The organism is Candidatus Pristimantibacillus lignocellulolyticus (genome assembly GCA_023639215.1).
Classification (GTDB): Bacteria; Bacillota; Bacilli; order Paenibacillales; family Paenibacillaceae; genus Pristimantibacillus; species Pristimantibacillus lignocellulolyticus.
On the sequence record CP097899.1, the window covers coordinates 2,734,730 to 2,792,400 of the forward strand.

Genomic DNA, 57,671 nt, shown 5'->3' on the forward strand with positions numbered 1-57,671 from the left:
TGCAACAAACTGGGGTAACAAATATTGTTGCAACATATGATGGATGGACAAAAGGTGGGCTATATGGCACGCAGCCATCTCATAAAATAGCGAAACAACTTGGAGGTAAAAAGGGTCTTGAATCCTTAGTTAATTTTACGAAAGAAGCTAATGTAGCACTCTACTTACGTGCCAATTATGTAAAACCATTCGAATCTACAGGTAAATATAGTGAACGCAAAGATGGTATTCGCGGTATGGATCGAGAACTATTAGAACTAACATTATATTGGCCAAGTGATCGCTGGTCTCGTGGTAGCTTCAGCTTCCATCTTATTAAGCCAGATCGAGTACTTAATGAGTATGTGAAAGATCAAGTTTCAGATTATGTGAACTATGGTGTTGATGGTGTGCAGATGCAATATATGGGTGAGATGATCTATTCTGATGAAGATAAGGATTCAATCACTGATCGTTCTGTAGCAGCTCAGGCATGGATTGATTCACTAACTCTAATGAAGGAACAGGTTGGTTCAGCAGCGGTGGATTACGGCAACGCATATACATTTGGACTAGTTGATCGTATCGATGATGCTCCATTGTATGCTAGTGAATACACGTATACAGATACTGCAGTTCCATTCTATCAATTAGTTCTTCACGGTCTTATTCCATATTATGCTAGTCCAATTAACTTGCGTGAAGATGCACAAGTTGAATGGTTGAAAGCTATTGAGTATGGCGCACTTCCTACTGCTGAATTAACTGGTGAGAAAAGTAGTAATTTGCATCGTACAGCTGAAACAAGATTATACAGTTCCTACGCAGCAGATTGGATTAACATTGTTGCTGATGAATACAAAGATTTGGAGCCACTTTATGATGCTATTGCTGGTGAACAAATGATCAATCATGAACAGTTACAAGATCGCGTATTCCGTACAACATATGCTAGTGGTGTTGAAGTCATTGTGAACTACAATTCAGATGCTACTACTATAGACGGAGTTAATGTCGAAGGTATGAACTATACGTGGAGTAAGGGGTGAAGGAAATAGCATGAAATTCAAAATGAACATGAGAAAGAGACATATATTTGAAGGCTATTCCTTCATCATCTTATGGATTGTCGGATTTGTAGCTTTCATGGCAGTACCACTGGGGCAATCAATCTACTACTCGTTCCAAAAACTAACACCTAGTAAAACCGGACTTATAGCTGAGAACGTAGGACTTCAGCATTTTCGAGCAGCATTCGCAGTAGATATTGAGTTTCTACCATTATTACAAAGCACATTTACAGGTATGATATCACATGTGCCGCTCGTACTAATTTTCTCTATAGCGAGTGCATTATTGTTAAATCGTCATTTCCGTGGTCGGATGATATTCCGTGGTATATTCTTCTTGCCTGTAATTATTGCATCAGGTACGACATTGAAAAAGCTCTTGGAGCAGGGTGCTGCAAATCTCCCAATCTTTATGAATTATGATTTATATCGTATGTTAAGACTTTTCATTCCTGGTGATATTCTAGAGAGTCTATTAACATATGCAGATTCATTGACGATGGTCATGTGGGATGCAGGAGTACAAACGCTCATCTTCCTTGCTGGTTTACAGACAATTTCTGTTTCGCTTTATGAAGCAGCGAAAATGGATGGGGCAACGAAGTGGGAAAGCTTCTGGAAAATAACATTCCCTATGATTATGCCAATGATTCTAGTTAACACATTATATACGATGGTTAGCTCATTCACGCGTGCAGACAATAGTGTAATGGACTACATTAATACACGAGTATTTAGTGATAATAACTATGGATATGCTTCGGCATTAGGATGGATTTATTTCGTAGTTATTTTCATTATGATTGGTATAGTGTTCTTATTGTTTAGAAAAAGTCTAGCTTCGATGGAAGGCAGGTAATCAAAATGGCGAATGCGCAGTTAACAGATAAAGTGAAAATCAGCGATAAGCTAGATCCTGCTTTAAGGTTTCAAGCCATCAAACGCAGTAAAAATATTATAGGAACAATTTTCTTCTATTTTATACTGCTTAGCTTATCTTTTGTATTTTTGTATCCGTTATTATACATGATCTCCAAATCTCTCATGCAGAGCTGGGATGTAGCAGATGCAACGGTTCGCTGGATTCCACATGAATTTAACATTCATAACTATAAAGTTGCTTTTACAGCGATGAAGTATTGGCAAGGATTTATGAATAGTTCTATCATTTCATTTGGTAGTGCTGCGTTGCAAATTATTTCATGTTCATTAATTGGATATGGATTTGCACGTTATCGTTTCCCATTATACGGTCTATGGTTTGTATTGTTAATTTTCACATTCCTAGTACCACCACAAACGATTGTTGTTCCTTTGTATATGTTTTTCAGTGAACTTGGTTGGATTAATACGCATCTACCGTTTATTGTGCCGGCTGCCTTTGGACATGGACTACAAGGATCGCTGTTCATTCTAATCTTTATTCAATTCTATCGTCAACTTCCAAAAGTACTAGAAGAGGCTGCTAGAATTGACGGTGCAGGTGCATTCCGTACGTACTGGCAAATCATGTTCCCATTAGGTAAACCAGCGATGGTTACAGTATTCCTATTCTCTATCGTATGGCATTGGAATGATAACTTCCAACCAAGTTTATACTTGCGTCTACCGCCATTTTATAATTTAGCGCAACGTATGAATGGTTTCTACGGTCAAGCTACGATGACTGCGGATCAGATGGGGGCTAGCGTTTCGTCAAGTGCAATTGGTATGGCACCAACGGTTATGAATCAGATGATGGCTGGCGTAGTGTTATCGATTATACCAATTCTTATCTTATATCTTTTCGTTCAACGCAATTTTGTTGAAAGTGTTGAGCGTGCTGGTATTGCAGGTGAATAACTAATTTATTTCCTCGATCATCTTCCTAATATGGGGAAGGGGGTCGAGGAAAAATTTTAAGTGGGGTCTACTGCGGGATGTTAATTAGGAAGTATATGAAATGTTTTAGGAGGAGCTATGAATAAAACATTAATTTGCGCTGTGAGCGTACTGACAGCTGTTGTTATGATGACAGCATGTAGTAAGGGGACGAATGAGAATTTGAACAAAGAGCCTGCTACTGAGCAGGTAGTTAACGATAATAATAAGACAAATAAAGAAGTTAATGAAAATGCTGATAATCAACTAGTGGTCACTAATCCTGTTGATAATGGTGTGGAAAAAGGTGGACCTATGTTTACAAATGCTTCAGTACATGATCCTTCGGTGTTATTTGCTGATGGTACTTTCTATGTGTATGGCTCACATCTTGGATCTGCCAAAAGTACTGATCTAATGAATTGGACCTTGATTGGTTCTGGAGTAAGTAATGGTAATCCATTAATCCCGAATGTTACAGAAGAAATGGCAGAAGCGCTAGAATGGGGTCAGACAGATACGTTCTGGGCTGGTGATGTGATCCAATTAGCAGATGGTAAGTATTACTTCTATTATAGTGTCTGCAAAGGGGATTCTCCTCGTGCAGCCATTGGTCTTGCAGTATCAGATTCGCCAGAAGGTCCGTTTACTGATCTTGGTATGTTCTTGAAATCAGGTATGTGGGGACAGAAGAGTGAAGACGGAACAATTTATGATGCAACTGTTCATCCCAACGCTATTGATCCAGCAGTATTCTTCGACAAAGATAATCTACTGTGGATGGTATATGGGTCATATAGCGGTGGTATTTTTATTATGCAACTTGACCCAACAACAGGTTTACCTTTTCCAGATCAAGGGTACGGTAAAAAGTTGCTTGGGAAAAATCATGTGCGTATAGAAGGTCCATACATACAATATAGCCCAGAAACAGATTACTATTATATGTTCTTATCATATGGTGGTTTAGATGCAGTTGGCGGATACAATTTGCGTGTTGCTCGCTCCAAAACACCAGATGGACCGTATGTTGATTCTGAAGGCAAAGATTTAATTGATGCTCAAGGTCCAGCGGGATCATTCTTTGATGATCGTGCAATTGAACCTTACGGTGTTAAAATGGTAGGGAATTTCATGTTCCGTCGTGAACTTGGAGAAACTGGCGGCGGAATTGGCGCTGGTTATATCTCACCAGGGCATAACTCAACCTATTATGATGAGAGCAGTAAGAAGTATTTCAATATATTCCATACGCGCTTCCCATACCAAAGTGAACATCATGAAATCCGTGTTCATCAAATGTTCTTGAATGAAGATGGTTGGTTTGTTATGGCTCCTCATCGTTATTCAGGTGAAACGATTGGAACGTATACGCAGGAAGAAGTTTCTGGAGCATTTAAATTAATTAATCATGGTCGTGATGTATCTGCTGAAGTGAAAGAGTCTATTGTAGTAGAGCTTACGGCAGATGGTAATATTACTGGAGCGGTTGCAGGTAGCTGGAAATTAAGTGGTGAGCATAATGTTGAACTAACCATTGATAATGTAGTATATCGTGGAGTGTTATTACGTCAATATGATGAATTAACGAAACAAGAGGTAATGACATTCAGTGCGTTATCCCTTGAAGGCGTATCTGTATGGGGTTCAGCAGTAACAAAAAAGGAATAGCTATATAATAATAAGGACTAAGCTAATATAGCTTGTTTGCTAATGTAAGAGATAAATAATGAATACCTTGTATGGAAAATCCGGTTGCTACTAAGTGACTGGATTTTTCGTATTTAGACATATAACAGAAATAGTAAAATATAGTTTATATATTGTGTTTATCTTTTTTTAGATGTGAAATATGAGCGACATTAAAGGAAAAAAACTGTTCATCGAGCATGAACTGGTTTTCACTGACATAGTATTAATGTTCGTATTGTTTTCAATCGCTAACTTCTAACGAAATAAGCAGGAAATGAGAGGTATATGTCGAATCTCCAATTATGGAATATATTACACATATGTTAGACAGGAGAATGTTTATGGTAAATAGATGTTAGAAAAATACATTTGTATTATTGAAAATTATGTATAAAAAATGGAGTGGTAATTAGTGTATAAAAAGATTCTTGCATTTGTTTTAATACTTACATTAGTTTTTCCTATGAGTGCATTTGCAGCAACTAGCGCACCAAAAGTATATTTGGATGGCGTGGAAGTGTCTTTCCCTAATAAGCCTGTTATTGTACAGGGAACTACGATGGTACCATTTAGAAACATTTTTGAAGCATTAGGTGTCAGTGTTAGTTTCGATTCAAAGAGTAACACAATATCTTCCAAAAAAGGCGATACAGAAGTTAGAGTGTTTATTAATCAAACCTATGCAACAAAAAATGGAGAGATGATTACACTTAGTATTGCTCCGTATGTTACTAAAGGAGTAACTTACGTGCCACTTAGATTTGTAGGTCAATCCTTCGGATATAAAGTAGCATATAAAAATAATACTATTTATATTGATTCACCAACTTCAACTCCAAGTCCGTCACCAACTCCGACAACTACACCGAGTCCTTCACCAAGTCCAAGTCCGACGACAAAACCAAGTAATACTACGTTAACTGTTGAAGAAGTAGGCGAATTAGCTAATAGGGTAGCATTGCTCGAAGTTTATGATGCAAAAGGTAAGTTATTTGCTACAGGAAGTGGTGTTTCTGTGGCCAAAGGTGAAATATTAACCAATTACCATGTAATTGAAGGTGGTAGTAAAGTTGGTGTTACCTTTGAAGGATTACCAACTATATTTACTACGACTACATTATTAAAAGATGAAAAAAGAGATTTAGCTCTGCTAAAAATTGATAATTTAAATTTACCAATCGTTGATATTGGAGATTCTAAGGAATTAAAATTAGGTGAATCAATTGTAGCTATCGGCTCACCTCTAGGATTCTCCAACACATTGACAGTAGGAAATGTTAGTAATCCTTTGCGTAAAGTTAATAATGAAACTTATGTACAAATTTCCGCACCGATAGACAGTGGTAGCAGTGGTGGCGCATTGTTTAATATGAAAGGAAAACTTGTAGGCATTATTACAGCTAAAATGGAAAGTTCGGCAAATCTTAATTTTGCAATACCTTCATCTGATGTCATATCGTTTTTAAAGAAAACTAAAAAGGCTGAACAGATGAGTAGTTCAAGTAGTTCAGGTAATGGAACATCTACTAACAATAGTTATACAGAGAAGGGTGCAACTGAAGTACAGAAATATCTTAATTATGAATATGCTACTGTAACCTTAGATGGATTCAGATATGATTTTGAATGGATTGTAATGTTATCTAAAGAAAAAGATGGTTATTTGGTCGGTGGTATTATGGAAGATAGTGATCAATGGCTCGATTTGATGGATATGCAAGATTACGATGATATGACAATTCCTTCTATTTTATATTGGGTATCCGACTCGATTAGTAAAGATAAAGGAGCAAAAAACGCTTTTGTAATGCTATATTTGGATACCTATGTATCTTCTTATCCAAGTGCTTTTCCTTCTGATGCAATAGAACGTGAAGGCTCGGGATATAGATTGTTCTACAATTTTGCATGGGGTACAATTGATGGGTCAGAATATGTGTACAGTATATATCCGGAAGAAGGATATGTCGAATATGTAGACATCTAATTAGCGTATTAAACTCGAAATTAAGGTAGAATAATTTCCCGTTGCCATAAGGTGACGGGTTTTATTTTGATGATTATGAAAAGTATTGAATAGCTGACACCAATATCATACAATTATTGTGGATTATGTCTTAATATGACGATCGCAAAGTCGATAGTTAATATTAATTTTGAATGACAGGAAGAAGGAGTAATAGACATGCTAAAAGTTGGAATCATCGGCGCAGGTGGAATTTATCGCTATGCTCATCTCAATGGTTGGAAAACTTCGCAAGACATTCAAGTTGTTGCGGTATGTGATGCTAATCTAGAACTTGCAGAACTTGCCGAACAGGATTTTCCTGGAGCTACTATATATACGGATTATAAACAATTAATTGCGCGTGAAGATATCGATATTGTAAGTATTACTACCCCAAACAAGTTTCATTCCATTATTGCTATAGAAGCATTAGCAAATAATAAGCATGTATTCTGTGAGAAACCTGATGCGATTAATCCTGAGGAAGCACGCAAAATGGCCGATATCGCAAGCCAAAGTGGGAAAATATTGATGGCTATGCGTAACAATCGATTCACTGCTGCTGCACAACATGTAAAGCAACTATATAATGAAGGATTTTTCGGAGAATTATATGCAGGAAGATGTGGCTGGATACGTACGAGAGGTATTCCTGGTCGTGGTGGCTGGTTCACGACAAAAGAAATGTCAGGCGGCGGACCTTTAATTGATCTCGGAGTTCATATGATTGATCTAGCGATGTGGTTAAGCGGGGACCCGGTGCCGAAGACGGTATCAGGATCTACCTATCGTAAATTTGCTGATCGACCAGATGAGACAGGAGTAATTCCTGCAGGTACTTTTGATGTGGAGGATATGGCAACAGGCTTTATCCGCTTTGAAAATGGTGCTTCCCTACAAGTGGAGTTTAGCTGGGCCTCTAACATTGAAGAAGAGCAAAGATTTCTTGAATGGAGAGGGACGGAGGCAGGCTTCTCACTAATTAATAATGAACTAACGCTGTTTACAGAAGTAGATGGTCAAGTAGTGAGTACGAAACCTGAATTTCCAGAGGAAGAACTTCCGCAACATACTGTCAATATTCATCATTTCATCGATTGTGTATTAGGTAAAGATACGCCAACGATTACACCTCAAGATGGTGTTCATATGATCCAAATTTTGAGTGCGATCTATGAGTCGGCGGAGAAGCAGGCTGAGGTCCGCTTGTAGAGGAAGTTCAAAAAGCGGACTTTGATAACGATGATTGTCTTCGATGGTTATTCGACATCGAATATGAAGCGAACTTGGGAAGTCCGGTACGCATGTACCAATACCGTACATTTACGTTTCCTCCTTCCGCAAGTAGCGCTCCATCTTCTCGGTTCTGAAAGCCCGCTTTTTGAACCTTTATTTTGTAGAGGAAGTTCAAAAAGTAGACTTTGATAACGATGAATGGCATATTCGATGGTTATTCGACATCGAAGATGAAGCGAACTTGGGAAGTCCGGTACGCATGTACCAATACCGTACATTTACGTTTCCTCCTTCCGCAAGTAGCGCTCCATCTTCTCGGTTCTGAAAGCCCACTTTTTGAACCTTTATTGAAAAAGGAAGTTCAATAAGCAGACTTTACTTCACTATCTTAGCAAAAAGACCGTTACATTCTACTTTAGTAGAATGTAACGTTTTTTTGTTTCTTTGCTCGGTGAGAACAAAAAGAGAGAAGAAAAGAAAAAGAATGTTCATATAGTTGAGAGCGCTTTCCTATTACACTTAACTTGTAAGCGTTTTATAAATAAAATTCAATTGAGGGGGATTTATATGAGTAAATCAGCAATTGGTAAAGGAATGCTGGTATTGATGCTTCTTTTAGTATCTGTATTTACAGCTGCATGTGGTAATAACGCAAAGAATGGAAATACGAGTAATAACAATGGGAAAACAGTAAATCAACAGGAAGAAACTCCAGCTAACACATCCAAAGAGAAAGTAACTTTGAAAATGGCAATGTGGGACTCCAATAACGATTTTATTGATTTTCTAACGGATAAAGTTACGGAATTCAACCAAGTAAACCCAAATGTAACTGTAGAGCTAGAATCATTTAAAGGTGATGGTGACTACCTACAAGCAATGAAAGTACGTGCTTCGGCAGATTCTCTACCGGATATCTATGAGTTAAAACCAAACTGGTTGAATGATTTCAAAGAAAATCTAACTCCAATTAATGATTTAGCTGTTACAAAACAGAATCAATATGCGGCTACTTATGCTATTGATGGCAACATCTATGCATTACCTTCAGTTTCATTCCCTGAATTAGTATATTACAACAAAAGTATTTTTGAAGAGTTAAACTTAGAAGTTCCAACGACTTGGCCACAATTTATTGAAGTTCTTCAAGCAATTAAAGCTAATGATAAATACATCCCTTACGCAATGGGAGGGAAAGATGCATGGCCGAACTATCCATTTAATGAATTCCTACCGCATAGTATTTCAGGAGATGAAAACTATTTGAGCAGCACGGCAACTGAAGATGAGCCATTTGGAGAAGGTACAGTATTCTATCAAGGTTATTCTCAAATCGCAGATCTATATAATGCTGATGTTATGGGTCCAGACCCACTTGGCACAAGTTGGGATCAAGCAACAGATTTGTTCGTTTCTAAGCAAGCAGCAGTTATTGCCTCAGGATTATGGTTTATGCCAACGTATTCTTCTAAAGTTGGAAATACAGATGATCTAGGTGCATTTCCAATGCCATACCGTATGACAGAATCTGAAACGTTGAAACTAATGACATTCACAGATCAATTCTACGGTATTAATTCAAATACGAAACATCCAGAAGAAGCAAAAGCATTTATGGAATGGTTCTATTCCCCAGAGGTATATCAGACGTATATTGATACAGCACAATTAAACTCTGCTTTCGAAGGAGTAGAAGCCAACGTGCCGTGGTTACAACAATTCTATGAAAGTAATCCGATTGAACCATTTGTCTATATTCCTGGTGATGCAGAATATACGCGTATCTCTAATGCTATTCAATTAGATGTGAAAGCACTTGGTCAAGATATGATGGCAGGCAAAAAAGTTTCTGATATTGCAACGGAATTGAATGGAAAATGGAAAAAAGCTAAAAACGGTTAGCACAGTAGACAAAGGATGCGGGGAGAGCGGTAACGTTCTCCTTGGATCTAATTGGAGGAAAGTAGAATGAGCTACACAATACAGAAGAAAATCGTAATCTTTACGTTCTTACTTATTCCTATATCATTGCTTTTATTATTTTTAATCTACCCAACGATTCGATTGTTCCAATTCAGCTTAACGGATTGGAATGGTATGAGTAAAAGTTTTAATTATGTAGGATTTGATAATTTCGTTCAAGCGTTTCAAACTCCTGAAGTATGGAAAGCACTGTCAAATAACTTATTATACTTTATTGTTCATGTTATTTTCATTCCGCTAGAGATCATGATCGCAGTGTACTTGAATCAGAAGCTTCGAGCAAGCAACTTTTTCCGCACGATCGTGTTTATGCCATATATTATTAACGGAGTAGCGGTAGCTTATATTTTTACATACTTATATAATCCGCTAAATGGTCCACTTAATGAACTACTATCCGTTGTTGGCTTGGAATCATTAACTCAAAAATGGTTAAGTGATACCGATGTTGTTAACTACTCATTGATCGCAGTTTCCCTTTGGCGATTTAGTGGTTTTCACGTCATATTATTTCTTGCTGGATTGCAATCCATTCCTAATGATCTATATGAAGCAGCTACTGTAGATGGTGCGGGTGCTCTACATAAATTCCGACATATTTCAGTGCCAGGAATCATTCTTGTTATTGACCTTGTATTATTCCTCAATATTAGAGGAGCACTGCAAGTATTTGATATTCCTTTCTTGATGACGCAAGGTGGACCAGGTACTGCAAGTACAACATTTACGGTCTACACTTTGGAGACTGCATTTAAGTTTAACAATTATGGACTAGCTTCAGCTCTAGCAATTATATTAATGGTCATCATTATTGCGATGAGTATTGTACAGAAACAATTAATTAAGGTAAAGGGGGACTAGACAATCATGACGCTAAGAGTACGCTTCAACTTCTCCCGCATATTACTTTATCTCTTATTTCTTGTAATAACAGCAATTGTACTTTTCCCTGTAGCAATAAACGTATTTACTGCATTCAAAACACCGATGGAAGTTATGACATCATCACCATTGTCTCTACCAGACGAATGGCAACTCTCTAATATAGTAACCGCCTTTGATAAGGGGAATATGTCAGTAGGTTTCAAGAACACGATTATTTTAGTTGTCATAAGTGTTGTAGTGAATACTGTACTTGGATCTATGACTGCTTATGTATTACATAGATTTGATTTCAAATTACGATCTGCTATTTTCGCATTATTTTTTGCTGCTATGGTCGTTCCATTCTATACGACAGAAGTGTCTCGGTTCCAGATCATTAAGAGTCTTGATCTTTATGATACGTTAGGTGCACCATTGCTTATCTATGCAGGTACGGATTTACTTCAAATCTTCATCTTCCTACAATTTATCCAGAAAATATCAACCCAGCTTGATGAAAGTGCAATGATAGATGGGGCTTCATATTTCAAGATATATTTCCGGATCATATTCCCGTTATTGCTTCCTGCATCAGCAACTTTAGCAATAATTAAAGCAGTAGATATTATGAATGATATGTATATTCCTTATTTATATATGCCATCGAAAGACTTGCATACATTATCTACTGCATTGATGACGTTTGTAAGTTCGCGTGGTTCAGATTGGGGGCAATTAGCAGCAGCTATTCTAATCGTTATGTTGCCAACTATTATTATCTACCTGTCTATGCAAAAAGTAATTATGTCTGGTATTGCTGAGGGTGCGGTTAAAGGATAAGTCATTAATCGTACTCAAATTGCTATACATCATAAGCTGGTATTTCGATTCTTAGGAACGGGATATCAGCTATTTTTATCTAAGAGGAGGAAGAAAATGAAGAACAGAACAAGGAAAGGGTTACAAATGTTGCTTATCGGTTCACTACTTATCAGTTTATTTACAGTTGAATTTTCACGACAGGACACGGTAAGTGCAGCAAACACTACGTATTATGTAGATTGTTTTGCAGGAGCAGACAGCAACTCGGGAACGACAACTTCGTCAGCTTGGAAAACGTTAAGTAAAGTAAACGGAACGACATTTTCAGCAGGAGATCAAATTCTACTTAAGTCGGGTTGTGTTTGGACAGGTCAACTACATCCTAAAGGATCAGGAACAACTTCATCGCCTATAATTATTGATCAATATGGTACAGGAAATAAACCAATCATTAACGGTGAAGGTACTGTTGCAAGTACTTTATATTTCTATAACCAACAATATTGGGAGATTAATAATTTAGAAATCACTAATTTTGGATCTTCTGTAGGTAGAAGAAAAGGCGTTCATATAGTAGGTGAAAATGCTGGTACTCTAAACCATATATATCTAAAAGGATTAAAGGTACACAATGTTAATGGTGATGCCAAAAAGGATGATGATGCTACAGGAGGTATAGTAACTGAAGTAATTGGTAGAACGGGTATTGTAACCAAATTTAATGATGTCAGAATTGAGGATAGTACAATTTATGATGTTGGTCGACAAGGCATTGTAACTTGGAGTAGTTGGGCAATAATTGCTGGTGGATATGGTACAAGAGATACAGCTAACTTTGATCAAGCAGCGTTCACTAACTACGTTGTACAAAACAACACGCTTTACAATATTGATGGCGATGGAGTTGTAGCAATTTCAACGAAGGGAGCAAATATTCAATATAATGTTGCCCACAATGTCAATCGTTGGCATTATACAACTACGATTAATCCATCCGTTGCTTTCTGGCCTTGGAACAGTGATAACACGATTATCCAAAACAACGAGGCTTATAATGTTCGCAATACGGTAGATGGTCAAGGTTTTGATTCGGATTATTGGAGTAACAATACGATTATTCAATATAACTATTCTCATGATAATGAAGGTGGATTTCTTCTAATCTGCTCTCCGAATTCAACAATGTATAATAAATGGTCAATTATTCGATATAACATTAGTGAAAATGATGGTACTGCAGGAAATCCTATTATTAATATAATGGGTCCAGGTACAACAGGAACTAGTATTTATAATAATTCGATTTATGTGCCAGCAGGAAATGCATCAAGCAAAGTCATTGCTAATGCAAATTGGGGCGGAAATGCAGGGCAGACTTGGATTGAAAATAACATTTTTTATATTAAGAATGGTACTTCATTAGATGATAAATCGGATTGGAATTATTACAATAATTTATATTATGGAGTATCCAAACCGTCGGAAGATACAGTGGGAATTGTGGCTAACCCACATTTCGTTAATGTAGGTACTGGTGGGATTGGACGAAATACGGTTGATGGCTACAAATTGTTGACAAGCTCACCTGCTCTTTCGGCAGGAAAAGTTATTGTTGGTAATGGTGGCTTAGACTATTATGGCAATACCGTATCAGCTACTGTTGCTCCGAATATTGGTGCTTACAATGGAGTTGGAATTGTTGGCGAGCTTCCAGAGGAAGTAGAACCAGAGGTCGTGTTACCTGTCGCTGGATTCTACTACAAATTAGTAAACCGCAATAGTAGTAAACCAATTGGAGTTCAAGATGGCTCCTCTTCCGAATCAGCACAAATTGAACAATGGAGCGACGGTGGCTGGAGTAGTCAACATTGGTTATTAGTTGATGCAGGTGGGGGCTACTTCAAATTACAAAATAGACAAACGGCCAAATATCTTTCAGTTTCAGGTGCTTCAATAGCTAATGGTGCGGCTATAGTACAACATTCAAGTGGCACCGGTTATGAACAGCAATGGTCAATTGTAAAATCAGGCACGTACCTTCAACTCGTCAATCGAGGTAGTGGAAAAGTGTTAGACATTTCAGATGAATCTACTGCCAATGGAGCAGACGCTATTCAATGGACAGATACTGATGGGTTCAATCAACAATGGCAGTTTGTAAAAGTGTTGTAATGATATAGAGGGTAGTAAGGGAAGCCCAATTTGTGTGGCTTTCCTTACATTATAATAGGTGCATAAAGGTGGTTAGTGACCATGACTAATAGATTGAAGATAGTTAGTGTGATCATTTGTATTAGTTTAGTCGCAACGGTAATAACGGTATTGTTATTATCTCATCGTACAAGTTCTGAACCAGTAGCTAGTGTCAATGGAATTTTTATTACACAAGACGAGTTTGAATTTTATATGAATACGTATTACGTTGCTGAGACGTATTCTTATTATAGTAGAGAGTTTGGCATTGAGCCGACAGAGGATTTTTGGACAACGATATATGATAAAAGCACTCCTTTAGATCACATTCATAATCAGACATTATCCTATTTAACGAAAATCAAAACGGAATTGAAATTAATGCAACAATCTGGGGTGTTAGATCAAATTTCATTTGATCAACTTCAATTGCAATGGAGGGAAGAAAATGAAAATAGGAGTAAGGCATTGCAACAAGGAAAACCAATATATGGGCCAGTAGAATATGGTTTACATGAATATATTGAATATCTTATTAGCAATGGAAAAACACGATTGAAAGAAAAGTGGATTGCTGAAGGAGTTATATCTGTAACAGATCAAGAAATAGAAGATCGCTATGAGCTATTAAGAACGTCTAATTACAAGTACCCCGATCGAGTTGTTGTAGAGTATTTGGAGTGGATATATTCAGATGACGATGAGAAAGTAGAAGTTAGTAAGCTAGTCGAAAATTTACATGTTACATGGAAAAGTGGCATGGAGTTTGAGACATTATTAGAGCAACAACATTTAGATGGAAAAGTAGTTAGGCGAGTTTTTGATGAGACAACTACTCGATATGATGAACAATCTACCGTACTTAAAGAAGCTGCCTATAAACTAGATCCTAATCTAAGTTTAGTTATAGTAGATACGGGGCATGGCATATATTTATTAAGATGCATTGAAAGGGAAAATGATCGATTTATGATGTTAGATGATATCGAAAGTCAAATAAAATCAGAACTATTCCAAATGAAATACGATGAGTTAGTTTCCAAAGAAGTTAACAAAGCAGCACTTATTATTTATGATGAAATCATGCAAAAGATTATTCCGTTATAAATAACTATTAATTACAAATATAATGATAAATGCGTTTACATTTATAGTATGATAGGGCTAAACTACAACAAAACAGAGGGATATCTATGATATGGACGCATAATTTAAGAGTGAAAACATTTATACTACTTCTATTAATTCTATCGTTTGTTCTTATTTCTTGTGAATCTAACAATAATGATACAACCAATATAGGACCGGAAGAGCCGTTTCCTGTTACATTGAAAATGGCGATATGGAATTCAGATCCGAAATTCATTGCATATATGAATGAAAAAACAAAGGCATTTCAAGAAGTTTTGCCGCATGTTACCGTTGAAGTGGAAGCGTTTTTATCAGATAGTGATTATTTACAATCAATGCGAGTGAGATCTGCAGCTTCACAGTTGCCGGATCTCTTTGAGTTGAAGCCGAATTGGCTTCAACTATTTGAACATGATTTAATTCCGCTCAATGAATTTGAGGTAACTAAGCGTAATAATATTGCAGAACGCTTTGCAGTGAATGAGAAGATTATTGCGATCCCGACATCATTACAACCAGAGTGGGTCTATTATCATCCAAGTGTGTTTGATAGATTACAACTTGAAATCCCTCAAACATGGAGTGAATTTATAACTGTTTTACAAGCGATCAATGAGGATGGAGCAGTTATTCCACTTGCTTTAGGTGCAAAAGATGAATGGCCAACGTATCCATTTAATGAGTTTTTACCACATCTTCTTTCTGGTAATGAAACATATCTAAGTGATATGGCTAAGCAATCGATGCCATTTGGTGAAGAAACTCCTTTCTATACCGGTTATAAGAAAGTAGCCAAGTTATATCATGCAGACATAATGGGACCTGACCCACTAAGTGTAGGCTGGAATGATGCTGTTGAATTGTTCACTTCAGGTGATGCTGCAGTTTTAGCAGCGGGGCAGTGGTTTTTACCTCTATATTTAGCAGAGACAGGTGGATTAGAGGATTTGGATGCATTTCCACTGCCATATCGAGATAATGAGAACGAGCCATTGCGTCAAATGTCATTTGCTGATCATTTTCTCGGTATTTCACAAGAGAGTTTACATCAAGAGGAAGCAGAAACATTTTTAACATGGTATTTTTCACCTGAAAACTATAAGGATTATCTCGATAATGCTATGTCCGAATCAGTTTTTCGAGAGATATCTTCTACTAATGCGTTCACTAGAAAAATAATATCTCAAACGGATGCTACACAGTTTATTTATTTGCCTGGTGATGAGCAATATACTAGACTTTCCAATGCGATACAACTAGATGTTAAGACACTAGGTCAAGATATGTTAGTGGGCCGAAGTGTTGATCAGATTGCAACTCAGCTCAATGAACGATGGAAGAAGGCAAAGGGGGAGTAATTGTGGCAAGCAAGAGACGGTTCAGGCTGCGTAAAGGAAGATGGAAGATTTCTATTATTGTTAGTTCATCATTTGTATTATTAATCACGCTCCCCCTGTGCATAATTACTGCTTTTGCAGTTGAATCATTTAAAGATATTTGGATCGAACAAACAACTGTACGTTCCAAGCAAGCACTTACCCAGCTTGAAGGGGCTGTTGATGCTCAAACTAAAGCGATAACCAATTCAGTAGCTACGATTGCTAATGATGCAGATGTCATATCTGCGGCTTCCTATACTTACTATTCAGAGGATCGACAAGAGCGATTATCTACAAGTCGCCTATTAGAATCACAATTACATAATTATTTTCATTATACTTCGGATGTTGCAACGGTATTGTTTTTCTATAAAGATAAAGGGATTCATTCAACTAAGGAGAACTGGCCTCTGGAAGAATCACTTTGGAGATCTCAAGATTGGTACGAAAAGGCGAAATCTCGTTCTAATAAAGTCGTATTAATGGGGACGGAGCAAAGTTTTTCTATGATTGGAGATGAACAACAATCATATGTAACAGCTGCGATAGCGCCTAGTTATGGTACAGAGTTATATGGTATTGAAATGATATTATTTGTTTTTCACTCTAATAAATGGGTTGAACTAATGACAACCGATGAAGCTGGTGTAGAGTCTTTTGTCATAGATAAATCTGGATTTGTTATCGCTTCTTCAGTAGAGAGTACAATGCAAACGGGAATGGATGACCATGATCGTTATCTTTCAGAAGCCTTAGCAACAGATCGAGGGCAATACATTACTGAGGATGAAGGCGAAGAAGTGCTCGTAATGTATGAAACTGCCGATAATGGCTGGAAATACGCACAAGTATTGCCATACGCAAAATTAGTTCAGCAATTAGATGGTGTTTATTGGAGAGTAATAGGTGTATCAGTAGCTGGTTTGCTTATCTTCTTGGCAGTTTCTTATATCTTCGCACATCAGATTGTTAAGCCTATTCGGTCCCTTGTAGGCCAAATGTCTATGGTTAAGATGGGGAATATGAAAGCGAAAATTGTAGCTTCTGGACCGTTTGAAATCTATGCGCTCGGTAATTCATTTAATGATATGGTTGGTGAACTTAATGAAAACATTCGTCAAATAGAAGAAAAAGAAAAGCAAAAGCGTCTTACCGAAATCGCTGCGTTGCAATCTCAGATTAATCCTCACTTTCTATTGAATACATTAAATACAATTAAACTTATGGCTGTTATATCAAAAGCGGACAATATTCAACGAATGACAGAGTTACTTAGCAAATTACTTTCTGCCTCATTTAACCGTGGTGGAATGTATACTACTGTTGAAGAAGAGCTTGTGTTAACTGAGTATTATCTACAAATTATGAAAATACGTTATGGTGACGGCTTCGATGTTGAAATAGATATAGACAACGAAGCCAAAGGGATATATATGCTGAAACTGTTACTACAACCAATTGTAGAAAATGCTATTGTTCATGGATTGCATCATATGGATAAGAGAGGGTTACTTCGAATTACATGCTCAATCCGACCAAAAGAGAAGCGTTGCTTATTCACCATTGAGGATAACGGAAGAGGAATGACATTAGAAGAGATAGAGAAAATTTGGAGAGGAAATGGTGTAGAAGACAGTAAGTTCAATGGGATTGGATTACGCAATGTTAATGATCGACTTCAATTAAACTACGGATTTGCTTATGGGGCAGAGTTAATTAGTGAGGTGGGTAAGGGCTCGACTGTATATATTTCTATACCTCTATTGTTGGATGAACCTGAAGCACAACTAGAAATAGAAGGAGATGAGAGATTTGCTTCGCGTACTATTAGCTGATGATGAACCAATTGTGAGATTGGCACTTCGAGAAATGATTGATTGGAATTACTATGGTTGTGAGATTGTTGGTGAAGCAGCTAATGGACATGTTGCTCTAACTCTCATGAAAGAACTAAAGATTGATCTTGCTATTGTTGATATACAAATGCCAATTATGACCGGTATAGAGTTAGTAAAACAGATAAAGGAATTAGATTTAACTGAGGAATTCGGTATTGTCATGTTAAGTGCATTTTCTAATTTCAATTATGTTAGAGAAGCTTTCTTATATGGTGCACTAGATTACATAATTAAAGAGGATATGTCTCCAGATACGATAGGTGCTATGCTCACGCGAGTGATAGAACCGCTATATGAACGGAGATCAGAACGTAAACGACAGGAAGCAGAAAGCATCGATCGAATTGAGCAACGAAAGGGAAAATTTTTAAGAGAATTGGTAGAGGGGAATGAATCGGAAGCTGCTAGACTCGAGTTTTCTCAATTAGAAGGACAACGGATTTTTCTACTTCAAATACTCATTGATCATGAAGGTATCAATAAAAATCAAATGTTAGATGAACGAACATCCAGATTTGTCGTGCGGGCGTTTTTGCAAGTATTCTCACTGCAAAATATATATTGCGTAGTTAGTGAGAGAGGTACAGGAGCTTATGTATCCGTTGTAGCATTTCCTACTTCACTGGGAGACCAAGCGATACATGGACAACTTAATGATCTGTTAACTCGTGCTGTTCAGCAAGTGAAGGAATATGTAAATATTTCACTTTCAATAGGAGTGTCGTCACCATGTAGTAGAATAGTAGATTGGACAAAACGGTATGAGGAAGCAAGCAGGCAAGCAGAGCTGCGCTTTTTCAATGGTCAAGGTCGAGTGTTAATTGCAAAAGGTGGGCAAGAAAAATTGGTAGAGTCATTAAAACCTAACTGGACGTCTCTATTAGAATTTATTGCTAATCAAGATGAGCGATGGGAAAGTGAAGCTTTGAGTATTTTTCATACACTAAAACGATCACAAAGCGGTAGATATGAAGATTGGATGCGTCCTTATCGTGTGTTAATTCGTGAATTAGAGTCACTGCTATATGGCAAAGGAGTTTCATTAGAAGATATAGAGTTGTTTCAAGATAAAGAATTAAGTGGAAGTTTGATTGGCGAACTCGAACATTATACATATATTGAACAACTTCATGAGTGGTTATTACAAATTATGAGAGCTTTTGTTATACAACTTAACCCATTAAAACAAGTCGTGGAGTCAGCACCTAGAATGACCGAAAGAGTGAAAGTATGGATCGATAAACACTATGGTGAGCCGATTTCACTCACCGCAGCTAGCGAAATGGTAGGCGTGAGTGAAAGTTATTTAAGTAAAGTGTTTGCCAAAGAAATGGGCGAAACCTTTATCGAATATGTAACTAGAAGAAGAATTGATTCAGCTATTCAATTATTACAGTCAGGGATGAAGTTATATGAAATATCTGAACGGGTAGGTTATCCGAATCAAGGGTATTTTTCTAAGATGTTCAAAAAGGTTACGGGAAAATCTCCGAATGAATATCGAGAACTACAATTAGCAGGGTTAATTTAATTGCCTATGAATTAACAGACATAGTGTATCGCAATAACGACCACATTATACATGTTACAGCTCTAATAAAGATGCTTAATATTGATTATGGACTGAGGATTTATTAATTTTTTAATGATTATTATTCGATTAACTGTACTACAAGGTAAAAAATTGATAAAATGTTCATATTTTTGTACTATATTTTGTATAGTAGCTATTTATTTTATCGGTAATACAGGTTATAATGTAAAAGTATCTTAAAACTGAGAGACATTATATCTAAGACATAAAGGAGAATGAGAAATGAAAAAAGTACTAATCGTTAAAGCAAATAACCGTCCAGCATCTGAAGGTGTTTCAAGCAAAATGTATGAAACATTTGCAGCAAATCTTAAAGGTGTAGAGGTATCAACATTTGATGTATTCGCTGAAGATATGCCGTATTTCGGTCAAGAATTCTTTGATGCATTCGGTAGAGCACAAGCTGGTACATTGACTGCTGAAGACCAACGTCGTCTTGGTGCAAAACAAAAAGCTATGGATGCTCTAACAGCTGCTGATGTAGTTGTATTCGCATTCCCACTTTGGAACCTAACAATTCCAGCTGCACTTCAAACATTTATTGACTACACTTATCAAGCTGGTTATTCATTCAAATATAACGAACAAGGTCAACTTGTTCCGCTATTGACTGACAAAAAAGCAATCTTCCTAAATGCTCGTGGTGGAGTTTACTCTGCTCCAGAAGCAGCACCTATGGAAATGGCAGTTAACTATATGCGTAACGTTATTGGTGGAGTTTTCGGATGTGAAATCATCGATGAAGTAATCATCGAAGGACACAACGCTGCACCAGCACAAGCTGAAGCAATTGTTGCTGCTGGTCTTGAGCAAGTTAAAGCTGTTGCTGAAAAACTTTCAGTTGCTACAACAGTTTAATTATAAAACTTAATGTTATATTGATCTAACATAAGAGCATCTATTCACAAGTTTCCGCTTGTTGAACTAGATGCTCTTTTTGTGTGGACTAAATAAAACGAATCGAACCCTATTCAGTATGGAAACTAACTCTTTAATTGTTATCGATGGCAAATAACTATAGACAAATTGCGACAAACCTTTGTAAGCTTATATATAAGGTAGTTCAAAAAGCTGGCTTTGATAACGAATCTATCTTTCTTTTTGATCTTACAGAATTAGAACGCTTTCGAAGGAGAATTAAGCAGTGAAAGTAATTTTTATCGTCAACGAACAAGCAGGCGGTGGTAAGGGAGCACGAGTTTGGAATAAAATAAAATCGCAACTTACCATTCCTTATATTGCACATATATCTGATTATTCTGGTCATGTTATTCATTTGGCTAAGAAATACACAATGGAAAAGGAACAATCAATACTATTATTAGCCGTTGGTGGGGACGGTACCATTCATGAGGTCATAGAAGGAGCAGCTGGAAGTGCTCATATTCAAGTAGGAGCAATGAGTGCTGGTTCGGGCAATGATTTTGCACGAGGATACCATATTTTCACAAGAGTTTCTGATGTGGAACATTATTATCATCACTCCACAGAGCCGAGAGCGATGGACCTAGGTCAAATTTCCGTGGAAGGTCAATCACATAGTTTTGTAAATAATTCCGGTATTGGTTTTGATGCATTTATTACTACGTCTTTGAATCAATCCAAATTAAAGCTTTGGCTCAATTACGTAAAGTTAGGTAGACTATCCTATATGTTACTTACGATATGGGCGTTATTCACTTTTAAACGATTCAATGCAGTTATTCAAATTGGAGATCAAACATATCGTTTCCGGAATGTGTGGTTTATCTCTATCTGTAATGGGCCTTATTTTGGTGGGGGAATGAAAATCTCACCAATTTCCAAATGCGATGATCAACTTTTAGAATTAACGGTTGTACATGACTTGTCTAGAATTAAGCTACTATTAGTATTTATGACCGTATTTTGGGGGAAACATGTGAACTTTCGTGAAGTAGAAATGCTACAAGCGAATCAATTTTCATTGCAGGTTGATGCACCTACGGTAAGTCATGTAGATGGTGAATCTCTTGGTCATGTGTCACCAGGCAAGACGATTACTTGTCAATTGGATCCACGTAAATGGTATTTGGCGAAATGCTAATACAATAAGAGATAATACTCATTACCTATCGAAAACCAATCGAAAAGTAATAAAAAAAGCGAAATATGTAACAATCCATTATATTACGATTGCAAATTGAACGCAGAGTAGATATAATTTCTCTTATGCCTATGAATAGGCAGGGGTTCTTAATTATTGCTCTAATAGAGCTTAAATAGGAATCACTCTATCAGGTTATATCCTGTAAATATACATGATAGGTGGTCAATGAAAAGATGGATTATCGTATTTTATTGTATTATCACTACACTGCTATTGAGGACTCAGAAGTATTTGCAAAAGAGCATTTAGCATTTTGTAAGTCTTTAGAGTTGAAGGGTCGTATTCTAGTAGCGTATGAAGGAATTAATGGAACAGTTTCTGGATCAGTTGAGCAAACAAATGCTTACATGGCATATATGAACGCTCATCCATTATTCCAAGGCATTGTATTCAAAATTGATGAATCAGAAACACATGCTTTCAAGAAAATGCATGTGCGTTCACGTCCAGAGCTTGTTAACTTAAGCTTAGAAGACGATATTAACCCATTAGAATTAACAGGTCGTTATGTAGCACCTGCAGATTTCTATGAAGAAATGCAACAAGAAAATACAATCGTTATTGATGCTCGCAATACGTATGAATTTGATGTCGGACATTTTGAAGGAGCGATCCGTCCAGATATTGAATCATTCCGAGAATTACCTCAATGGATTAGAGATAATCATGAAATGTTAGATGGAAAGAAAATCTTAACCTATTGTACAGGTGGTATTCGTTGTGAAAAGTTCTCAGGTTGGTTAGTTCGTGAAGGATATGAGGATGTTGGCCAGTTACATGGTGGTATCGTGTCATATGGTAAAGACTCAGTTGCGAAAGGTCAATTATGGAATGGACAATGCTACGTATTTGACGAAAGACTAGTAGTTCCTATAAATCAAGTTAATCCAGTTATTGTTGGAAAAGACCATTTTACTGGGGAACCTTGTGAACGATATATTAACTGTGCAAATCCAGAATGTAATAAGCAAATTCTAGCTTCTGAAGAGAATGAGCATAAACATATGGGTAGTTGTACTCCAGCATGTGTAGAGCATCCTCGTAATCTTTACGTTGCGAGACATAACTTATCTACAGAAGAAGTACAACGTAGAATGAGTGCATTGCTACAAGAAACAACTAAATAATAATGAAGCGAAGCTTACGTATAATTCTATTGCATTAACAACATGAGTGACTAACAGTGTTGTATAGCGCGTGAATTGCACGTAAGCTTTTTTGTTCTCGATTTGTCTATACCTCATAATTATTCTCATGTTATACGATCCGCTTATATGACGGATCAGTTGTCCATACCATAAATGTATGTTATCTGATATTATGATATTAATATTCATTGAAGTGGAGGTGCTGTACTTGAAAGTTAGGAAAGCGATTATTCCCGCAGCTGGACTAGGAACTCGATTCTTGCCAGCAACAAAGGCTCAACCTAAGGAAATGCTTCCGATCGTGGATAAGCCTACTTTGCAATTTATTATTGAAGAAGCAGTCGCTTCTGGTATAGACGAGATTCTCATTATTACTGGCCGCAACAAAAAATCTATCGAAGATCATTTCGATAAATCCATTGAGCTTGAACTAGAACTAGAAGCTAAGGGAAAATTGGATCTTCTTGAGGAGGTTCGACACATCTCTAATATGGTGAATATTCATTATATCCGCCAGAAAGAGCCCAAAGGTCTAGGTCATGCGATATACTGTGCAAAAAGCTTTATCGGTAATGAGCCGTTCGCTGTATTATTAGGTGATGATATCGTGCACAGTGATGTACCTTGCTTGCAACAATTGATTGATGTCTATGAATATTACAATAATACTGTACTTGGTGTTCAGCAAGTGAAGCAATCGGATGTGCATAAGTACGGAATTGTTAATGGCAAGACAATCGATGATCGTATTTATCGAGTAGATGATTTGGTTGAGAAGCCAGCTACTGAGCGTGCACCATCAAATGTTGCCATACTTGGCCGTTACATTATTATGCCTTCAATTTTTGACGTGCTTGAAAAAACTTCACCTGGTGCAAATGGAGAAATTCAATTGACAGATGCATTGAATCAACTTGCTCGCAATGAAGCCGTTTACTCTTATGAATTTGAAGGGCGTCGTTATGATGTAGGAGACAAACAAGGATTTTTAGAAGCTACCGTGGAATTTGCACTACGTCGACCACAGTTACGCGAACCATTCCTTGATTATTTGAAAGGTATCGTTCAACAAAATTCCAAGGAGTAGTTAGAATAGGAATGTTGAAATAGATGGCACTACTCACTAAAGAGATATTACTATCCTCGTTAAGGATGATGTAATATCTTTTTCTATGATGACAAAAATTAGTATTATATGGAAATTAAAGAGGGGATTTCATATAATGTTCAGAAGAATTTGATATATTTGATATATGTTGATGGAAACATAATAACACTCATCATTTCAATATGCTGAGAAATACTGAAAGAAGTGATCAAAAGATGTTAAAAGAGAAGAATAAATTGATGCTAATATACGGAATGTTAGCCATTGTACTTAGTGCGATATTTCATCTATTAAACCGTGTAATGGATGTTATGCACTCGTTGATGGGTTCACATTACGTATTAGATGAAAGTACATATGGATTTACTTTAAATACGCTATTCGTCATTCCAATTGCGTTGTGGATTATTGCGTATATTTTATATCGTAGGAATAGTTATAGCGATACAATATCTATATTTAATACACTATCATTGACTTTCTCAAGTATTTCCATCATTTCAGGTGGTGGTGGGATGGTGGAATTACACTTTTCTATCTTTATGGTAGTTGCAATCATTGCTTACTATGATCGAATTAAACTTGTAACGATTATGACTTCGATATTTGCAGTTCAGCATCTAATAGGCTTGATATGGTTACCAGAACTAGTGTTTGGAGCGAGTAGCTATAGTGTTAGTATGGTGCTGTTACATGCAATATTCCTTATCATAACCTCGTTGGCTACGATCAAGCAGATTTCAGTTAAAAACCGAGTGCTTTATGAAGTAGAAGCTGCTAAACAAGAAAAAGAACAGAAATTAGATGCATTACTTATTAATTTGAAACAATTAGCTGGGAAGTTAGGAAGTTCAACATTAATGATTACTGAACAATCTAATCAGCATATGCGTTCTAGCAATGAGATGATTACTTCATTCCAAGAGGTTACTAGTGGATTGGAGAAACAAAATGATTCGATATCTTCGATCAATATAGATTTGAGTGTAGTGAAAGAACTTATGAATCTTAATTCTACTGCACTTCAAGTACTACACGATAGAACAAATACTTCTAAAAAAATAATGGATACTGGGTATGTTGCGATGGAATCGTTGAATCAACATATTCAGGAGGTTTCGGAGGCAATTAAGCAAGCATTAAAGTCAGTAATATCATTGGAAGTTGCTTCACAGCAAATTGATGATGCTATGACGCTTATAAGTCAAATCTCTAAACAAACGAAATTACTATCGTTAAATGCATCTATTGAGGCATCAAAAGCTGGGACTGAAGGTCGTGGATTTGCAGTGGTGGCTAAAGAAATTAGCATATTAGCAGATCAATCTAAACATGCCACCGATGAAATTAGAGAAGTACTTATGAATATAGTACGTGAAACACAAAGTACGATGAATAATATTAAGATCGGTGAACAGGGAACGATGCAAACAGTACAACTAGGCTATAGTACAGTCAATGGTTATACTAATATGCAACATGACAATGAAGAAATGAGTAATATTATTAAGCAACTATATGTATCATCACAAGAATTACAAGTAAAGACGGAAGATATTTTCTCTGAAATATTGAATATGTCAGCTTTAACAGAGCAAGGTGTAGCATCGCTTGAGCAATTGTATGCGACAACAGAACAGCAACAAAGTGTTACTCGAGAAATTGATACTGAAATTAATACTGTCAATCAATTAGCGCAAGTGTTAAGAGCTCAATTCAAAAGTTAAGCAAACCAATAAAAACAACAACAGCTAGATGATCTCGGGATCACCTAGCTGTTGTCTTATGGTTTTTCATTACTTGTTAATGACAGCGGATACTATTGAATTAGTTGCAAACACAAGCGATTACTACTAATAAGATGAAAAGAACCAAAATAAATGCAAAATTACTACCTCTGTGACCAACGATTCCTGACATATAACATGCACCTCCTCAAGTAGTGACTACATTAATAATCTATGCAGGAGTGTAGTATTTGGTATGGGTTTACCCATGATAATTGAAAAGATAGGCTTGAGCGGAAATATCGTAGAGGAATTGTCTACCTAGGCCCGGGCCCAAACCAAATAGGATAAATGACATATGATATGATGTACCTTAACTTAAAGGAGATGACAAATTATGAATTATGCTGCTAATGTTTCAGGTGGAGCTAATCATTCTTACAGCAATTTCGGAGGTTGTGGTGGATTCAACGTAAGTTGGATTCTAGTTCTATTCATCCTTCTAGTAATTATTAGTTGTGTTTGCTAATACGCGCTGCGCGGGCCTGAAAAAACCTATGGGTGAGAAATCACTCATAGGTTTTTTTCTATTTGTGAATGCTTTCGATGTAAATATCTTCTACATAATATTACCCTCCGAAGTAAATGAAAAGTTCTAAGAAGTTATTATATAATAGAAGAAACACATTAAAGAAAAGTAGGTAATTCTCAATGAGCACACAAAAAATTGTTCCGATATATTTACTATCAGGATTTCTAGGAAGTGGAAAGACAACATTACTAACACAGATTGTAGAAAAAGCACAGGCTGCGGGACTAACACCAGCTGTATTAATGAATGAATTAGGTGAAGTTAACCTTGATGGGCAACTGGTGAAAAAGGATGTTGCGATGGCAGAAGTACTTGGCGGTTGTATCTGCTGTAGCATGCGTGGCGATTTATCCTTGGAACTTAATCAATTATTAGATCAATATTCTCCCGATCTAATTATTGTAGAGTCAACAGGAGCAGCCCATCCAATGGAAACGATAGATGCAATTACAGAAACATCGATGTACAAGCATGTCAGATTGCAATCAGTTATTACAGTTGTTGATGGAGAGCATTTACTTGATCGATCTAAATTAGTGAAAGATAGTACATATCGCTTAATGCAAGATCAAATTCGATGTGGCAGCTTGATTGTACTTAATAAATGTGACCGACTTGATCCGGAGAAAGTTGTTGAGGCAGAGCAAACGTTGCGTGATCTTAATGAGCATGCTCTGATTATTACGACAGACCATTGTCAGCTTAACAATTGGCAATGGCTATTGGAAGGTACACAGTTAGAGCAACCAGAATCACTGCAAGCTTTAAGACAGCAGGTTAGTAACAACAATGATGATGCTGTTGATGGGGAACATGAGCATCAACATGAACATAGTCACCATACGCATGTTATGGCTTATACGCATTATTGGAAAGGTAAGCCGAATAGTGAACAATTTGAACAATGGCTTGCTAATCTGCCGGCTAATATATATCGAGCGAAAGGTATTGTTACATTCCGTGACGTTCCAAGTCGATTTTTGTTCCAGTTTGCTTATCGTGAATCTGATTTTATGCGAATTGATCCGCAAGGTGAAGTTAATGATGTCGCAGTATTTATCGGGGAGCATTTTGACGAGGAGTGGCTAAAACAGCAATTAGCAATACTCGAAGAGAGGTAGTTCAGAAAGTGAGCTTTGATAACGATGATCTGCTTCGTAGCTTAGTCGACATCGAATATGAAGCGAACTTGGGAAGTCCGGTACGCGTGTACCAACCACGAACACTTGCGTTTCCTCCTTGCTCAAGTAGCGCTCCATCTTCACGATTCTGAAAGCCCACTTTCTGAACCTTCATTGGAAGAGGTAGTTCAGAAAGTGGACTTTGATAACGATGATCTGCTTCGTAGCTTAGTCGACATCGAATATGAAGCGAACTTGGGAAGTCCGGTACGCGTGTACCAACCACGTACACTTGCGTTTCCTCCTTGCTCAAGTAGCGCTCCATCTTCTCGATTCTGAAAGCCCACTTTCTGAACCTTCATTGGAAGTGGTAGTTCAGAAAGTGAGCTTCATTAAAAAAGTAGTTCAAAATATCTCCATCACATGACAAGATGATTATGCTTAACTGAAATGGGAATACTTAGTTATAACATGAATTTTAACAACTTAGAATGCTGGAGGTTGAGACTATGATGAAATCTTTAAGTTTGAAGTGTACAATAACATTGCTTTCACTTGGCTTGTTATCACTATGTTCGTTAGCTCCAAGTACGGGGGCAGCAACAAACGATATCGAAAGTAAAAGTGTTAGAACACAACTAGATGATAAACAAAGTAAAAATGATAAAGAAGAAAGACACTCAACTCATCATAAAAAAATGAGTAAAGAAGAACTACAAGCACTAAAATTGAAGAAGATGCAGAGGCTTGCTACTTATTTCGAGATTGACACTGAAGGAAAGTCAGCGAAGGAATTAAGAGCGGCAATCGAAAAGGCGAAGAATGAACAACCTGAGAAATGGGAAATGTTCAAACAACAATTTCGTGCCAAGAAATTAGAAGAAATGCGTGAGTTTGCTAAATCCAAAGGTATTTCCATTGAAGGAAAGACGGAACAACAATTACGAGAAGAACTTCACAAATTGAAGCATAGTAAGCCGGAGTAAATGGGAAGATCATTGTTCACAGGAGTCAATTCAACTTAAGCAGAAAAGCTAATGTTGAATTGGCTTTTTTTGTGCTTGATTATGATGCTTTCGTGGAGTATGATAATATTGTAATTTGTTAAGTAAATTTATTAACTAAACATTTATAGTAACGATGTCAGACGAGAAGCTACTATAGAAAGAGGTTATCTTATCGCTACAATTCGCCAAATCGCGCAACTAGCTGAAGTGTCCACTGCAACAGTATCTCGAGTGCTGAATAATGATACTACGCTTAGCACAAGTGTTGAAACTCGTGAACGTATTTTTGCAATAGCCGAGGAACTTAATTATAAGCCACAACGTTTGAAGAAATTGGTACAAGAAATGCAACGCTCATCTTTGCAAATTGGATTGTTATTCTGGTCCACGACAGAAGAAGAAAAGAACGATCCATACTTTGCAGCAGTTCGTAGAGGAATAGAAATTCATTGTGAGCAGTTAGGCATTGCTATTACGAAAATCATTCGCGGGGATTATACAACCGCATATGAAGATGCAGCAGAGCTAGATGGTTTATTAGTTGTAGGTTCGATTGAAGTGCAAGATGTTCTAGATATTTTCCCTCGACCAGATCGAATCGTGTTCGTCAATCACGGTGAAGAACTATTAGACTATGATTCTGTTCATCTGAATTTTGAAGGAGCAATTAGAACATCCTATCAATACTTGACAAGTTTAGGTCATGAGAAAATTGGATTTATCGGTGGTGTAGAGAGGGTTCATTCTTTGCGAGAACCTGGCGCATTGAGACAATCTCAAGAGCATCGTTATGTTGCTTATTCTCGTATGATGCGTGAATATGGGCAACATTATGCTTGTGTAGAATGGGTAGATGATTGGTCATCACAAGGTGGATATGAAGCCATGAAACGTATACTAGCTAGAAGTGATCGACCATCGGCTTGTCTTATTGCAAGTGATCATATGGCAGTCGGGGCATTACATGCGTTACATGAAGCAGGTGTGTCTGTACCGAAAGAAATATCAATTGTCGGCTTTAACGATATTGAACTTGCTGGATTTGTTAATCCTCCATTATCTACGGTTCATGCGCATACTGAATTACTAGGTGAAACCGCAGTTAAAATGCTAGTTGAAAGAATGGAAGGCCGAAAAGTCGCTATGCAAGTTAAGTTGAATACAACATTCGTTGAACGTGAAAGCTGTATGAAGTTTAGCAATTGATAAACGTATCAGTTTAGACTAGTGATGGCTAATATATTCGAAGCCAACTAAGAGACATCAATCAAATATTAGGAGTGTAACTATGATCTCATATAACGAAGCTACAAGAGTGTTTCACCTACAATCACAACATACAAGCTATGCTGTGAAGATTACGAATCAAGGTCATATTGCTCATATTTATTGGGGACGTAAAGTATCAGGAGAATACCTAGATGACTTGTATCAACTTAATTTAAGAAATTCATTCACACCAAGTACTGATTTGGATCAACTTGAATATTCATTAGATACACTACACCAAGAGCTACCTGCTTATGGTGATTCTGATTTCCGTTCTCCGGCTTATCAGTTCCAATTACCTAATGGTAGTACGGTTACTGATTTCCGCTATGAGTCTCATGAAATTATTAACGGTAAACCGAAGCTAGATGGTCTACCTAGCGTCTATGCTGAAACTAATGATGAAGCTCAAACTTTACTCATTACCCTTCGAGATCAACTTACGAATGCAGTAATCGTATTATCCTATACCGCATTCCGTGATTTCAGTGCAATTACACGTTCTGTACAATATCGTAATGAAGGTACAGACGTATTGAACTTGAATCGTGCGCTAAGTATGAATGTAGATATGCCAGGTTACAACTATGAAATGCTTCAATTATCTGGTACATGGGTGCGAGAGCGTTATATTCATCGTCGTAAATTAGAGCCAGGTATGCAATCGATCGAAAGTCGTCGTGGATCAAGCAGTCACGTACAAAATCCATTTCTTGCGTTAGTAAGTGAAGGTGCAACGGAGCAACATGGTGATGTATATGGTGTTAACTTTGTATACAGTGGTAATTTTATTGCTGGTGTTGAAGTAGATCCCTATTTGCACTCTCGTCTATTTATGGGAATTAACCCATTTGACTTCAACTGGAAGCTTGAAGCGGGTGAGACATTCCAAGCTCCTGAAGTTGTAATGGTACATTCACATGAAGGTATCGGTGGGATGTCTCGTCGTTTCCATGATCTATATCGTAGTCGTCTAACACGTGGCGAGTTCAGAGATAAAGTTCGTCCGATCCTCGTGAACAACTGGGAGGCAACTTACTTCGATTTCAATGAAGAAAAGATTGAGGCCATTGCACAAGCAGGACAGGAACTTGGTATTGAGTTGTTCGTACTTGATGATGGTTGGTTTGGCAAACGTGATAATGATACCACTTCACTAGGAGATTGGTTTGTTGATCGTAAGAAACTACCTAATGGTCTTGAAAGTTTAGTGAAAAAGGTACGTGATCTAGGGTTAGAATTTGGTCTTTGGTTCGAGCCGGAGATGATCTCACCTGAAAGTGAATTGTACCGAAATCATCCGGACTGGTGTCTTCATGTAGATGGTCGTCGACGTACGGAAGCTCGTAATCAGTTAGTTCTAGATCTTTCACGTGAAGATGTCCAAAATTATATTGTAGAAACCATTTCTGATGTGCTTGCAAGCGCCCCGATTACGTATGTGAAATGGGATATGAATCGTAATATGACAGAGATTGGATCAGCTCTATTACCAGCAGATCGTCAACGTGAAACGGCTCATCGATATATGCTTGGACTATATAATGTAATGGAACGTATTACTTCAGCATTCCCACATATATTATTTGAATCTTGCTCTGGTGGTGGAGGACGTTTTGATGCGGGTATGCTGTACTACATGCCACAAACATGGACAAGTGATAATAGTGACGCGATTTCTCGTCTGAAAATTCAATACGGTACAAGTATCGTATATCCAGTAAGTGCTATGGGGGCACACGTATCTGCTGTGCCGAATCATCAAGTTAATCGAATGACTTCACTTGAGACTAGAGGCAATGTAGCGTTATCTGGTAACTTCGGTTATGAGCTTGATCTGTCTAAATTCTCTGATGAAGAGAAGGAACTTGTGAAAGAGCAAATTGAGCTTTGCAAAGATATTCGTCCGATTGTTTCATTCGGCGACTTCTATCGTTTATTAAGTCCATTTGAAGGCAATGAAACTTCTTGGATGTTTGTGTCTAAAGATAAGTCTGAAGCATTTGTGGTATATGTGAAAGTACTACAAGAACCTAACGGTGCTATTGGTCGTTTCCGACTACAAGGGCTTGATCCGAATAAAACATATCGTTTAGAAGGTCAAAATGGTGGAGTATTTGCGGGAGATCAATTGATGTATGCAGGCCATCCGGTTCCACAGTTCTATGGTGACTTCCAAAGTTGTGTATATCGTCTAACTGCGCTTTAATAAGAACTATTAATCATAGTATGTTTTGAATAAACTAGACCCAATAAGATAGACACTTTCAAAGGTCATCTTATTGAGTCTTTTTGTTAGTAATAAGAAAACTATTAACTGAATGTCTTAGTATTTCATAGAAATTATATTGAGCTTGACGTTACGTCAACCTTTATAATGAAGATAAATAGATCATTTGGAGGCTGATACTATGTATCGAATTGGACAATTTGCCAAATTGACAGGTGTTACCGAGAGAACGTTACGATATTACGACAAAAAGGGATTACTGAAACCTACATTACGCGTTGATGGAGGATATCGTTATTACTCTAAAGAAGACCTCGTTCAACTCCAAAAAATATTAACGATGAAGTATTTGAATTTTTCACTAGAGGATATAGCAGATACATTAGCGGATGAGAAAGTATCTATGGCTGAAGTATTCGATCAGCAGCATGAATGGCTTATAAAAAAGCGAGATGAGCTTAATGGAATTATTGAATCGCTTGATCGCATCAAAAAGATAACTTCTAAAGTTGATTCAATTTCTGCAGGCTTCCTGCTATTAATGATTCATAATTTGCAAAACGAGAATAAGCAACGCGAGCATCTCCTTATGCATTTACCTTCACAAATAGTGAACGTCATATTTCAAGATGATCAACATATGGAAGAGAAGCTTGAATTAGAAATGAAAATGGTGACGCTACTATCGCAAATATTGGAGCTTCAACAACAAGGTATATCTCATACTTCGGAGGAGGCTATTTCAGTAGGATTGTCTCTATATAGTATGCTTGCAGAACTATTGATGAAAGCGACAAAGAATATGACAGAGGAGGAAAAAGAGAAATTGCAGCTGTTCGAAAAGGATCAGGATGCACTTGATCCAGCTCTTTTTCCAAGTATTTTAAGTAAAGAAGAAACAGATTATATCGACAATTTAATGGAGCTTGTAGATATCATCTATCATACACAGTTGGAGCAGGAAAGTGAGCAAGAGATTAGAATATGACGTGATCTAGGAAAATTATAAATAAAGGCAAGCTCACTTTCTAGCGAAAATGAGCTTGCCTTTGTAGTTTTTTGTAGAGAAGTTACGTGAGTTGTTCTTTAATGCTAATGACACGAATCGTCATTGTTCCAGCTGGTGTCGAAAGTTCCATTTGCTTATGTAATGGAGCTAGTAGCAGTTGACTTCCTACAGGTGAAAGCAATGATATTTTCCCTTGCTCTGGATCGATCTCATCCGGAGCAACAATGCTATAGGTATCGATAAAGCCATCTTCTACATATTCAATCTCAACATTAGTATTCAGCATAACGAGCTGTTCCTCAGGCGCGTTATGAAGCGTAAGTCTCCTCTTAATCTCTTGCATATAACTTTCAAGTAGTTGTTCCAGTTCTTTCGTTAGTCCATGTTGCTTCAATATATATTTCTCAAGCTGTTTACTACGCAGTTCTTCAATAATGACAAGCTGCTCTTCATAATGGTGCAGTTGCACTTTCCATTCAACACTATGGTTCATAGTAGATTTCCTCCCCGACACTTACCATATACGCCAACATATCGACGTTACGTACATTTGACATAGTTAATTCCTCCTTAACAATTTCAAGTGAAACTCAAAGCTGTCAGATTGCGATTCTAGCTTCGTGTAACATAAAGTCTATCGAAGTATTAGATCGTAGTATAAAAAGACCCTCCATTGAGCTTGAATGGGGTCTCCTTTAATAGTATCAAATTAACCAAATAAGTCTATAAGGTAACTGTAAATTGTACCTCAGATTTGGATAACGAAGTAATTAATGCGAAGAAATAATAAGTAACAAAGGGCATACTAAAAAGTTGACATACTTCTCATAATTAGTTCATTTTGGGGTTGAAATAGTATAGATTTATTTCAAAAGTATCGTTTTCTCACATTTTTCAGAATAAATTCAGAAAAAAATACGGGTGAAAATTTCAGTTGAAAAATATATGAAAGTATGCTGAAAACTGTAGGTGTGACAAGGGATTAGAATGATTTTGCGAATAATAAATTGCAAATAAAAATAATGGAACCGCTCTAATAATCTTCATCTAATCTTCATCTATGTAAAAATCCTAATGAAAATGGGCTTCAATGCTATGCTATAATGCTAAACATACATTACCTCAAGCAATAAAAAGATTAGTCGGGAGGACTTATGTTAAAACTAATAATGAAAGTAAGCAGATTGAGCGTGCTAGCAATCGTAGCCATCGCACTACTTACTGTAGTTCCATTCTCAGTATCCGCAGCTGCAGATCAACGAGAGGTTGAAGATGCAAAAGTTATGTTGAATGGTAGTTCACTTAAGCTAGAATCTCCACTACATATGGTAAATGGTAGAGTATATGTGCCGGTAGGATTAGTATCCAAATCATTAAGTGCGTCAGTAAGCTGGGATTCTAACACACAAGAAGCAACAATCATTACGAAAAGTAACGATGAGGTAGTATTCGGTAATGAAGTTCCTACAGTGTATTTTAATGATCAGCGTTATAAGCTTGAAGCAGCGCCTTACCTATATGATAGTAGATTGTATGTACCTGTTCGTTATATAGCCGAAATTGCACATGCTACGGCGGCTTGGGACATTGATAAGAAAGTGCTGACGTTAACGAGTGTACCGCTTGCAGTCGTAAGTGAAGAAAATTCATTAGCTAAGATTAGTGCGGATAATAACTTGACGCAAGCAGAAGTTGTAAAGAGAAATAAATTTTCCTCAAAAGATCAAGTTAAGAATGGGATGAAACTAGCAGTTATATTACCTTCAATCCTTGATGAAAAAGCAAAACCATTTACAAATGAAGAATATCAATTGCTTGCTAAGATCGTTCAAGTCGAGTCTGGATACGAGTCTTATGAAGGTCAATTAGCAGTGGCGAATGTAATATTGAACCGTGTAGCAAGCTCTAATTTCCCTGATACAATTAAAGACGTTATCTATTCAGGAAAACAATTCCCACCAGCACATAATGGCTTACTTGCCAAAGCAGTACCAAATGCAAGTGTCTTACAAGCAGCTAAAGATGCTTTGAATGGTAAGAACAATGTTGAAGGGGCAGTATACTTCTTCAATCCTAAATATTCAAGTGGGTCTAATCTAACGGTTGTAGCTACCATTGGAAACCATCGCTTTGCTAAATAGCGTATAATATTTTATAACCTTCATTCTGATTGCTCACACTATCGGATGAAGGTTATTTTTGTATTGTATAGGCATATAGTCATCAGAATAATTTACCGTGATCTAAAGCGAAGCGACAATAAACTCCATAAAAACACAATATTTTTATCGGAATCCAAAAAAATGGTTGAATTTGGTGTAAGATCAAATTATAATGAAACTAATAGTTCTAAAGTAACAATGAGTAGGACTAGTAGAATATAGTTTCGAAACTAGATGAACAATAATATAGTAGAATAATTAGTATAATAGAACAATAGTAGCAGTTCAAAGGGGATGCCAAAGGCATCCTTTTTTTTGTTGTTATTTGTAATAATAGCTCTTATCCTGCGTAAACATCATATATTTTTTGGCAATAATGACGAAATTTCCTTATAATATGCTATAATTACCCTATTATTTAGATAGGGGTGTATCACGTTGGAAAATCTTGTGCAAGAAGTGGAAACGAAAAAAAGTAGTAAGATAGTACTGATTATTATTGCAAGTGTTATCGGACTACTCATTATTGCTAGTATCGTTGGTTACAGTATTTTGTCTGCAAACTCTAAACCTGAATCTGTACTTTCTAAATTCCAAGCAGCAGTCAAATCAGGTAATGCTGCAGCTGCCCACAAAATTCTTGTTTCAAATGACCCTGTGTTTGAGTTAACTGAGGGTGATATAACGAAACTTCTTACATATTTAGATGAGGAATCTTCAGTATTTGATGATGAAATTGATAGTTTGAAAACTCAAATTGATAATGAAAAAGAAGAACGACTCAAATATGATTATTATTCTATGCTAACTCTAGTAAAGGAAAAAGGATTACTAGGGTTATTTGACTCGTATAAAATTGCAGTACAACCATACTATTTTACGTTATATACGAATCAAAAAGGTGTAGTTATAAAACTAGATGGAAAAGATTTAGTGACGTCTAAGTCAGATAACTATACAAAAGTAATAGGTCCATTAATGCCTGGGTCCTATTCATTAGATGCTCAATTTGATAGTGAATATGTGTCACTTAATACAAAGAAGAAAGTGCTACTTCCAGAAGATCATAATTATGAAATTGATCTATCCATCGATGCACAGTATGTGTATTTAGAATCTAACTACCCCGAAGCCAAATTATACTTAAACGGTAAAGATACTAAACTAACAGTTGGGGATGCGTACCGATTTGGTCCGATTGCTTCTAATGGAACGATGACCGTTCAAGCAAATCTCGATAATAAATGGGGATCTTTAACTAGTGAGTCTATTACAATCGACGGCAGCTCTTCTTATATTAATCTAGAAATACTTGGTTATACAATTTATCCGACAGCATCAGTTATGGGTGCTGAGGTATTACTTGACGGACAAAGTACAGGAATTACATTTGAACAAGCGATGACGGATGGAATTGGTCCAATTCCTTATGATAAAGAAGTTGCCGTAACTGGACAATTTGAATTCCCTTGGGGAACTTACAAATCTAATGAATTATTACTAGATAAAGATAGTGTATTCTACGATGGTGATAGTGATTATGATTATTCGACATATGCTTTCTTCACAGAAATACCAGACGATATACGTTCTAAAATTGTCACACAATTGGATGGATTTATTCCTTCAGCATTTGATAGTGTAACGGATTATGATGAGGCTTTGCTAGAAAATGTTAACGAAGCAAACCGAACGGTTATATTAGATTCCCTTTATTATCAGTTATCTGAGTATGCATATGATGGTTTCTACCCTACGAAAGCTACATATACCTTTGATAGCATGTGGGTAAGTTCATCTGAAAAGGATAAATATTATATCTCATTAGCTGCATTAGTTAATTTTAACTACTTATCTTATGACTACTGGGAAGATACATACAATGACACTGAAGAAAAAATGACAGTAAATATTGATGTACTATATGATGCAAGAGATGGTAGTTTAGTAGTCGAATCTTTCGATCCGTATGTAGATTATTATGATTACTATTCAGATGATTACACGTATAATGACGTTGAAGTTAAACAGTTCACTCAATAGAAGGGAGATTAATTATGTATATCTGTCAAAGTTGTCAGTCGAAGGCTGAACAATTCTATAAATTTTGCCCGCAATGTGGACAAGCAGCACTTGTGCTTGTAGAAAATAAGAATGAAATCATTACAGAATCTTTAGCGGAAAATAGACCACCACAAGGCAATGGTCCACAAGGATATGCGCCACAAGGCAATGGTCCACAAGGATATGCGCCACAAGGCAATGGTCCACAAGGATATGCGCCACAAGGCAATGGTCCACAAGGATATGCGCCACAAGGCAATGGTCCACAAGGATATGCGCCACAAGGCAATGGTCCGCAAGGATATGCGCCGCAAGGCAATGGTCCACAGGGATATGCGCCGCAAGGCAATGGTCCGCAAGGATATGCGCCGCAAGGCAATGGTCCGCAAGGATATGCACCACAAGGTAATGGTCCGCAAGGAGGCATGCCGCCACAAGGATATACTCCACAACCTAGCGTGCAAAAAAGTGCAGGAGCTCCAGCATGGTTGAAGAGCAAGAAGTTCAAACTATTTGCTTCGCTCGGGGTAGGCGCAATTATATTAATAGTAGTAGCCGTTACATTATTCAATGTATTTCTGAATAAAAATGCTAAAGAGTTGTATTTATACTCTGAGCTTCAAACCTTTAAAAATCAACAAAGCAATTCATCTTTATTTGGTGAAGCGGACATGGCACTATTCGATATGATTGAAAAGATGGCATCTGATACTAACATTACATTAACTGGAGATGTATCAATAGAGGGTAGTGATCTAGATGGATTTGATGAAATTGCAGAGGCTATTAACAAAGGAGCAATTGAACTTAATTTGAAACAAAACCCTAATGATCTGTGGGGACAGTATAATTTCAGGGTGAAGGATGATGGAGAATCTGTCGTAGATTCACTATTTATGTTCTATGATGATATCTTTGCTTTCAAAGGTATAGGCGATCTTGATAAAATGCACTATTCATCATTTGAAGAAATACAAAATATTTATAGTGGTACCGAATCTGAGGAAGATGAAGCTGATAAAGTTGATGTGCCAAAAGTTACAGAAGAACAACTGGAAAAACTGAAAAAGGAATATACGGGATTCATCGTATCTCAATTAAAAGATGAATATTTCACATTGGAGAAAGATAGCTCTTATACAACATCTGAAGGTGATATAAAAGCTAAAAAACTAACAGTGAGTATTAACGAAGATGAAACTAGAACAATGCTAATTTCATTAGTTGACAAACTTCGCGGTGATAAGGCAGCGCAGGAGTTGCTTGCTAATGCTCTTTTCCCATATATTAACGAGAGCTCAAGCACACTCACATCTGCTGAACAACTAGCATATGTGAAAGAACAAATTGAAGATGGTTTATATGAGTTGAAAACTGGTTTAATCGATGCAGAATCATTAGGAAGCTTTGAAATGATATTATATCTTAATAAAAAGAATGAAATTATTGACCGTGAAATGACAATTTCTATGGAGGATGATTTTACTTCAAATGCACTTGAAATCAGTATCCATCAAACGAATTGGGATCTAAAGAAAGGTGTGGACCAATCAACGTTTGACATAGAGTTCGAAGTTTCCAATTATGGTGATATTACTAGTCTACTTATTGAGTCTGATACTACGACGGAGATTATCGACAAAGTTAGAGATGCGAAGAGTAAGATTACATTAACTGCCTACTCATCTGGTTCAGATGAGTTTAGTGCTAATATTAATTGGAGAGCTCGAGAAGCGACGACAGAAGGCGGCGAAGATCGTTACACGTTTAATATTGATTTAACTTCTATTGAAGATGCACCAACAATAAGTGGTGATTTTACACGAAAAGTTGATCAGAAGTTGAAAGAAAATTACTCTAATCAAACGATAAAAGGTAATGTTGAGCTTATGCTCAATATGCTAGCTGAAAGACGTACGCTGAAAATTGGCTTTAACATTGATTCCAAAACGAAATTTGACGATAAGCTTGCCAAACCAGTGTTAGATAAAGATGCGGTTAACCTTAAAGATTTGGGGGATGATGAATCTTACTACATGCTTCATGACATATTAAATGGACTTCAAAGTGGTTCCATGAATTTTGGTGATTCATTGTATTAATATAATGAGAGTGATAAGAGAAGGTGTATCCATAGTGGATACATCTTCTTTTTTAGAAGAAATTCAAAAAGCGGATTCTTATAAAGTAGCAAAACAAGAACACCTCCGATTAGCTCTGAATTGAAACTAATCGGAAGTGCATTGAGGCTCAAGCTATGGGGTTAGATTTGAGCTGAAACATAATTTGTAGTGGCAACCAGATGAGCATAATCAACAGGCTTGGCTTACCTATTGAATAGAGGGACAGTCTGCTACTATGTGGCTAGCATAGTTGTTGCACTAGAGAGCACTAACGCAATTATTTGAATGACATGATTATCGTTCATTAACTATATAGGGTGGAGAAAAGCTAGCGTGCCATCTCACCTTTATATGATATTGATAATCATTATCACAACAATAATATAACATAGGCATTTCCACAATTCAAGTTATTTATAATAAATTTCTGGTGCAAGGTTTTAATGAGTTACTTTAAGCGGACAGGGAATGACAAAAGCCACCTTCATAGAAGATGACTTTTGTCATGAGTAATAATAAATTATTGGCCTAACATATTGAATAAGCGCACCATAGTTACAATCGTTTGCTCATGTGAGTATTTCCCTTGTGGATCGAATTTCGTAGCAGATACGCCGCCCATAATGGATAGTTCAGCAGCTTGAGTGACAGATGAACGCGCCCATGCTGAAATTTTCGCGTCATCACTAAAGACGGGAGCTTTGCCACGCTTCAAGTTTCCATCAAGATAATGATATACCTTCATTAATAATGAAGCAGCTTGCTCTCTCGAAATTGTTGCATAAGGTGAGAACTTTCCGTTACCAGTTCCATTAATAATGTTATTCTCATATGCCCAGATGATTTCATAATTACCGTCATATACATCGGTAAATGGAGAAGCCTTATCATAGTATTTGGTAAAGTCAATCGTCGGATCTATTGCAGTAAGAAGTCCCACGACATAAGAGACGAATAATTCCCTTGTAACTGATTCGGTTAGATCATAGTAATAAGGATTAAAGTTAAGCAAACCATATTTATTAGCATCAGTTAAGCTCGATTGTGCCCATGAACTAATTGGTGACTCAGGTTTATCAAGAACATCGATTTGAATAGAGCTGTTCGAAGTGTATAGATACCCATCAACCGTAATATTAACATAGCCACGTTTATGAGCAGTTACTACACCATTTGCGTTAACACTCGCAACTCTAGGATCAGAAGATACATAGCGAATAGGTTTCTCATCTACTGGGAATTGCAACTGCTGCCCAGGGAGCATGTACCGCTGTGCACTGTTAACAAATTTCGACTGTAGTTGAACCAATGAAGTTGAATAAGACAGTGAAGTTGATTCACCTGCTAATGTATGCAATCCAGTAATATTAACATTAAACTTATCTTCATCTTCATAATAGTCAATATTACCTGGACGGAAAATAACAGCGAAGTTAATACCATAATTATTTAAACTCACATTGAAGAAATCACCATCGTAATCACGATCGTTAGAATCGAAATTCCAAACCTTCTGATCACGCTCACGAGTTAATGTAACTTTAATGTCTGATATTTTGTTCCTATCATATAGACCTGTATTTAAGGAAACTGACCATGGATCAGCTGGACGTATGATTTCTGCAGGGAAAATACCGGCAGATGGCCACGCGATATAATCATACTGTACTTCATTAATATCGCGATCATTGTTAAATGCAGACATCGATGAATAAGTTCCATAAACAGAAGAGGGATCAACTGCAAATCCAAACATTGTTTTCTTCATTTGCGGATTAATGATCCAGCGACGATGTCCTACTGAAAGCAGATTGTTGTTACCATTGTCAGACATATATCCATAAAATACAGTGTCATACAATGTATCTCGTCCTGCAGACAGATTACTAGAACCTGCAGAAGCAGCTGCAAGTTGGTAGAAAGATTCACTCATATCGCTTGGTTTTACTGGATAATGAGTTAAAGATCCGTTTATGGCATTAATAATTGCACCAGCTTGTTGTTTCTCAGCAATGGAATAATCAAGTGTAACATCATCTGGTAGACCAGCTAAGTACCTTGCAAAATTAGTTGCATTCAATCCATCAAGTAATACATTTTGTGAAACCTTACCGGCACTGTAAGGAGCAGATAATGTTGGCGCTACTTCAAACAACTTCGAACTATCAATGTCTAAAGGCAAGTATTTTTGCCATTTTTCTAATAATTGTTTTTCTGTTCTTGCAGAAACGGTTTCTTGTACATTACTAGCACCGAATGCTATTGTTGGGTTTACTAACGATGCTGCTAACGTCATAGTAACGCTGACAACAGCAATTTGTTTAAAGAAAAATTTCATTTTCATTATTACGTTTTCCTCCAGTTATAGTATTCAATAAATCACTATGAAAAAAGATTCAAAGTGTAGGCATTACTAATTATTGTACAATAAAATAGAGGTAAATCGTGGAATTTTATTAACATTTTTAGATATTAATGCGGACTAGTATTTTAGGTGCACATTGTAATATAGAATTAAGAATAGCCCCGCTAATCCTATTGATGATCAGGGCTACTTCAATTTACAAGATATTGATTAATTGAAAAATTTGAGTCTCTAGTAGTATCAATTTATAATATAGGCGAATATCTAGATTTTATACTAGGTCTAACGACTACTATTAAATAAAACTACTACAAAATAATATTACCATATTATAAATCTGCACTTTATAGTGGATTATTATTGAAGGTGAATCTTTATGAAACTGAATAAAAACAAGAAATTTATAGCAATAACGTGAAACATTGTAAATATAAGTTTCGTTTAATAGAGTGATCGTATGGTTAATTATTGGCGATATTCAATAGTTAATCAAAATAAAAATAGGAGGTATTATTGGTGAACATTAGAAAATCTAGTAAATGGATTGCGTTATTGCTTTCGGCATTATTACTGATTCCGTCTTTTTCATTGGCATCTGCTAGTAGCTCATCAGACATTTCAGGTCACTGGGCTGAAACTAACTTGCAAGAGTGGGTAGAACAAGGATTATTAGAAGGATTTGAAGCTAATATTTATAAGCCTAACAAGGATGTCACGCGTGCAGAATTTATGACCTTCATTAACCGTGCTTTTGGTTTAACAGGTACAGCTACATTAAATTATTCTGATGTGCAGTCATCTACTAACAAATGGTATGTGAAAGAGATTGGAAAAGCAGTTCAAGCAGGTTATGTGAAAGGTTACACGGATAATACAATACGTCCGAATGACCTAATAACACGTCAAGAAGCTGCAGTTATGTTATCTAATCTAGTAAAAGATACAGGTGCTTCAACAGCAGATCTATCTGGTTTCACTGATGCAGATAAAATTGCTACTTGGGCAAAAGATGCAGTAACAAAAGTATTCGATCTAGGCTATCTCGGTGGATACCCGAATAATACATTAAAGCCACAAAAAGAGATTACGCGTGCTGAATCTGTTGTCATGATTAATCGTGCGATGGAAGATCAGTTCACAATTTACAAAAAAGCAGGTACTTATGGCGCTGAAACAGGCCAAAAAACCATTGCTGGAGATGTAATGATCACTGTTGCTAATGTAACATTGAAAAATACAATCATCGAAGGTAACTTAATACTTGGTAAAGGTATTGGCGAAGGTGATGTTACGCTAGATAATGTTACTGTTAAAGGTAACACAATCGTACAAGGCGGTGGAGTAAATAGTATTCATATTATTAACTCTAGCTTATTGACCATTATTGTAGACAAAGCAACTGGAGTAGTAAGAATTGTTGCTTCTGGTATTACTGTTGTGGGTGCAGTTATTGCTAAAACTCCAGCTATATTTGTAGAAAATGCGCTAACTGGAGCTGGTTTCGGCAACATTACAATTACTGAGCAAGCAAATGGACAAATTGATTTATCAGGAAACTTCGATAAAGTAATCGTTGAAGTACCTGGCGTTACAGTAAATGTTGTAAATGGTACAGTAAATACGTTAGAGGTTACTGCAGCAGCGGCAGACACGAACATTAATCTTGCTGCAAATACTACAGTAACGAATCTTATTCTGAATGCGGCAACAGATGTAACAGGAACGGGTACGGTAGTCAATGCAAATGTTAAAGCAAATGGTTCAACATTGGCTAAAAGACCGACGAATCTAGTAGTATCCCCTGGTATTACAGTTGTTGTTCCAGATGCACCTGTGGTGAACCCTGGTCCATCTGTTCCTTCAACATCAATAAGCGTAAGTAACGAGACTCAATTATTAGCAGCGTTAGCTAATAATTACTATACACATATTAATGTAACGGCAAATATTGCCGCTACAAAAACTATCGTGATTAATAGAGCAGTTACTTTGAATGGTAATGGTAATACAATTTCACTAGCTGGTGATTGGACTGGTGAAACAAATGCTGAGAAGCATGGTATTTTAGTTCAAAGTAATAATGTTACGATCGACAATCTTAAAGTAACGCTTGATAAAGTTGGAGATACACCTGCTTGGGGTGGAAACTACGGAATTCAAGTATACGATGTTACAGGAGTAACATTGAATAACGTTACAGTATCAGGTGCAGATGGTGGTATTCTAGTTAATGCATCGCTTGTAACATTAACAGGTACAACTGATGTATCGGGTAATGAGTTCGGTGGTATTGAAGTAAGTAAAGGTACAGAAGCGGTTCGTACGGATTCTATTTTGACAGTGGGAGCAAATGCAAAAATATTGAATACTACGGAAACTGAATCAAAACCTACGATTTGGGTTGAAGATGGCGAAGGTTCTGTTGTAGGTTGGAACACTCTACTGATTGAAAAAACTGTATTAGAAAAGGAACAAACATTCTATCTATTAAATGTATACAACGAAGCTCAACTTCGTACTGCTGTTGATCAAGTGGGATTAAAAACTATTTCATTGGGTGACGATATCGGATATCTGACTAGTTCCTTGGTTCTTGATAGAGCTAATACTACATTGGATGGAAATGGATATTACATCGACTTTGAAAGTATATTTGATAACAGTGACCCAATTGAACGTCATGGTATTGTTATTGTAGCTGATGGAGTTACAGTAACTAATATATATCTTTATTCTGATGATGAGGAAACCAATTGGACAGGATCATACGGAATTCAAGCTTATGATGCAAAGGATGTAGTATTGAATAACGTAACTGTAGAATATTTCAATGCGGGTATTCTAGTTAATGCTGCTCAAGTTGAATTAACTGGAGAAACAGTATTGTACTACAACGGATTTGGTGGTATTGAGGTAAGTAAAGGTACAGAAGAGGGTCTTGGTAATTCGGTACTAACACTTTCAGGAACGATCGTGAATGAAGAGGAAACTGAAGATCACCCAACAATTTGGGTAACTCGTGATGCTGACGGTGTAACAGATCAAGGTACTGTAGTAGGCTGGGAAACTCGACTAATTGAAGCTGAGGGAGTAGGCGACGACCCTCAAACGTTCTACTATTTGAATGTGTACAACGAAGAGCAACTTCGTACAGCGGTTGATCAAGTGGGATTACAAACTATCTCATTAGGTGCTGATATTGAGGTATCAGAAAAGATTGTTATAACACGTGATAATGTAACATTAGGTGGAACTGGTCCAGATGTTAATTATGGTATTGGTTTTATTAATCAAGAAAACAGCGGTATAATAATTGAAGCTAACGGAGTTAAAGTTACTGATCTAATTCTACTCTTTGGTAGTTCTTATGGTATAAAAGTAAATAATGCAACAGGTGTAAAAGTAAATAATGTGGATATCGTGTTTTTCGATGCAGCAATTCTTGTTAATGCTTCTGAAGTAGAATTAACCGGAAAAATATATTTGCAAGGAAATGGATCTAGTGGTATTAAAGTAGCTAAAGACGCAGGAATGACTCGTAATTCTGTATTGACTGTAACAGGTACTATCGATAATAACTCCGAGTCTCCTTCAAAGCCAACCGTTTGGGTGGTATACGATGCTGATGGTGTAACACCACAAGGTACATTCACTAACTCTAACGAAGATAATGTATTTACAGAAGTAGAAAAGAAAGATGGCGATAAAATAATACAGGTTAATCACCATCTTCCGGCTCCAATTATACCTTAAACCATAACAAGGCAAAATCCGTCTCATTCGTAGATTAATTATCTACGGTGAGACGGATTTTTTATTTCAATTTATTAGAACCAATTAAGCTGTAGATCAGCTCAAAAGAAGCTCTGCTAACTACTTCAATCTATTTTGAGCATTTTTTGCATAACAAATACTCCCGAAGCTCATAATATACTGAAAAATTATGACAAAAGGGAGCATTTAAGATGGTGAAGATATTCAGAAGTTCAGTAATAATGTTGTTTGTAATGGCACTAATGGTTGTGCCGTTCAAAGGTATCGTTTCGGCGAACGTCCATGCTAATGGAATACCTAATAATAAAGCTACTTGTGAGTTGAGAATGGCAGAGCGGCAACTGTGGATTGATCATGTTCTTTGGACGAGAAGCTTTATTGTTAGTGATCTAGCCAATCTTGAAGACAAATCCGATGTATTAGAGCGACTATTAAAAAATCAAGATGATATTGGCAATTCCATTAAGCCTTATTATGGTGAAGAAGCCGGCAATAAACTAACTAAGATACTTAGGGAGCATATTGAACTTGCTGGACAAGTTACGAATGCAGCGAAAACTGGTAACACTGCTGATCTAGAAAAATATAATAAGTTATGGTACAAAAATGCAGATGACATAGCAGACTTTTTAAGTGCTGCTAACCCTAATTATTCAAATAAAGAATTGAAAGATATGTTATACAAGCACTTACAGTTTCTTACCGATCAAGTTGTAGCTAGATTGAGTAAAGACTGGAAAGCCGATATCGTTGCATTTGATAAAGGTGAAGAGCATATGATTATGTTCGCAGATATGCTTGTTGACGGAATAATTAAGCAGTTCCCGAAAAAGTTCAAATAAGGCTAATGGTGAAGCGACTACTCCAAGATTACTACGCGGAGTAGTCGCTTTTATTATGGACAATTTCAATTTTGTATGTCAGAAACAGTTTATTGCAAGTATTGTTGTTCTTCAGAATTCTCTGATATCTCTTGTAAAGCAATGCCAGCGTTATGTTCAGTTGGATGTGCTAAAGCCAAATCACCTAAAGCGATAATGCCCACTAATTTACCTGATTCAATAACAGGTAAACGCCGGATTTTATGCTGAGCCATGAGATTGGCTGCTTCTTCAGCATCTTGATCTGGAGCGACGGTTATTAGATTTTCGCTCATAACAGTTTGTACTTCTGTAGAGCCGGGGTGCTTTGCAGCATATCCTCTTATAACCAGATCACGGTCTGTGACACATCCAATTAGTTTAGAGTGATCGTGTTCATCCACGACCGCTACGAAACCAATATTGTTCTCAGACATAATGACGGCAATTTCATAAATATTATCTTTAAGCGTTACCGTTTTACAGTCAGCTGTCATTAAATCTTTTACTTTCTTCATTTTGATACTCCTTTTATCCTTTTTGTAATGCATACACATAATATCTTCATAATAGAGCCTACTAATACGTAATAAATAAACTCAATAGGTTTTGAATTATTCCATTATGCCAGCAACTTCAAGAGCTCGATGTTTAATACGTGATTTTTCTACAGTCTCCCCTAGCAAATCCGATACTTGAGTGGAATTTTTGATGTTACGAAGTATAAATTCTGCATGATTGGTGTCAGATGAAAATACGGTAATATCGCCTATGTTAATGATACGCTCAAATAAGTTTCTCTTTGTTGAAATATCTCTAATTCGATACAATCGTATTTCATCGCGTCTTTTTGTGAATATGCCCTTTTGTACAATAATTCTTGAATCTGTAATTTCATATTTTGTAAAGCTAGGTAAACCGAAGTTGAACGGTTTTCCCTTCCATAATACTTCTTCCATGTCATGCCTCCTTACTTTCTATTAAGTGAAATAGCATAAATAACGATACCTAATATATATCTATGATAAGTTCAATGAATTAACCTACTATAGTTAATTGAAGTTAAACTTTCTGCTATCTTTTTCATCAGATTCTTTACTATTCCTGATCTGAAAAGCTGTTGAAACGATTAAAATCTTCTCATCATTATCAGAAAAGAAGCTCCTTATATTAAAGATAATCCGCATAAGGTCAAGGCTTCATAGCTTTCTAGGACGTAAGTTCAATTTTTAATGATCCTTAATTTCCCATAAAGTCTATCTCATTATTATCGTATAATGGTGCGAGATTAAGGAGGGCGATATTATGTTGAACAAACGTTGGATAAAGTCTTTGGCCTTATTATTGATTATTGTTTTTGCTTGGCCTACCTATGAAGTTTTTGCAGAAACGCCTGGCAAAACGACGGTATATGTGAACGGTCAACGTGTCTCGACAACGGCAATTATTCAAAATGATTATCAACTTGTACCAGCTTCATTTTTTCGTAAGTTAAATGTGTCCGTTGAATGGAATAAAAAATATCGTGCTGCTGTGCTTAGTAAATCATCTATTCTGATGAGCTTTCCAGTAGCTGAGCGTCATACTGATTATCAAAGTGCAGCAGCATCAGTGTGGAAGCGGGATAAGTTAAATACTCGGACGACGTTAATCAATGGAGTGACTTATGTCCCACTAGCTTATACTGCAAAAAAACTTGGATTTAGTGTTCAGTACGATTCACGTATGAAGGCAGCACTTATCTCGACAGGTGCAGGGGGTATGAATTCGTTAGAGAATCAGAAGCAACCGACCCAAGAGGAACTTCATTGGTTATATCAAATTACGGAAGCAGAGGCTGGGGGAGAGAGCTATACAGGGAAGGTCGCTGTGGCAGCTTCAATCTTGAACCGAGTTGCTGATCCTGAATGGCCCGATTCAATCATCGATACGATTTTTCAGGTAGAAGTTTATAATGGAAAATCGTATTATCAATATTCTCCGGTGTTGGACAATCGTATTAATACCGTGACACCAAGTCAGGATACGAAACGAGCGGTGCAAGCTGCACTGAATGGTTATGATCCGGGTCTTGGAGCTGTAGTTTTCTATAATCCAAAGAAAACAGATAATGAATGGGTACAAAGCCGAGAAGTCACAGCTCGAATCGGAAATCATGTATTTGCGAAGTAATATCTACGTAATCTAAGTGAATAGTCAGTTGCCGAGTGATCTCGGCAGCTGGCTATTTTTTTTTCGATACGTTAATTGTCACCAAGTTAAGAGCGAAATAAATAATCTTTTACTGTAAGTATGGATTCTGAGACTTCAACTTGCGTTTTCAGTCGATTCTATTATAGAGTAAGAACAAATTATCATCTGTTACTTATAAAACGTAAACTGGAGTGAAAGACTATGTTTCCCGTAAAAAGAAGTCTATTTGCTAAAATACTTTTCAGTTTGTTAATAGCGACAATCATACCTTTTATCGCATCCAACTATATTTCTTATCAAATAACCGGAAAAGCGATTAATAAGCAACTTGTGGAGTTAAACCAAAACTCAATGGCAATTACGATGTCTGGCCTACATACTTATTTCCATGAGCTTTCACTGCTCGGGCTATCGTATTATGGCAATCCGAATTTGGATCGGATTCTATCTTCTAAAGAGACACAGACACCTGCAGAAACTGTATACATTACCCAACAATTTGAGCGCATATATGGGACTCATTCTGAAATTGGTTCAGTTTCTTACAAAAGTGCTTTAACAAATAAACAATTTAATATTCGCAATGACTATAGTTCACGCGTGAATATTCCAGATTTCGTGAATGGAGAGCTTTCTTCACAACGTGATGAGCTAACAAATGATTTTATTGTTACATACAACCATAATGAACCCAAATTACGTGTGAATCGTTATTTTATGGATATTTCAACACGTGAAGTTATTGGGTTAACATCATTCAATGTTGATAATAGTGAAATAAAAAAAACAGTTGGAGCATTATCTACATCACAAGATGGCTCCATCTATCTCTTTATACAAGATGATTTGCAATTATTATATTCGTCGCTTCCAAGCAATGAGAAAAAAAAGATGGATTGGGTAAATCGTTTATATGAAGAAACTACAGGAAAGGAAGGAGTAGTAAAAGGGGCGATTTACGAGCAAGAGGGTACTTATATTTACTATCGTGATGTATCCTATAATTTTCCTGTAACACTAGCAAAATTCATTCCTCAATCATTGGTCAATAAAGCCCAAACTACTGTACTTGGCCAATCCCTAATTGTACAAGTAGGAGCAATAATATTGGTGGGCATCATCGCAGCTTATGTTTCCTATTATATTTTGAGACGTGTGAAACGAATTTTAAAACAAATAAAGAACATTCAAATGGGGAATTTCAATATTAAAGTACGTCCACAATCGAATTCCCCAGATGAGCTTAATATTTTGGAAGAAAGATTTCAAGAAATGACAATGGAGCTTGACGAATTATGGAACAAACAGTATCGTCATCAGCTTGAATTGTCCCATGCAAGATTAAAGATGCTGCAAGCACAAATTAACCCACATTTCTTCTATAACACGTTACAGTCCATCGGAACTTTAGCAATTAAGAACAATTCTCGGGAGATTAGTGATAGAATTGCAGAATTTGCTGCTATCTTCCGTTACAATATGGATATAGATACTGAAGTAGTGTCACTACAAGAAGAGCTGGATCACGTCTCACATTATACATCTCTGCAAATGGGGCGTTATAAAAATAAGTTAACATATGCTGTACAATATCCAGAAGAAGCCTATTCGTTACAAGTTCCGAAAATGGTGCTGCAACCACTTGTAGAAAACAGTATTGTGCATGGCTTGGAAAAAGGTACAGGTAAAGTGGAAATTAAAGTGGATATTGAAGTGGTTAATAACTATATTTATTTATCTGTTATTGATAACGGTAAAGGTTTTACTCCTGAAGAGATACAAAAAATTCATCTTAGTTATGTAGATCAAAACATGTTTGATGATGAGAAAGCTGGGATTGGCTTAACCAATGTACTCAAGCGATTATTATTATTTTATGGTGAGACGTTTGAATGGAAAATTATTAGCGAACCATATGTTCAAACAACTATTTCATTAAAACTTCCAAATACAACAAATACATCACGATAAGGAGATTATGTTAATGAAAGTATTGATCGTAGATGATGAAGAACATGTAAGAGAAGGTGTAGAGCTAGCAATTGATTGGCCTACCTATAACATTCAGCAAATATTAACTGCTGAAGATGGATTCGAGGCAATCGAGATCGTTCGAGGGGAAGAGCCTGAATTAATCATATGTGATATGAGTATGCCCAAAATGGATGGACCACGTTTCTTAGAATTGTTAAGAGAGGAAGGCTGGAATTCAAAAGTTATCGTACTAAGTGGTTATCAGGAGTTTCGCTATACTAGAGCAACTTTATTAGCAAATGGTGTTGATTATTTACTCAAGCCATTCAAAATAGATGACTTGGATAAGGCCGTTGCCAAAGCAGTGACATCAATTGAACAAAATCAGCAAACTAAACATGAAGAGTTTAATAATAGTTTTCGCATAAAGGAAGCAGACTCATTACTCAATGAACAGAAAATGAATACTTATTTGCAAAATGATCCAATTCAAGAGGATAGTATGTTACAGCTATTTGAAGAAGTTGGGCTATCTGAGCAAGATTTTTATGTCCTTATGTACTTACCGCGTAATTCTAATTCTGTCATTGAACGCTACTATATGGGCGACGAATCATTGTTTGAATTTTCTGTAAAAAATGTGCTGAATGATATCATTAAACAAGTAGGGAATTATTATTGTTTTACAGATGAACAGTTTATTATCGTGTATATACAAAGTGATCTTTCAATTGATGAACTGGAGTTCTATCAGAAAAAAATAAGTGAATTATGGTACAAAACGCTTAGACTACTTACAATCTCAGGTTTCAGTAAACGACGCACAAGCATTGGACAACTTCATCATTCATTGAAAGAAGCAAAAGCAGAAATATTAAATACCAATATAATAAAAGCATCACAGTCCTATCAAAACGCAACGGATCTTACTCCCTTTATGGATAAAGAATTATTATTGTTAGAAGCTATTCGTAACCAAGATAAAAATCAAATTCAGGAATTGGTTCACAGTTATGTTGAATCTCTACATACCAAATCTAATTTACCATTAAAAGAATTACAGCATTATTCCATTGAAGCAAATTTATTGTTGATGCGAGTTATGAATCAATTACAATCTAAACAACATATTGAAACGATGCCATTATGGCTATCTGACTTAGAAGAATGGGAAAAGACTCTCATTCATATGTTTCATAGTATTGTTGATGACGCAAATGAAAGTGCCTCAACCATTCAAAGCATTGCAGCAATAAAAAATTATATCCACGATCATATGAGTGAAGAAATTACTCTGTCATCCTTAGCTGAAATATTCCATTTTAGTCCTCAATATTTATCAAAACGGTTTAAGGAAATGCATCAAACAACGGTCATGAGTTATTTGACTCAGATTAGAATGGATAATGCCTGTGAATTATTAAAATTCTCTGAGCTTTCCGTTCAAGAAATCGCCGCTTCTGTCGGTTATGAAGATGATAATTACTTCAGTAAAGTATTCCGTAAGCATTACGGAGTATCTCCAACGCAATATCGAAGAGTGAATAAATAATTTCATTTGAGAAAAACTCCTCCTATTACACTTGTAATTAAAGTTATAGGGGGAGTTTTTATATTAACAGATTCAAAATTTACTTGTTTAGGCGAGAATATCACCTGTTTAGTATCATTGCCAAAAATTATAATGATAATGTAAGTGTTTACACACTTTATAGAACGATTTCAAAATTGGGGGTAGTAACATGAAAAGAACGAAGAAATTAATCGGTATCATTTCTATGATGGTTTTAGTACTTGCTTTAGCTGCTTGTGGAAATAACTCAAGTAATAAATCGGGTTCGGACAAGAACGGTGGTACTGGCACTGAGAAGTTAGCAAAAATTTCATTATTCCAAAGTAAAGTTGAAATTGCTGAAGCGCTTGAAGATCTTGCTGATAAATATAAAGCGGAGACTGGTAACGAAGTTGAGGTTTGGGGTTCAGCAGGTGATTCCTATATAACACAACTTCAAACCAAGCTAGCTGCTAGCGAGGGTCCAACTATCTTCTCTGTTCAACCAGGTGCAGAAGCAGATAAATTCGCATCTTATTACTATGACATGAGCAATGAAGAATATGTTAAGTATATTTCTCCAAATATGGCACTTGAAAGCGATAGTAAAGTGGTTGGAGTTCCTACTGGAGTTGAAGGTTTTGGTCTAGTTTATAACAAAGCTTTAGTAGATCCTTCTACAATTACGGATGTAGCTTCACTGACTGCTGCACTAGAGCAGTTCAAAGCTGATGGAGTTAATGGATTAAGCTTATCTCAAGAAGCATATTTCTTAATTGGTCATATCATTAATACACCTTTTGCTTTGCAGACTGATCCTGTTGCTTACATTGAGCAATTGAATAAAGGTGAAGTGAAAATGTCTGATACTGCAGAATTCCAAGAATTCGCTCAAGTAATGAAGGTGATTCGTGATAATTCTATTAACCCAATGGAAGTAACATATGATGTGCAAATGGGAGACTTTGCTTCAGGAAAAACAGCAATCGTACACCAAGGAAACTGGAGCTACAGTATGTTAGCTGATTATGATGATATTGAAGCAGGAATGATGGCTTTACCTATATCTGGAAACAAAAAAATTGCAGTTGATATCCCAGCAGCTTGGGTAATTAATAACACAGCTTCTGCTGAACAAATTGCAGCCGCAAATGCATTTATTAATTGGTTGTATACAAGTGAAACAGGTAAAAACACAATTGTTAACGAATTTGGTTTCATTCCAGCTGTAACGACAATTGAAGCGACTGGTCTTGATCCATTGTCTCAAGAAGTATTTGAAGCAACACAATCTGGCGAAACAATTCCTTGGGCACTTAATTATTTCCCACAAGGTATTATTATCAATGATTTGGCACCAGCGACTTCTGAATTCTTCTTGGATAACAGCATGACTCCGGAACAATACCTTGAAAAATTAGATAATGTTTGGGCAAAAGCTACAAAATAAGTTTTATAACAATCATGATTGATGTGGAAAATAGAAAACCTAACTTTCTCATTGAAGTTAGGTTTTCGTTTTCTCGATAACATAAGCAAAAATAACAAAGTGGAATGGGTGACATGTGATGAATAAAAAAATGGATAGAGTTTGGTATGCAATATTTACGATGCCCTTGTTCCTTATCTTCCTTACTATAGTAATCATTCCGTTCATTATCGGAATAATATATTCATTTATTACTTGGAATGGTATACCTGCCAATCCTAAAGTTTTTGTTGGTTTTGATAACTATGTAGCTATTTTTCAAGATGAGCGTTTTATTACTTCTGCTTGGAACACATTAAAATTTACAGTTTTAGCTTTAATATCGATTAATGTTTTTGGTTTAGTATTCTCACTCATTGTAACTGCAGGGTTTAAAGCAAGTAACTTAGCACGTACATTATTCTTTATGCCAAACCTTATTGGCGGACTTATTCTAGGATATATATGGAAATTTCTTTTTACAGATGGTTTCAAACAAATTGGTAATCTTACTGGACTAGATTCAATTTTCTTTAACTGGTTAATTAATCCGAACTTTGCATTATACGCTCTAGTCATTGTTTTCACATGGCAAATGGCAGGGTATACGATGATCATATATATTGCGGGTATTCAAGGAATTCCAGATGAAGTTATGGAAGCTGCAAAGGTAGATGGCGCTAATTTATGGACGCGCTTAACGAAAATAGTATTCCCACTATTGATGCCTTCATTTACTATTTGCTTATTTTTATCACTTTCGGGTGCATTCAAAATATACGATGTGAACTTATCACTTACTGGGGGTGGACCAATCCATTCTACAGAATTATTTGCGATGAATATTTTCAATGAGATATTCGGATACGGTAATTATGGTCTTGGTCAAGCTAAAGCGATCATCTTCTTCTTAGTTGTCGCATTGGTTACTTTGACGCAAGTTATTATTACGAAGAAGAAAGAGGTGCAAATGTAATGAAAGCAACAGGTAGAACTATTACTTCAATTCTTATCGTTATACTTGCCTTACTCTTCTTATCACCCATTTATATTATGCTGGTCAACTCTTTCAAAACTCGCTCGGAATTATATGAAAATGCACTTGCATTACCATCTAGCTTTAGTTTTGAATATTACCAAAAAGCAATGGAAAAAATGAATTTTTTACATGTGTTTTTTAATTCTGCGTATGTGACTATCGTTACGGTTATCTGCGTTGTTGTGCTGGCATCGATGACAGCTTGGATGTTAGTTAGAAAAGACAACCTAATGAGTAAAATTATCTTTTATTCTTTTGTAGCTACGATGCTTATTCCATTTCAAACACTAATGATGCCGCTTATGCAAGTAATGGACTGGATCCGTACTAATCTGCATATCCCTATGCTAAATACTCATGGTGGTCTGATCTTTATGAACATCGGATTTCATGCTGGAATTGCAGTATTCCTTTACCACGGATTTATGAAGTCTATTCCGATTGCACTTGAGGAAGCTGCTACTCTTGATGGCTGTAGTAAATTTGGTCTGTTCTGGAGAATTGTTTTCCCATTACTGAAAACAATTACTGTGACAGTAGCAATATTAGATATTATCGCTACTTGGAATGACTACTTGCTGCCTTCACTTGTGCTCTCTGATAAAGGGCTACGTACCATTCAATTATCGACATTCTACTTCTTCGGTGAATTTACGATCGTATGGAACCAAGCAATGGCAGGTTTAACGTTAACGATTATTCCAATCGTAATTTTCTACGCTTTCGCTCAAAAATATATTATTAAAGGTGTTGCAGCAGGCGCTGTTAAATAAAGCAAGATAAAAGTAAACAGTAGCTGGGGTGAAAATGATTATGAATAATCATGTTATAAAAGAAGGATCTATTTTCTTATTGTGCAACGAGCAAGGGGATATTGTTCCAGAATCGGATACAGGACATGGTCTTTATCTGAAAGATACTCGATTTTTGAGCAATTATAAACTTTACATTAATAAAAAATCTCCTCAATTACTAGGGAGTCGTTCTAATAAAAGTTATCTTCTTTCCACGACTTTAATGGAAGAAAGTAAAGACCGTGGAGCGATTGAGGTCATTAGAGAAACCATTATTTATGACGGTGTATTATATGAACGGTTATCAGTTACTAATTATTATCTAGACAGTAATGAGGTTGAAATATCACTTTCTTTTGATGCTGATTTTCAAGATATGTTTATCGTTCGCAAATATCGTGAGGGAAAAGTAGGTCATACTTTAGATCCTATTGTTGAGAAGGGTGCTATTGCATTCCGCTATGTAGGCATCGATGAAATTAAGCGCACAACATACGTGACTTGGGATTATGAAGCAACGATTTCGGAAGATAATAAAGAGTTAAGTTTTCAATTAGAATTGTCACCCGGGCAAACTAAATATATAAATGTAAATGTTGTTCCTCTTATCGGTGAAAAAGCTTTACCTACATTGCATACCTACACCGTAGCTTTGCAGGAATTAGAAGAAAGCTATTCGCAATGGCAGAAAAGTAATACGACTATAGAATCTTCTAATGAGCATTATAACAAGCTTTATGATCGAAGCTTACAGGATTTACGTATGCTTATGGATGATATTGGTGAGGGAACTTTTCCGGTAGCAGGTTTGCCGTGGTTTGCAGCGTCGTTTGGTCGCGATAGCATCATCACTTCTTTATTTATGCTACCACTGCAGCCAGCACATGCTATTGGGACATTGCGCACACTCGCAGCATATCAAGGAACTAAATATGATGCATGGTGTGATGAAGAGCCAGGTAAAATTTCTCACGAAATTCGCTTTGGAGAACTGGCTAATTCCAATCAAGCACCTTTCTCTCCTTATTATGGTGGAGTAGATTCCACACCGCTTTTCTTAATATTAATTGTGGAATATGTAAGATGGAGTGGAGATACATCGATTGTACATGAACTACAAACAAATATTGATGCTGCATTGGATTGGATTGATACACGTTCGTCAACTAATGATGCCCATTTTTTGACCTATCATCAAGAAGCGAGTGAAGGATTTCCAAACCAAGGGTGGAAGGATTCCAGCAATTCAATTATTCATGAGAACGGTCAATATGCAAAATCACCAATTGCACTAGTAGAGGTACAAGGTTATATATATGCTGCTAAGCAAGGATTAGCGGATATATATGAATCAATGGGTGAAACTGATCGTGCAAAGCAACTTTATGCTGAGGCAAAAAGGCTAAAGCAACAGTTTCAAGATCGTTATTGGATGGAAGAACACGGTTTCTATTGCATCGCTCTTGATGAAAATTTGGAGCAGGTGAAATCCATTACTTCAAACCCCGGTCATCTATTAATGACCGATATTGTAGATGAGCAATACAGACAAATCGTAGCAACTAGATTACTAGAACATGATATGTTTAGCGGTTATGGTATTCGTACGATGAGCAATAAAGCAAGTGGTTATTATCCACTAAGCTATCATAATGGCAGTGTGTGGCCACATGATAATGGCATGATCTTACTTGGATTACTGCGTAACCGTTATGCCGATGATGCCATGAAAGTAGTATCAGGGATAATCAAGGTTTCAACGCAATTCGATGGCTATCGTTTACCAGAGCTATTTTGTGGCTACGATCTCACAGAAACTGATAAGGTCATTCCATATCCAACAACATGCTCTCCACAAGCTTGGGCAGGGGCAACAGCATTTGTTATGCTGCAGGCGATGCTTGGATTAATACCAAACGTACTAGCAGGTAAAATCTTTATTTCACCTTGTTTGCCAGTAGAGTTGGAGTATTTAACGGTTCATAACCTATGCATTGGTAGAGGTACATTAAGTTTCACCTTGAAACGTGATACTAATCTTGCTGCTAAAATAAATATAGAAATAATTTCCAATACAACAGAGTTAGAGATTGAAATTCAATCCTGATTCTAAGTTTAGACTAACAATGCTAGGAGTGAATATTAATGACTTGGAACATTCAAAATACAAGTCTCGAGCAAGATGAATTATTGATTAATGAAAGTATTTTCGCTCTTGGTAACGGATATCTAGGGGTACGTGGTAACTTCGAGGA

The 57,671-nt window shown here is 36.6% G+C and carries 43 protein-coding genes and 1 pseudogene (2 of these 44 running past the window's edge); 38 read left to right on the plus strand and 6 right to left on the minus strand.

From position 1 onward, the window contains the following. The 19 genes from NAG76_11425 to NAG76_11515 all read left to right on the plus strand — a co-directional run. A protein-coding gene (locus NAG76_11425; GenBank protein URN92511.1) for a DUF5696 domain-containing protein crosses the window boundary here: on the plus strand, positions 1-1,028 show its end. It extends 1,330 nt beyond the left edge of the window; 1,028 of the gene's 2,358 nt are visible here — the last part of the coding sequence; the start codon falls outside the window, past its left edge; the stop codon is at positions 1,026-1,028. 10 nt (positions 1,029-1,038) lie between these two features. Continuing rightward, positions 1,039-1,908, plus strand: coding sequence for a sugar ABC transporter permease (locus tag NAG76_11430; GenBank protein URN92512.1), 870 nt, complete (start codon positions 1,039-1,041; stop codon positions 1,906-1,908). A 5-nt stretch (positions 1,909-1,913) separates the two neighbouring features. Beyond that, on the plus strand, positions 1,914-2,891 hold the full coding sequence (locus NAG76_11435; protein URN92513.1) for a carbohydrate ABC transporter permease: 978 nt from the start codon (positions 1,914-1,916) through the stop codon (positions 2,889-2,891). Positions 2,892-3,008: 117 nt separating this feature from the next. Next, positions 3,009-4,580, plus strand: coding sequence for a glycoside hydrolase family 43 protein (locus NAG76_11440; protein ID URN92514.1), 1,572 nt, complete (start codon positions 3,009-3,011; stop codon positions 4,578-4,580). A gap of 433 nt (positions 4,581-5,013) precedes the next feature. Further along, the gene (locus NAG76_11445; protein URN92515.1) at positions 5,014-6,588 is read left to right on the plus strand and encodes a stalk domain-containing protein; all 1,575 of its coding nucleotides are present in this window, start codon (positions 5,014-5,016) and stop codon (positions 6,586-6,588) included. Positions 6,589-6,786: 198 nt separating this feature from the next. Next, positions 6,787-7,821 carry a Gfo/Idh/MocA family oxidoreductase gene (locus NAG76_11450; GenBank protein URN92516.1) on the plus strand — a complete coding sequence of 345 codons (1,035 nt, stop codon included), beginning with the start codon at positions 6,787-6,789 and terminating at the stop codon, positions 7,819-7,821. Positions 7,822-8,412: 591 nt separating this feature from the next. Continuing rightward, positions 8,413-9,747: an ABC transporter substrate-binding protein gene (locus NAG76_11455; protein ID URN92517.1), complete on the plus strand. Its 1,335-nt coding sequence runs from the start codon at positions 8,413-8,415 to the stop codon at positions 9,745-9,747. A gap of 66 nt (positions 9,748-9,813) precedes the next feature. Next, positions 9,814-10,689, plus strand: coding sequence for a sugar ABC transporter permease (locus tag NAG76_11460; GenBank protein ID URN92518.1), 876 nt, complete (start codon positions 9,814-9,816; stop codon positions 10,687-10,689). A 6-nt stretch (positions 10,690-10,695) separates the two neighbouring features. Next, positions 10,696-11,532 carry a carbohydrate ABC transporter permease gene (locus NAG76_11465; GenBank protein ID URN92519.1) on the plus strand — a complete coding sequence of 279 codons (837 nt, stop codon included), beginning with the start codon at positions 10,696-10,698 and terminating at the stop codon, positions 11,530-11,532. A gap of 96 nt (positions 11,533-11,628) precedes the next feature. Continuing rightward, positions 11,629-13,686 (plus strand): RICIN domain-containing protein, encoded by a 2,058-nt coding sequence (locus NAG76_11470; GenBank protein URN92520.1) that lies wholly within the window; start codon positions 11,629-11,631, stop codon positions 13,684-13,686. 81 nt (positions 13,687-13,767) lie between these two features. After that, entirely contained in the window at positions 13,768-14,814 is a 1,047-nt protein-coding gene (locus NAG76_11475) for a peptidylprolyl isomerase (GenBank protein ID URN92521.1), read from the plus strand. Between the two features lie 86 nt (positions 14,815-14,900). After that, positions 14,901-16,196 carry an ABC transporter substrate-binding protein gene (locus NAG76_11480; GenBank protein ID URN92522.1) on the plus strand — a complete coding sequence of 432 codons (1,296 nt, stop codon included), beginning with the start codon at positions 14,901-14,903 and terminating at the stop codon, positions 16,194-16,196. Between the two features lie 2 nt (positions 16,197-16,198). Beyond that, a complete protein-coding gene (locus tag NAG76_11485) occupies positions 16,199-18,052 on the plus strand; it encodes a sensor histidine kinase (protein ID URN92523.1) in 1,854 nt (617 codons plus the stop codon). After that, positions 18,030-19,646, plus strand: a complete 1,617-nt coding sequence (locus tag NAG76_11490; protein ID URN92524.1) for a response regulator — start codon at positions 18,030-18,032, stop codon at positions 19,644-19,646. The genes NAG76_11485 and NAG76_11490 overlap by 23 nt, the downstream gene beginning before the upstream one ends. A 285-nt stretch (positions 19,647-19,931) precedes the next feature. Continuing rightward, a complete protein-coding gene (locus NAG76_11495) occupies positions 19,932-20,567 on the plus strand; it encodes an FMN-dependent NADH-azoreductase (protein URN92525.1) in 636 nt (211 codons plus the stop codon). Between the two features lie 286 nt (positions 20,568-20,853). Beyond that, positions 20,854-21,774: a diacylglycerol kinase family lipid kinase gene (locus tag NAG76_11500; protein URN92526.1), complete on the plus strand. Its 921-nt coding sequence runs from the start codon at positions 20,854-20,856 to the stop codon at positions 21,772-21,774. A gap of 236 nt (positions 21,775-22,010) precedes the next feature. Next, a complete protein-coding gene (locus NAG76_11505; protein URN92527.1) occupies positions 22,011-22,964 on the plus strand; it encodes a rhodanese-related sulfurtransferase in 954 nt (317 codons plus the stop codon). A gap of 193 nt (positions 22,965-23,157) precedes the next feature. After that, the gene (galU, locus tag NAG76_11510) at positions 23,158-24,072 is read left to right on the plus strand and encodes a UTP--glucose-1-phosphate uridylyltransferase GalU (protein ID URN92528.1); all 915 of its coding nucleotides are present in this window, start codon (positions 23,158-23,160) and stop codon (positions 24,070-24,072) included. A 236-nt stretch (positions 24,073-24,308) separates the two neighbouring features. Continuing rightward, positions 24,309-25,820, plus strand: a complete 1,512-nt coding sequence (locus NAG76_11515) for a methyl-accepting chemotaxis protein (protein URN92529.1) — start codon at positions 24,309-24,311, stop codon at positions 25,818-25,820. 100 nt (positions 25,821-25,920) lie between these two features. Here the strand turns inward: NAG76_11515 and NAG76_11520 are convergent, their stop codons facing one another. Then, on the minus strand, positions 25,921-26,013 hold the full coding sequence (locus tag NAG76_11520) for a YjcZ family sporulation protein (protein URN92530.1): 93 nt from the start codon (positions 26,011-26,013) through the stop codon (positions 25,921-25,923). Between the two features lie 204 nt (positions 26,014-26,217). Here NAG76_11520 and NAG76_11525 point away from each other — a divergent pair, with 204 nt between their 5' ends. Then, the gene (locus NAG76_11525; GenBank protein URN92531.1) at positions 26,218-26,349 is read left to right on the plus strand and encodes a sporulation protein YjcZ; all 132 of its coding nucleotides are present in this window, start codon (positions 26,218-26,220) and stop codon (positions 26,347-26,349) included. Positions 26,350-26,531: 182 nt separating this feature from the next. Beyond that, complete coding sequence (locus tag NAG76_11530) at positions 26,532-27,533, plus strand: GTP-binding protein (protein URN92532.1); 1,002 nt, start codon at positions 26,532-26,534, stop codon at positions 27,531-27,533. Between the two features lies 1 nt (position 27,534). Here NAG76_11530 and NAG76_11535 read toward each other — a convergent pair whose 3' ends face one another. Continuing rightward, positions 27,535-27,825: a hypothetical protein gene (locus NAG76_11535; protein ID URN92533.1), complete on the minus strand. Its 291-nt coding sequence runs from the start codon at positions 27,823-27,825 to the stop codon at positions 27,535-27,537. Positions 27,826-28,042: 217 nt separating this feature from the next. Between NAG76_11535 and NAG76_11540 the strand changes: the two genes are divergently transcribed. From NAG76_11540 to NAG76_11555, 4 genes are all read left to right on the plus strand, one after another. Beyond that, a complete protein-coding gene (locus tag NAG76_11540) occupies positions 28,043-28,519 on the plus strand; it encodes a hypothetical protein (protein ID URN92534.1) in 477 nt (158 codons plus the stop codon). Between the two features lie 252 nt (positions 28,520-28,771). Further along, complete coding sequence (locus NAG76_11545) at positions 28,772-29,746, plus strand: LacI family DNA-binding transcriptional regulator (protein URN92535.1); 975 nt, start codon at positions 28,772-28,774, stop codon at positions 29,744-29,746. 82 nt (positions 29,747-29,828) lie between these two features. Continuing rightward, on the plus strand, positions 29,829-32,018 hold the full coding sequence (locus NAG76_11550) for an alpha-galactosidase (GenBank protein URN92536.1): 2,190 nt from the start codon (positions 29,829-29,831) through the stop codon (positions 32,016-32,018). Positions 32,019-32,220: 202 nt separating this feature from the next. Then, positions 32,221-33,027 (plus strand): MerR family transcriptional regulator, encoded by an 807-nt coding sequence (locus NAG76_11555; GenBank protein URN92537.1) that lies wholly within the window; start codon positions 32,221-32,223, stop codon positions 33,025-33,027. An 82-nt stretch (positions 33,028-33,109) separates the two neighbouring features. Here the strand turns inward: NAG76_11555 and NAG76_11560 are convergent, their stop codons facing one another. Then, positions 33,110-33,541, minus strand: coding sequence for a GreA/GreB family elongation factor (locus tag NAG76_11560; protein URN92538.1), 432 nt, complete (start codon positions 33,539-33,541; stop codon positions 33,110-33,112). A 661-nt stretch (positions 33,542-34,202) separates the two neighbouring features. Here NAG76_11560 and NAG76_11565 point away from each other — a divergent pair. From NAG76_11565 to NAG76_11575, 3 genes and pseudogenes are all read left to right on the plus strand, one after another. After that, complete coding sequence (locus NAG76_11565; protein URN92539.1) at positions 34,203-35,189, plus strand: stalk domain-containing protein; 987 nt, start codon at positions 34,203-34,205, stop codon at positions 35,187-35,189. Positions 35,190-35,648: 459 nt separating this feature from the next. Then, on the plus strand, positions 35,649-37,253 hold the full coding sequence (locus tag NAG76_11570; GenBank protein URN92540.1) for a hypothetical protein: 1,605 nt from the start codon (positions 35,649-35,651) through the stop codon (positions 37,251-37,253). 299 nt (positions 37,254-37,552) lie between these two features. After that, a pseudogene (locus NAG76_11575) lies at positions 37,553-37,714 on the plus strand (cell wall anchor protein). A gap of 2,203 nt (positions 37,715-39,917) precedes the next feature. On the opposite strand, the gene NAG76_11580 reads toward NAG76_11575, so the two are convergent. Beyond that, the gene (locus NAG76_11580; protein URN92541.1) at positions 39,918-41,741 is read right to left on the minus strand and encodes an S-layer homology domain-containing protein; all 1,824 of its coding nucleotides are present in this window, start codon (positions 41,739-41,741) and stop codon (positions 39,918-39,920) included. A 537-nt stretch (positions 41,742-42,278) separates the two neighbouring features. Between NAG76_11580 and NAG76_11585 the strand changes: the two genes are divergently transcribed. Further along, entirely contained in the window at positions 42,279-45,515 is a 3,237-nt protein-coding gene (locus tag NAG76_11585) for an S-layer homology domain-containing protein (protein ID URN92542.1), read from the plus strand. Between the two features lie 212 nt (positions 45,516-45,727). After that, the gene (locus NAG76_11590; GenBank protein ID URN92543.1) at positions 45,728-46,378 is read left to right on the plus strand and encodes a glycosyltransferase; all 651 of its coding nucleotides are present in this window, start codon (positions 45,728-45,730) and stop codon (positions 46,376-46,378) included. Between the two features lie 89 nt (positions 46,379-46,467). On the opposite strand, the gene NAG76_11595 is transcribed toward NAG76_11590, so the two are convergent. Both NAG76_11595 and NAG76_11600 read right to left on the minus strand, forming a co-directional pair. Beyond that, a complete protein-coding gene (locus NAG76_11595) occupies positions 46,468-46,914 on the minus strand; it encodes a CBS domain-containing protein (GenBank protein URN92544.1) in 447 nt (148 codons plus the stop codon). A 96-nt stretch (positions 46,915-47,010) separates the two neighbouring features. After that, a complete protein-coding gene (locus tag NAG76_11600) occupies positions 47,011-47,355 on the minus strand; it encodes a PH domain-containing protein (GenBank protein URN92545.1) in 345 nt (114 codons plus the stop codon). 346 nt (positions 47,356-47,701) lie between these two features. Here NAG76_11600 and NAG76_11605 point away from each other — a divergent pair, with 346 nt between their 5' ends. From NAG76_11605 to NAG76_11640, 8 genes are all read left to right on the plus strand, one after another. Beyond that, positions 47,702-48,568 carry a cell wall hydrolase gene (locus NAG76_11605; GenBank protein URN92546.1) on the plus strand — a complete coding sequence of 289 codons (867 nt, stop codon included), beginning with the start codon at positions 47,702-47,704 and terminating at the stop codon, positions 48,566-48,568. A 222-nt stretch (positions 48,569-48,790) separates the two neighbouring features. After that, complete coding sequence (locus tag NAG76_11610) at positions 48,791-50,560, plus strand: histidine kinase (GenBank protein ID URN92547.1); 1,770 nt, start codon at positions 48,791-48,793, stop codon at positions 50,558-50,560. Positions 50,561-50,573: 13 nt separating this feature from the next. Next, positions 50,574-52,115, plus strand: a complete 1,542-nt coding sequence (locus tag NAG76_11615) for a response regulator (protein ID URN92548.1) — start codon at positions 50,574-50,576, stop codon at positions 52,113-52,115. Between the two features lie 190 nt (positions 52,116-52,305). Next, on the plus strand, positions 52,306-53,565 hold the full coding sequence (locus tag NAG76_11620; protein ID URN92549.1) for an ABC transporter substrate-binding protein: 1,260 nt from the start codon (positions 52,306-52,308) through the stop codon (positions 53,563-53,565). Positions 53,566-53,683: 118 nt separating this feature from the next. Then, positions 53,684-54,559, plus strand: a complete 876-nt coding sequence (locus tag NAG76_11625) for a sugar ABC transporter permease (GenBank protein URN92550.1) — start codon at positions 53,684-53,686, stop codon at positions 54,557-54,559. Continuing rightward, complete coding sequence (locus NAG76_11630) at positions 54,559-55,395, plus strand: carbohydrate ABC transporter permease (protein ID URN92551.1); 837 nt, start codon at positions 54,559-54,561, stop codon at positions 55,393-55,395. Before NAG76_11625 ends, NAG76_11630 begins: the two co-directional genes overlap by 1 nt. A gap of 40 nt (positions 55,396-55,435) precedes the next feature. Beyond that, entirely contained in the window at positions 55,436-57,523 is a 2,088-nt protein-coding gene (locus NAG76_11635) for an amylo-alpha-1,6-glucosidase (protein ID URN92552.1), read from the plus strand. Positions 57,524-57,561: 38 nt separating this feature from the next. Next, positions 57,562-57,671, plus strand: partial view of a family 65 glycosyl hydrolase gene (locus NAG76_11640; GenBank protein ID URN92553.1) — the beginning only. 2,182 nt of this gene lie beyond the right edge of the window; the window shows 110 of its 2,292 coding nt (coding positions 1-110); its start codon is at positions 57,562-57,564; its stop codon lies off the right edge, out of view.

What these genes read in the sequence shown, in the direction of transcription:
- NAG76_11430 (URN92512.1), top strand. Translation starts at nt 1,039, where the DNA reads ATGAAATTCAAAATGAACATGAGAAAGAGACATATATTTGAAGGCTAT.
- NAG76_11435 (URN92513.1), top strand. Translation starts at nt 1,914, where the DNA reads ATGGCGAATGCGCAGTTAACAGATAAAGTGAAAATCAGCGATAAGCTA.
- NAG76_11440 (URN92514.1), top strand. Translation starts at nt 3,009, where the DNA reads ATGAATAAAACATTAATTTGCGCTGTGAGCGTACTGACAGCTGTTGTT.
- NAG76_11450 (URN92516.1), top strand. Translation starts at nt 6,787, where the DNA reads ATGCTAAAAGTTGGAATCATCGGCGCAGGTGGAATTTATCGCTATGCT.
- NAG76_11455 (URN92517.1), top strand. Translation starts at nt 8,413, where the DNA reads ATGAGTAAATCAGCAATTGGTAAAGGAATGCTGGTATTGATGCTTCTT.
- NAG76_11460 (URN92518.1), top strand. Translation starts at nt 9,814, where the DNA reads ATGAGCTACACAATACAGAAGAAAATCGTAATCTTTACGTTCTTACTT.
- NAG76_11465 (URN92519.1), top strand. Translation starts at nt 10,696, where the DNA reads ATGACGCTAAGAGTACGCTTCAACTTCTCCCGCATATTACTTTATCTC.
- NAG76_11470 (URN92520.1), top strand. Translation starts at nt 11,629, where the DNA reads ATGAAGAACAGAACAAGGAAAGGGTTACAAATGTTGCTTATCGGTTCA.
- NAG76_11475 (URN92521.1), top strand. Translation starts at nt 13,768, where the DNA reads ATGACTAATAGATTGAAGATAGTTAGTGTGATCATTTGTATTAGTTTA.
- NAG76_11480 (URN92522.1), top strand. Translation starts at nt 14,901, where the DNA reads ATGATATGGACGCATAATTTAAGAGTGAAAACATTTATACTACTTCTA.
- NAG76_11495 (URN92525.1), top strand. Translation starts at nt 19,932, where the DNA reads ATGAAAAAAGTACTAATCGTTAAAGCAAATAACCGTCCAGCATCTGAA.
- NAG76_11505 (URN92527.1), top strand. Translation starts at nt 22,011, where the DNA reads ATGGATTATCGTATTTTATTGTATTATCACTACACTGCTATTGAGGAC.
- galU (URN92528.1), top strand. Translation starts at nt 23,158, where the DNA reads ATGATATTAATATTCATTGAAGTGGAGGTGCTGTACTTGAAAGTTAGG.
- NAG76_11515 (URN92529.1), top strand. Translation starts at nt 24,309, where the DNA reads ATGTTAAAAGAGAAGAATAAATTGATGCTAATATACGGAATGTTAGCC.
- NAG76_11520 (URN92530.1), bottom strand. Translation starts at nt 26,013, where the DNA reads ATGTCAGGAATCGTTGGTCACAGAGGTAGTAATTTTGCATTTATTTTG.
- NAG76_11525 (URN92531.1), top strand. Translation starts at nt 26,218, where the DNA reads ATGAATTATGCTGCTAATGTTTCAGGTGGAGCTAATCATTCTTACAGC.
- NAG76_11530 (URN92532.1), top strand. Translation starts at nt 26,532, where the DNA reads ATGAGCACACAAAAAATTGTTCCGATATATTTACTATCAGGATTTCTA.
- NAG76_11540 (URN92534.1), top strand. Translation starts at nt 28,043, where the DNA reads ATGATGAAATCTTTAAGTTTGAAGTGTACAATAACATTGCTTTCACTT.
- NAG76_11550 (URN92536.1), top strand. Translation starts at nt 29,829, where the DNA reads ATGATCTCATATAACGAAGCTACAAGAGTGTTTCACCTACAATCACAA.
- NAG76_11555 (URN92537.1), top strand. Translation starts at nt 32,221, where the DNA reads ATGTATCGAATTGGACAATTTGCCAAATTGACAGGTGTTACCGAGAGA.
- NAG76_11560 (URN92538.1), bottom strand. Translation starts at nt 33,541, where the DNA reads ATGAACCATAGTGTTGAATGGAAAGTGCAACTGCACCATTATGAAGAG.
- NAG76_11565 (URN92539.1), top strand. Translation starts at nt 34,203, where the DNA reads ATGTTAAAACTAATAATGAAAGTAAGCAGATTGAGCGTGCTAGCAATC.
- NAG76_11580 (URN92541.1), bottom strand. Translation starts at nt 41,741, where the DNA reads ATGAAAATGAAATTTTTCTTTAAACAAATTGCTGTTGTCAGCGTTACT.
- NAG76_11590 (URN92543.1), top strand. Translation starts at nt 45,728, where the DNA reads ATGGTGAAGATATTCAGAAGTTCAGTAATAATGTTGTTTGTAATGGCA.
- NAG76_11595 (URN92544.1), bottom strand. Translation starts at nt 46,914, where the DNA reads ATGAAGAAAGTAAAAGATTTAATGACAGCTGACTGTAAAACGGTAACG.
- NAG76_11600 (URN92545.1), bottom strand. Translation starts at nt 47,355, where the DNA reads ATGGAAGAAGTATTATGGAAGGGAAAACCGTTCAACTTCGGTTTACCT.
- NAG76_11605 (URN92546.1), top strand. Translation starts at nt 47,702, where the DNA reads ATGTTGAACAAACGTTGGATAAAGTCTTTGGCCTTATTATTGATTATT.
- NAG76_11610 (URN92547.1), top strand. Translation starts at nt 48,791, where the DNA reads ATGTTTCCCGTAAAAAGAAGTCTATTTGCTAAAATACTTTTCAGTTTG.
- NAG76_11615 (URN92548.1), top strand. Translation starts at nt 50,574, where the DNA reads ATGAAAGTATTGATCGTAGATGATGAAGAACATGTAAGAGAAGGTGTA.
- NAG76_11620 (URN92549.1), top strand. Translation starts at nt 52,306, where the DNA reads ATGAAAAGAACGAAGAAATTAATCGGTATCATTTCTATGATGGTTTTA.
- NAG76_11625 (URN92550.1), top strand. Translation starts at nt 53,684, where the DNA reads ATGAATAAAAAAATGGATAGAGTTTGGTATGCAATATTTACGATGCCC.
- NAG76_11630 (URN92551.1), top strand. Translation starts at nt 54,559, where the DNA reads ATGAAAGCAACAGGTAGAACTATTACTTCAATTCTTATCGTTATACTT.
- NAG76_11635 (URN92552.1), top strand. Translation starts at nt 55,436, where the DNA reads ATGAATAATCATGTTATAAAAGAAGGATCTATTTTCTTATTGTGCAAC.